Source organism: Thermoanaerobacter sp. CM-CNRG TB177, assembly GCF_018588165.1.
Classification (GTDB): Bacteria; Bacillota; Thermoanaerobacteria; order Thermoanaerobacterales; family Thermoanaerobacteraceae; genus Thermoanaerobacter; species Thermoanaerobacter thermocopriae.
Window position 1 is genome coordinate 54,684 of record NZ_JAFCAC010000060.1, and the last position, 57,671, is coordinate 112,354.

Here is a 57,671-nt window from a genome sequence, read left to right on the forward strand (position 1 = left end):
AAGGAATTGAAACTGTTAAAATATAGTGTACTTCCCAAGGACTTAAAAGAGGACCAATAAAATTTTTGTAGGAAATTGTCAGCACAAAAAATAAAAGGCCCCGGTGAACCTCTCTTAACTGGCAGGACTTCTTCACATGAAAAGGTTTGCTGGCTTAGTCAGCGATACCCGTACTTACTCGTTCCAACGCAGCGTTGACGATGGTTCTCCATAAACGAAGTCGACCAGCTACATGTGCCTATGCCGAGATTCAAGTTCTTCGGGTCGGTAAGGATAATGCGGGAAACGCCCTCATTGTAGAATGATACGACTGAATCAATTGTGTCGATTTCGTGCTGGAAGGTTGCTGCTACCTGTCCTTGTAAGTCCAGTCTTCGGGAGGGATAGGGTTTTCTAGCTCTCTGTTCACTATGTTGCGTTTTCTTTCCACAGAGGTTTCTGCAATCTCAGTGGCCATCTGGCATTGTCTCCTTTCCAATTCCAATGGTACCAGCCGAGCGGGGAAAAGTAAGATAACAAGTAGGCCCATCGGTTTGGGCAGGTGAGGGTCTAGTTTTGGGGGATTTTCGCGGTTGGTGGTAGAAAAAAGCAAATTACAAGTAGGCCCCAGGATAGTTACTAAGATTTATCCTCCAAAAGGTATTGACTTGGAGTTAACTCCAGCAAGTATACTTTAAATTGTAGATAAAAACATAGGGGGGTTATCTATGGTAAAGCGAAAACTGGGAAAATCTGGTCTTGAGGTTTCCGGAATTGGACTGGGATGTATGCGGATGAGTTTTGGTCAGAATCCTCTTCCCGATAGGGAAGAGATGATTGCGCTCATTCGCAAGGCAGTAGAACTGGGTGTTACCTTTTTTGATACCGCTGAGGTTTATGGACCGTACACTAATGAGGAACTTGTGGGAGAGGCTTTGGAGCCGTTCAAGGGCGAGGTGGTGATTGCCACCAAGTTTGGATTTGATTTATATCCTGACGGAAGACCTGGTTGGAGGGGACTTAACAGCCGACCAGAGCACATCAAAAAAGCTGTAGAAGGTTCTCTCAGGCGACTCAAGGTAGACGCGATTGATCTTTACTACCAGCACCGTGTGGATCCAAATGTACCCATTGAAGACGTGGCTGGAGCGGTAAAGGACCTCATCCAGGAAGGGAAAGTAAGATACTTTGGATTGTCGGAGGCAAGTGCAGAAACTATTCGCCGAGCTCATGCAGTTTGTCCAGTTGCCGCTGTTCAAAGTGAGTATTCTCTATGGTGGAGGAAGCCTGAGGAAGAGGTACTACCAACGTGTGAGGAATTAGGTATTGGTTTTGTTCCTTACAGTCCGCTTGGGAAGGGATTTCTTACAGGAACTATAGATGAGAAAACTCAATTTGATTCAACAGATATACGTAGCAGTATTCCTCGTTTTCAACCTGAAGCAATACGGGCAAATCTTGCACTTGTTGATTTTATAAAGGAAGTTGCCCGCAGAAAGCAAGCAACTCCTGCACAAATAGCTTTAGCTTGGCTTTTAGCTCAAAAACCTTGGATTGTTCCAATTCCTGGTACAACAAAACTTGAACGACTCAAAGAAAATATAGGTGCTGTATCTATAACATTTACTGAAGAAGAATTAAGAGAGATAAATGAAGCACTTTCAAAAATTCCTATCCATGGTGGGCGATATCCGGAAGAGGTAGAAAAAATGACGTATCGATAAATCCTTTAAATGAAATTGAAGAGCAGTAGTTATTTTAATGCTAAGATTGATAATAGAAGGTAGGATGATGCATTACAGAGATTTTGGAAAAACGGGTATGAAAACTGGTGTTGAACCAAACCCACGGCTGTCAACTGTAGTGCGTGCTGCAGAACTGGCAAAAAAAGAGGCATGTGATGTGGTCATAGGTATGGGTGGCGGCAGCGTCATGGATGCCTCAAAAGTAATTGCAGCCTCAGTCCTTTATGAAGGTGATCCTAAGGATATGCTTGTACGGGCAGGAAAAGCGCCCAGACTTCCGAATTGGAAAAGTCACTGATGAGATGCTTTCCTATTGGGCTGATAAGACTTTGGAAGTTCTTTGTGACGAAGAAGGAAAGCTTCCAGGTCGTCCACCTTTGAGGAAGGAAGATATTGTAGAGATACTGCGTATGGCAATGTAATTAGTTCAGTAGGAGGGATTAACATGCAAAAAGTAGTTTTGAATAACGGCGTTGAGATGCCCATTTTGGGTTACGGTGTTTATCAGATCACTGATCTTGAACAGTGCGAACAGTGTGTTTACGAAGCTATCAAAGCGGGTTACCGGTTGATCGATACAGCAGCCGCTTACATGAATGAAAAAGCGGTTGGGAAGGCTATTAAGAGAGCAATTGAGGAAAGTATAGTAAAAAGAGAAGATCTATTTATCACCACAAAACTCTGGATACAGGATGCGGGCTACGAATCAGCGAAAAAAGCATTTGAAAAATCGCTTAAAAAGCTTCAGCTTGACTATATCGACCTTTATTTGATTCATCAACCTTTTGGTGATGTGCATTGTGCTTGGCGGGCTATGGAGGAACTCTATAAAGAGGGGCTTGTGAGGGCAATAGGTGTGAGCAATTTCTATCCGGACCGTCTCATGGATTTGATAGTTCACCACGAAGTAGTTCCTGCTGTGAATCAGATTGAAATCCATCCCTTCTGCCAGCAAACAGAAAGCATCGAGTTCATGAAGAAATATAATGTACAGCCAGAAGCCTGGGGTCCTTTTGCAGAAGGTAGGAACAACATCTTTCAGAATGAAGTTTTAGCATCTATAGCCAAAAAGTACAATAAAACAGTTGCGCAGGTGATTTTGCGCTGGCTGGTTCAAAGAGGGATAGTCACAATCCCTAAAACTGTGCACAGAGAAAGGATGATTGAAAACATTAGCATTTTCGATTTTGAATTGAGTCAAGAGGATGTGGAAAAGATTGCAACATTAGACACAAAAAAGAGCTTGTTCTTATCGCATAATGATCCGGAAACCGTGAAATGGCTTGGCACACTTAAATTTGATATATAGGGGGTAAATGAAAAACAGTGATTTTGAAAGGAGTGTAGGAATTGCCGTATTCAAAGATTCTTATCGCTTATTTTTCTCGCAGAGGAAATAACTATGTAGGTGGCAGTATTTTAAACCTGCCGATTGGAAATACAGAGGTAATAGCGAAGAAGATACACGAACTTACTGGTGGTGATATGTTCGAAATTAAAACGGTAAAGCCATATCCGGAAGATTATACAGAAACAACAGAAGTAGCAAAGGAAGAAAAAAGGCAAAATGCCAGACCAGAACTTGTAAATAAGCTAGACGGCATAAATTCTTACGATGTGATTTTCATCGGCTACCCCAATTGGTGGGGAACGATGCCGATGGCTGTGTTTACATTTTTAGAGTCTTATGATTTCGCGGGAAAGACCATTGTTCCATTTTGCACACATGAAGGTAGCGGAATGGGAAGCAGTGAGCGCGATATCAAGAGACTTTGCCCGAATGCCAAGGTACTGCCTGGTTTAGCCATTCGCGGAAGTAATGTTAACAGAGCAGACAAAGATATTGCAGACTGGCTTAAGAGACTTGGTTTGATATCATAGTATACCGTAAATGAAAGGGAGGAAAGAGAATGGATAAAACCGAACCAAGAAACTTAAGCGGCAGGACAATTTTCCCACTTGGGCAAAAAGTTGAAAGTGAACATTTTACAGGAACAGTCTGGGTTGAAACGCTGGCTTCTAACGACGGCATTTTTAATTGCCCAATCTATAATGTTACTTTTGAGCCGGGTGCAAGGAATAACTGGCATAAACATCCCGGCGGACAAATTTTGCTTGTTACCGGAGGAAGAGGCTATTATCAGGAAGAAGGTCGGCCTGTACAGATAATCAAAGAAGGCGATGTTGTAAAAATCCAACCGGGTGTTAAACATTGGCATGGAGCGGCTCAGGATAGTTGGCTTTCTCATATCGCGATTACAGCTAATCCTAAAAAGGGTGAAGTTGAATGGATGGAACCTGTTTCTAATGAATATTATTTGCAGCTTAAAATAGAGGGAAAAGATGCATAGCCAAAGCACGTGTATAAAACAAACTTGGGTTAGAAACTTCTATCTAATATAGTAGCACGGATAGTGCTACTATATTAAAACCCTTGACTTGGAGTTAACTCTGAATATTAAATAATATTGAACATTGGAGGTGAAGCCACATGACGATTGCAGAAGTAAGCAAAAAATTTGGCCTTTCACCGGATACACTCCGCTACTATGAGCGTATTGGCCTGATTCCCAGGGTAAATCGCAACGAAAGCGGTATCCGGGATTATACGGAGGAAGACTGTAAGTGGATTGAATTCATTAAATGTATGCGCAGCGCAGGTGTTCAAGTTGAGACGCTGGTGGAGTATGTTACGCTGCTCCAGCAGGGCGACAAAACTATAGAGGCCAGAAAACAAATCCTTATCGAGCAACGGGAGAAACTTCTTTCCCGCATTGAAGAAATGAAGAGAGCGCTGGAAAGGTTAAATTTTAAAATTGAAGAATATGAGACTAAGCTTATTCCGGCAGAAAACAACTTAAAAAGATTGACACACAACAGCTAATCTATGAAAAGACGGGCTAAATTTTTCTTCAAAAATATAGACGCACAAATAGGCTATTTTGTTCCGTTTTTTCACACGATGGTTACGTGGAACTTTTGTGGTGAATATATAAATAAGACTTTTGCAATGTTTGGGGGCTTCCTAATTAATTGTGGTTTAAAGTTGCTAAGAGATAGTATAGAGAATTTAAATTATTATTGTTCAAAATTTATCATTTATGAGATATAATAATATTAAAAAAGACTAGATAAAGATAATGATAAAAATGCAGAGCAAGCTATTTAGTAAACAATATAATATAAATATTAGTGAGTAATGTAAATTACAAAGAAATTCTAAGTAGGATGTAAAGGGGTATAATAATGGAATCATTTGTAAAAGAAATACTCAACTTTCTACCTAGAGAATTAGCAGTTCTATTTATAGCAGCATTGCCAGTAATAGAGCTTAGAGGAGCAATTCCAATAGGCATATCTTTAGGGTTATCTCCTTTTTATACTACGATTATAAGCTTGATAGGTAGTATGATACCAGCACCCTTTATATTATTTACCATTAAACCTATATTTGTTCGTCTTAAAAAAACGAGATTATTTAAAAAGTTAGTAGATAAGCTTACAGATAGATCTTTAAAGTATAATGGGGAAAAAATACAGAAATATGGCGTATGGGGGCTTGTACTGGTAGTAGCTATTCCTTTGCCTGGAACGGGAGTATGGAGTGGAAGTTTAGCTGCAGCTCTTTTAAACATGCAATTCAAGCAGGCGCTTTCAGCCATATTTATAGGAAATATTATAGCAGCTATTTTAGTTATGATATTAAGTTATGGTGTAGGAAGTTTGTTTTTCTAAGCATTAAGTAAAAGAATAACTTATAATATTCGAAGGTTTGGCTCTTAAATACCTTGTCTTATATTGTAAAATGTGTTATAACAATTATGAAAATAGATGGCTAGTATTTATCATAGAAAAATGGCAAGGGAGATATCTTTGGAACTATACTTAATTTACAACAACAATAAGCGAAATATAAAACATAAATAATAAAGTTATTACAATAAAATAGTAATTAGAACAACCCAAAAATCGAAAAAAACATTACGCTTATGCTCTTCGTTTAACTTTGTTTTTTAGAGGAATTCTCTCATTTTTGCCGAATAAACAAAAGTGAGGAATTCCTTGGAAATATATAGCAGAACCCTTTAGTTTATGAGGTTTTTGGGTACTGCGGTAATCTAAAATAATTTGTGTATTGGAGGGAAGTTTATAATGGAAAAATTAATATGGCTAGCACCTATCTCAGGCGTGGTTGCACTTTTGTTCGCTTTCATGCGCACCATGATGATTATCAAGAGTCCTGTAGGGAACGAGAAAATGCGCGAAATATCCGATGCCATACACGAAGGTGCCATGGCTTTCCTGTTGAGGGAATATAAAACTCTGGCGATATTCGTTGCCGTAATGTTCTTCGTTATAGGTACGTTCATAAATTGGCAAACGGCTGTAAGTTACATAACAGGGTCTATAGCTTCGGTTCTAGCGGGATTTATTGGGATGAGCGTTGCTACCAGAGCCAATGTAAGAACCGCTAATGCGGCACGGGAAGGAATGAATAAGGCCCTTTCCATAGCATTTTCTGGCGGTACTGTGATGGGAATGTCAGTGGTTGGCCTGGGCCTTTTAGGCCTCGGGATACTATATTTCTTGTTCGGGGACCCTGCGGATGTAAAAAGTTTTGACGTCATCAATGGTTTTGCCCTTGGAGCCAGTTCAATAGCCTTATTTGCTAGAGCTGGCGGAGGAATATATACTAAAGCAGCCGATGTTGGAGCTGACCTTGTCGGCAAGGTGGAAGCGGGTATACCTGAGGATGATCCCAGGAATCCGGCGGTAATAGCTGATAATGTAGGGGATAACGTAGGTGATGTGGCCGGTATGGGGGCTGACCTTTTTGAATCTTTCGTGGGTTCAATAATATCCGGTATAGCCATTGGTGCTGTTGCTATCAGTCCTGCAACAAGTCAACCATATGGTATCAAGGGTGTCATCTTTCCAATGCTTGTGGCAGCGGCAGGAATTATCAGTTCCATAGTTGGGACTTTGTTTGTAAGGACAGGAGAGGGAGCCAATCCACAAAAAGCTCTCAGCAAGGGGAGCTTTGCCAGTGCTATTTTTGTAATATTGATTACTTTCTTTTTCAGCAGGTATTTTTTGCAAGAAATTAACGCTTTTTATGCGGCTGTTTCTGGTATCGTAGTGGGGGTTTTGATAGGAATACTTACCGAATATTATACTTCTTCTAACTACAATCCTGTAAGAGAAATTGCAAAAGCGTCTCAGACTGGACCAGCTACAAACATTATAACAGGCCTGGCTGTTGGAATGAAAAGTACAGCTTTGCCGGTGTTGTTTATAGCGTTAGCAATAATTATATCCTATAAATTCGCTGGCCTCTACGGTATAGCTCTCGCGGCAATCGGTATGTTGTCAACTACGGGCATGACTGTTGCAGTAGATGCCTATGGGCCTATAGCCGACAATGCTGGTGGTATTGCGGAAATGGCCGAACTTGACCCATCTGTCAGAAAAATCACCGACAAGCTGGATGCGGTCGGAAATACCACGGCAGCCATGGGCAAAGGATTTGCCATTGGTTCTGCAGCACTGACGGCTCTAGCACTGTTTTCAGCGTATACTACCGCTGCAGGTTTAAAAGAGGGTATCGACCTACTGCGGGCTGATGTTATAGTTGGTCTTTTAATAGGAGCAATGCTGCCTTTCTTGTTTTCTGCGATGACTATGGAAGCAGTGGGGAAAGCGGCATCCCAGATGATCGAAGAGGTTCGCAGGCAGTTCAGGGAAATTCCGGGCATAATGGAAGGAAAGGCCAAGCCTGATTATGCAAGGTGCGTTGATATAAGCACTAGAGCGGCTCTTAGGGAAATGATAATTCCGGGCCTTATTGCTGTTATTGCACCACTAGCCATTGGGTTTATATTTGGCAGAGAAGCTCTGGGAGGGCTTTTAGCTGGTGCGTTGGTGACTGGCGTCATGTTAGCAATTCAGATGGCTAACTCAGGCGGAGCTTGGGATAATGCCAAAAAGTATATTGAGGAAGGAAATTATGGAGGCAAGGGTACACCCACCCATGCAGCGGCTGTTGTAGGAGATACTGTGGGGGACCCCTTCAAAGACACTTCTGGCCCGTCCCTGAACATCCTGATAAAACTCATGACTATCGTGGCCCTGGTTTTTGCACCTCTGTTTATGAAGTAATTTTGAAAAAGACTCCTGTGGGGATTTTCCTCACATGAGTCTTTTTTATTTTAGTGCTTCTTAATAACGACGGTTTTATTTTAAACATAACATTGATTTAAAAGTATTTGTGTGATATCATAAAAACTATCGGAGGGATTTTTGTGAAAGAGAAGGCTATTGTTGTTTCAAAAAAGGGTAACAAGGCCGAAGTTGCAGTGATACGGACATCTGCGTGTGATAAATGTAGGGCATGCAGCGGTGGCGTTAAAGGACAACCTTTGAAAGTTTGGGCTGAAAATGAAACGAAGGCGGAAGTAGGTCAAATAGTGGAAATTGAGATGGAGTCTAAGGCGCTTCTTTCTGCTACTTTTATACTATACGTAATTCCACTGGCAGGTTTTATTTTGGGAGTGATCTTAGGGCTGAAACTTGCAGATATTTTAAATATCATGTGGAAAGAACTTTTTTCATTCCTAATAGGGCTTCTTTTTATCATACTTGTTTTCGCTGGTATATACGTAAATAACAGATTTTTTGAAAAGAGTCGCATGTTTACTGCAAGAATAGTAAATGTTTTGGACGACCAGTATCAAAAACGTTGACAAAAACCCCACTTTTTACATGTATAAAAAGTGGGGTTTTTATATTACTTACTGTATTGGCTTTTATTAGAATACTTAAACGTAAAGTATGATATAATGAAATTAAAAAAGAATTACAAGATAAGGAACAATCAACAGAAATTTAATGTTAGATGATATGTTTTTATTCGTGAATTTTAGGAAAATAAGAGATAGGAAGGGGGTAAACTTCCATGGGGTAGAGGTTATACAGGGTTATACGGTAGTAAAAGACGGGATTAATAAATGGTGCATTCCCAAGTTTGGCAAAATGCGTGTTGATGCAGTAATTTATGTGAATGATACCTTAAAAGAGCTTTTGCATGAAGACCAGTCTTTACGACAGATTACCAACGCTGCCACCCTTCCTGGAGTGGTGAAACCAGTTATAGGGATGCCGGATATTCACGAAGGGTTTGGTCTTCCTATAGGAGGAGTTATGGCGATAGAGGAGAAAGGGGTTATTTCAGCGGGAGCCGTAGGATATGATATTAATTGTGGTGTAAGGCTTTTGAGAACTAATCTTGAAGCAGAGTATTTTAATAAAGAGCTTTTGTATAAGCTTATAGAACGGATTGAGTATTATGTTCCTACAGGCATAGGGAAAAAGGGACGGCATAAAGGTATTACGAGGTTAATTTTTGATGATGTAGTTCATAATGGGGTAGAGGCTGTCATTAAGGCAGGTTTTGGAAAAAAATCGGATTTAAACTTTATTGAAGAGGGTGGAAAGCTTTCAGGGGCAGACATTTCTGCTGTGTCAAAAGAAGCGCAAGAAAGAGGAGAAGAGCAGCTTGGCACTTTAGGTGGGGGCAATCATTTTATAGAGATTCAACAGGTTGACTCTATTTTGGATGAGAAATTGGCAGAGCGTTTTGGACTTTTCAAAGGGCAAATTGCTGTAATGATTCACACAGGAAGCCGCGGGTTTGGACATCAGATTGCAACAGATTATACTAAGATTCTATGGGAGGCAGCAAAGAAATACGGTGTTGATGTTCCAGAAAAAGGGCTTGCGGCAGCTCCTATTGATTCAAAGGAGGGTAAGGCGTATTATAAAGCCATGGCAGCAGCAGTGAATTTTGCTTTTTCAAACAGACAAATAATTATGTTTGATGTTATAAAAGCATTTGAAGATGTATTAAAAAAATCTTCAGAATCTATGGGCTTTCAACTGGTATATGATGTTGCTCATAATATTGCTAAATGGGAAGAACATGGAGGGAAAAAGCTTCTTGTTCACAGAAAGGGAGCGACGAGAGCTTTACCAGCGGGGCATCCGCAAAATCCTTCTTTTTACAAAGAATCAGGACATCCTGCTCTTATTCCCGGCAGTATGGGTACAGGTTCTTACGTTGTGGTTGGCACAGAGAAAGCGGCAGAAACTTTTTATTCGGTAAATCACGGGGCAGGACGAAGGCTTTCTCGCAACAAAGCGAAAAAAATCACTAAAGAGGAATTTGAAAAGGCTATGGGAGATGTTATATACAATGTCAGGTCTTTTAAGGATATAGTTGATGAGTCGCCGCTGGCCTATAAAGATGTGGAAGAAGTTATTTCTGTCCTTTCAGAAAGAGGAATTACAACACCTGTTGCACGCCTTATACCTCTTGCGGTTGTAAAAGGTGCAGATTAAAATTTTAAGTGAGGTGAATATATGTTTAAAAGTATGAAAATTTGTTTAAGGAAAAACATTGTCGATTGTGGGATAGTTTATAAGTTTTGTTGAGAAATGTGGTGGCAATGAAAATAAGACAAGATTGAGTGCCAATTTTTTGTTTTCCATTGGGATACTCATTTATGCAAGAATTGGGAAATATTATGTTGAACTTTGTAAGAAGAAGAGATAAAATTATTAATTGGGGTGTAAAAAAATGAAAAAATGGTATGTTATATTTACTCGCGGTGGTTTTGAAAACAAAGTTAAAGATATCATTCAGAATTGCTTTAAAGAGGAAGTGAAATTACTTGTTCCGAAAAGAAAAATTATAGAGAGAGTAAAAGGACAACCGGTAGAAAAAATTAAACTTTTGTTTCCTGGATATGTTTTTGTAAATGCCGAAATGAGTGATGAGTTATATTATAAAATGTCTGAAGTTTTAAAAAGGGGTGTGTTTCTGAAAGAAGGAAAAAGGCCTGCTTTTGTAAGAGAAGAGGAGATGAAAATAATTTTGTCTCTTATTAAAAATTCTGATTTAATAGATGTGTCAAAAGGTATAATGGAAGGAGAAAGAGTAAAGATAATTGAAGGACCATTAAAAGGTTACGAAGGGCTTATTAAGAAAATAGACAAAAGGAAAAAGAGAGCAAAAGTTATGCTTAGTATAGCGGGAGAACTGAAAAGTGTAGATTTAGCTATTGAAGTAATTGAAAATGCATCTGAGCAGCGAAGGAGTCTGGTTTACGCTTGTTAATATATTTGTGGAAAGTTAAGAAACAATTTTGTGAAAATTGTGTATTGAGGATTTTCAGTATTATTTATATAATTAAATTGTATGACATAAAAAGGAGGTTGAGACAAATGAAGTTGAATGAAAATATGTTTAGAATGTATGATATTAGAGGGGTGTGGGGTGAAGATTTAACAGATGAGACAGCAGAAATGATAGGAAAGGCTTTTGGTACATATGTAAGACAAAAGGGAATTAAGGATGTGCTTATAGGCAGGGATAATAGATTATCATCAAGACCTATACGAGATGCTTTGATTAAAGGACTTACTTCTACAGGCTGTGATGTATTAGATGTAGGGGTTTTGACGACTCCAGCTTTTTACTATTCTAATGTCCTGTACAATTATCAAGCAGGGATGATGATTACTGCAAGCCACAATCCGCCACAATTTAATGGTTTCAAAGTTATGGTAGGACCTTCTACAATTTATGGCGATGAACTTAAAAAACTTTACTATATAGCAGAAAAAGGCGAATTTGAAGAAGGTACAGGAAATGTGAAGTATGCTTATCCAATTAATTCGTATATTAATATGATAAAAGAAAAGGTTAAATTAGGCGACAGAAAGCTTAAAGTTGTTGTCGATTGTGGGAATGGCACAGGTTCATATTTTTATCCTGATGTGATATACAATTTAGGTTGTGAAGTATATCCTCTCTATTGTGAATCTGATCCTACATTTCCAAACCATTTTCCAGATCCAGTAAAAGAAGAAAATTTAAAAGATTTAATTGAAGAAGTAAAGAGGGTAAACGCAGATTTGGGTATAGCTTTTGACGGTGACGGTGATAGAATTGGTGTTGTGGATGAAAAAGGGAACATAATTTGGGGAGACATGTTGATGATTCTCTATTGGAGAGAAATAATGAAAAAACATCCTGGTGCTGAAGCAATTGTAGAAGTGAAATGTTCTCAGGCATTAGTAGAAGAAATTGAGAAATTAGGAGGCAAACCTATCTTTTTCAAAACAGGACATTCCCTCATAAAAGCAAAGATGAAAGAATTAGGTGCTGTATTTACGGGAGAGATGTCTGGCCATATGTTTTTTGCAGATGAGTACTATGGTTTTGACGATGCGGCATACGCTGCTGCAAGGCTACTACGAATACTTTCTCATACAGATAAATCTTTGTCTGAGCTTTTAGCTGATGTTCCTAAATATCCTGCAACACCTGAAATAAGATTAGAATGTGAGGATGAGAAAAAATTTGATGTGGTAAATGGTGTGACCGAGTACTTTAAAGAAAAAGGATATGACATTATAGATGTTGATGGTGCAAGAGTGTTGTTTGATGGAGGATGGGGACTGGTTAGAGCTTCTAATACGGGACCAGAGCTTATTGTGAGATGTGAGGCAAAGACAGAAGAAAAGCTTGAAGCTATTAAAAAAGAGCTTTCAGAAGCTTTAGCTAAATTTGGCGTGGAGTTTAAATAAGCCATAAAGCTTATATTGGGAGGAAAAAATAGTGAAAATAAGGAAGGCGATAATTCCGGCTGCAGGCCTTGGTACCAGGTTTTTACCTGCTACCAAAGCCCAGCCTAAAGAAATGCTTCCAATTGTGGACAAACCCACTATTCAGTACATAGTTGAAGAAGCAATACAGTCTGGAATTGAAGATATACTTATAATAACTGGGAGGAATAAAAGAGCGATAGAAGACCATTTTGATAAATCAGTAGAGTTGGAGCTGGAGTTAAAAAAGAAAAAGAAAGAAAACCTTTTGCATCTTGTGGAAGACATTACTAATATGGTAGATATTCATTACATTAGGCAAAAAGAACCAAAAGGTTTAGGTCATGCCATATACTGTGCGAGAGCTTTTGTGGGAAATGAGCCCTTTGCTGTTCTTTTGGGGGATGACATAGTAGATGCTGAAGTTCCTGTTTTGAAGCAGATGATTGAACAATACGAAAGGTACAACTGCACTATTATTGGAGTGCAACAAGTGCCGTATGAGGATGTAGATAAATACGGTATTGTTGATTCTACACCTATTGAGGACAGATTGTACAAAGTGAATAATCTCGTAGAAAAGCCTAAAAAAGAAGAAACACCATCAAATATAGCTATTCTGGGAAGATATATAATAACGCCAAGAATATTTGAAATATTGGAAAACACGCCACCAGGAGCAGGAGGTGAGATACAGCTTACGGATGCTTTAAAAACTCTTTTAAATTATGAAGCAATTTACGCCTATGATTTTATTGGCAAAAGATATGATGTGGGAGATAAATTAGGTTACCTTATGGCAACTGTTGAGTATGCTCTAAAAAGAGAAGACTTAAGAGAACCTTTTAAGAGATATTTATTGGAAGTTGCAAGAAATTTAGATCCGGTGGGAGAAGAAGCTGCACCAACAATTACACAAGAAGTTTAAAGATAAAGGAGGATAAAAATTGGAAGAAGAAATTTCATTGCGGGAACTTATTGAGATAATTTTAAAACATAAAAAGACAATCATTATTGTAACGCTTGCTGCAACTTTAGTAGCAGTAGTGCTTAGTTTTTTTGTAATAAAACCTACCTATGAAGCTACTACCACTTTGTCTGTTACTGATGTAACACCTGAAACAGGTTTTTTTGGTTCAAATACCACGGTTATTCTTCCTGGAAAGGATTCAAATCTGCCGTCTGTACAAAGTGACAGCATAGATAAAGACTTATCTTTGTTGTTGTCTTCACTTTTGAAATATCCTGATATGTCAGTGGAGGCATTTAAAGAAGAGGTTACTAATCCTATTGTCCTTATGAATACTGTAAAACAATTAGGATTAGATCCTCAAGAGTACACGGTAGAAAATTTAAAAAAGCAAATTTCAGTTTCTATCGTTAATAATACAAACCTTATAACGGTTACTGTTAAAGAAGATAATCCAGAGCTTGCGGCAAAAATTGCAGATACGATAGCCGAAAATTTTCGGAGTTATATCATTGAGAGAAATAACAGACAGACAGATAAATTAATCGAAACTTTGAACAAACTTACAAATCTCCAAAATGATAAGATAAGAGAGACGACTACTAAACTTAATGAAATTCAAACAAGTTCACAAGACAAACTTTTAATTGAACAAACACAAAAACAGTTGGAATTACTAAAAAACACAAGAGATATAATGCTGGAAAAATATAATATGCTGGAGTTACTTAAAGAATCAGACCTTGGCAAACAGAGCATTCTTATAACTAGCAAAGCGTTAGTGCCGGATAAACCAATAGCACCTAAAAAGTCATTGAATATAATTATAGCATTTATATTGGGTCTTATGGTCAGTATTTTTATAGTGTTCTTTATGGAATATTGGAAGAATACTGACCCTAAAAAAACTACTGTAAAAGCTTAGGAGAAAAGGGAAAAGGGGGATAAAAAATTAATTATCAACGAAGTACTAAGATATTGAGGTAATAGAACCAATAAAAAACAGACCTTGCTGGTTTTACAGACTGAAAAGACGCCTATAGTGGCGTCTCTTTATTTTGTAAATTCTTGAAGTACTTATATGCAAAAAAAGCTGCTGAAACCAGGACAGCTATTATTAAAAAGAAGATGATCCAATTTTTTCTTTTCATTTTTCTCACCTCGAAACCGGTTTACAACATCTACTATTTTAACTCATTTTATGATAAAAAGTAAATAAATTTTCTAAAAGAATAATATTTTTTATCCCGCCAAAAATATATTTAAAATAGAAAGAAAGGCGGGATTTTTTTGATTAGAAAAGAGATTTCGGTTTTTAAAGTTGCTGCAACTTATATAGGTACAGTAATAGGAGCAGGCTTTGCTTCAGGACAAGAGATATTACAATTTTTTGCATACCATGGGATAAAAGGGACTATAGGGCTTTTAATTGCAGTTTTTATGTTTGTGCTGTATGGGTATGTTATTTTACAATTAGGTAACAGGTTTAAAGCCTCTTCTTATAAAAAAGTCATTATGGAAACTGGTGGACCTTTTTTTGGAAGAGTGATAGATTTAGTAGTTACATTTTTTTTGTTTGGAGCACTATCTGCAATGATAGCAGGTTGTGGTGCAATTTTTGAAGAGCAATTTGGGCTTCCTTCTACTTTTGGGGGTGTAGTAATGGCAGTATTATCGGTTGTAACAGTATTAACAGGAATTGGAGGAGTTATTTCTGCCATTTCTTTTGTAGTGCCTTTGCTCTTGCTTGCCATAATCATTGTGGGTACTTTTTCCCTTTTTTATGGACCAGACATTACGGTTATAACAATTGCTGACTTTCCTTTTAAAGCTGCAGTAAAAAATTTTGCATTGTCGGGAGTACTTTATGCTTCCTATAATCTTTTGATGGCAGTTGCCATTCTTGCTCCTCTTGGACAGAAAACCAACGACAGGTCAAAACTAAGATGGGGAGCTATATTAGGAGGAATGGGATTAGGATTAGGTGCGTTTTTGATATTTTTTACAATTCTTATAAATATGCCTACTGCTTCTTTATATGAGATACCCATGCTTTATGTTGCTGGTAATATTTCACCGGTTTTGAAATTTGTATACAGTTTTATTTTGATTGCAGAAATATATACTACGGCTGTTGGAAATCTATATGGGTTTGCGGCAAGGTTTACAGAAGTTGGGTCAGTGAAATATAAGATTTTTACTGTTGCCTCGGGAGGAATAGCCCTTATAGCTAGTAGGTTTGGTTTTGCAAAACTTGTTCATTATTTATATCCTATTGCTGGTTATGGAGGCATTATTATGCTTATTGGCCTTACATATGGAATAATAAATCACAAATAATTTCAACTTTTGCAGATAGCTAATTTTTTATCTAGAGAATGTCGAAAAATGTTGATGAGTATGTTAAAATATTTAATAGGACTAATGTTGGACGGAGGTGTAATATTGGAGAACAAATATTTGTACGAGAAAAAAGCCGTATGTCCAGTGTGTAAGAGAGAATTTACATATACTAAAGTAAGGACTTCACAATTGAAGGTGGAAGAAAGAGAAAGAGATTTTTATACTAAATATAAAGATGGCATTAATCCTTTCTTTTATGAGGTTATTGTGTGCCCAAATTGTGGATATGCTGCTTTGGAATCTGAATTTGACAGAATAACTAATGACAAAAAGGAAAAAATCCTGTCACTGGTAACGGCTAAGTGGGTTAAAAGAGAATTTTCTGGTGAAAGAACACCTCAAAAAGCGTTAGAAACCTATTTATTGGCTTTATATTGTTCCCAGATAAAAGAAGATAAACCCATAGTTTTTGCGAAGACTTGTCTTAGAATTGCTTGGATATATAGGATTTTAAATGATAAGGTAAATGAAGAAAAATATTTGAAATATGCATTGGATTCTTATATAAAAGCCTATAGTGGTTCGGATATATATGAGGAAGAAATACTTCTTATATACATGATAGCAGAACTTAATAGAATGTTAGGCAATAAAGAAGAGGCATTAAAATGGTATAATAAAGTTATAAATCATCCTGACAAGTCTCGACATAATTTAATAGTCAATCTTGCAAGAGATGGATGGCAAAGTTTAAAAGAATGAGGGCATGTTTTTTAGAATGCCCTCATATTTTATTTAGAGAGCAAAAAGTTTAAGAAAGGGGATTGGGATGTCTTACGGTAAGAAGCAAATGCAACAAACAATTTACTACTTTGATAAAACTGACTTTACCGGCTTAAATAGTCAAGAAGCGCAAAAAAGGTTATTGAAATATGGGCCGAATATATTGGAGGAAGGGCACAAAGTTAGTCCTTTGCAAATATTTTTAAACCAGTTTCAAGATTTTATGGTGATGGTTTTATTGGCAGCAACTTTAATTTCTGCTTTGATGGGAGAATTAGCGGATGCTTTGACAATAACGATAATCGTCATTTTAAATGCTGTATTAGGATTTATCCAAGAATATAGAACAGAGCAGTCTTTGGAAGCTTTAAAAAAACTTGCAGCGCCTATTGCAAAAGTTTTGAGGGATGGAGAACAAAAAGAGATAGAGGCTTCTCAGATTGTAATAGATGATATTATTATATTGGAGGCGGGAGATAAAGTTCCAGCAGATGCTGTTTTGATAGAAAGTCATAATTTAGAAGTGGATGAATCGATTTTGACTGGTGAGTCAGTCCCTGTCCACAAGGAAGCTGTAAACAATGTAAAAAGAGCGGCAGTAACTAATAGTAATGTAGTTTATATGGGTACGATTGTTACGAAAGGAAGAGGGAAAGCTATTGTAACTGCTACAGGTATGCAAACAGAAATGGGGAAAATTGCAGGGATGATTAAAGATATTGAAGGAGATGAAACGCCATTACAAAAAAGACTTAATAAACTTGGAAAAGTGTTAGTAGCTGGAGCTCTTGCTATATGCGGTATTGTAATAGTATTAGGAATAATAAGAGGAGAGTCTTTATATTATATGTTTTTATCAGGTGTAAGTCTTGCAGTTGCTGCTATTCCTGAGGGACTTCCTGCTGTTGTTACAGTTTCTTTGGCTATTGGGGTACAAAGGATGCTTAAAAGAAATGCGTTAATAAGAAAATTACCTGCTGTTGAAACTTTGGGATGCACTAATGTAATATGTACGGATAAGACAGGTACTTTGACAGAGAACAAAATGACTGTGACAAAAGTGTTTTGCGATGAAGAAGTTTTTGAAGTAAAAGGTGATAAAAGTAAAGAATTTACTACAATGAGAAATAAAGAGAGAAGCGCTTTTAGAAAGATGTTGGAGATAGGAGCATTGTGCAATAATGCAAAGATTAAGAGGGAAAAGATAAAAATTGGCAAAGAAACTTTAGAAGAAGAAAAATACTTAGGAGACCCTACCGAAGCTGCTATACTTTCTTTTTCAATGAAATCAGGACTTTCTCTTGAATTGGTAGAAAATATTAAAAGAATGGAGGAAATTCCTTTCGATTCAGATAGAAAAAGGATGTCCGTTATTGTGGAGATAAGCGGTGAAAAATATGTCTATGTAAAAGGTGCACCAGATGTAATGTTGGACCTTTGTACATATAAATATACAGAAGGAAAAGAAGTGCCACTTACTGTTTTTGATAAAAAAAGAATATTAGATATCAATGAAAGTTTTGGCAGGGAAGCTTTAAGAGTATTGGCCTTTGCTTATAAAAAGCTTCCTCCTAAATTTCCAATGGTTGCGGAGTTTATAGAAAAAGATTTGGTTTTTGTAGGATTGGAAGGGATGATAGACCCTCCTCGAAGGGAAGTATATGAGGCGATTTTAAAATGCAAGATGGCAGGAATAAAGCCGGTTATGATAACAGGTGACCACAAGATTACTGCAACTGCTATAGCAAAAGAATTAAAAATATTAGGGGAAAATGATAAAGTAATCACAGGGCAGGATTTAGATAACATGGGCGATAAGGACCTTGAGAAAGCTTGTACAAATATTAGTGTTTATGCAAGAGTAACCCCAAGACATAAGCTCAGAATTGTCAGAGCCCTTAGAAACAAAGGTTTTACAGTAGCTATGACAGGGGATGGTGTAAATGATGCTCCAGCTTTGAAAGAGGCAGATATAGGTATTGCTATGGGAAAAGGAGGAACAGAAGTTGCAAAAGAGGCTTCCTCTATGATTTTATTAGATGATAATTTTGCTACTATTGTGGCAGCTGTTGAAGAGGGAAGAATAATTTATGACAATATACGAAAGTTTATACGATTTTTGCTTTCTTGTAATCTTGGAGAAGTTTTGACTATGTTTTTTGCAGCTTTAATGGCCTTAAAATTGCCTCTTGCTCCAATTCAAATATTAATGGTCAATCTTGTTACTGATGGGTTACCAGCTTTAGCTCTGGGGATGGATCCTCCTGAAAAAGATATAATGATGATGAAACCAAGAAACGCTAAAGAAAGTGTGTTTTCAAGAGGGTTGGGTATAAGAATCATTATAGTGGGATTTTTAATGGCAGTAAGTACTCTTGGAGCATATGTATTTGCATTAAGTTATGGGACATTGGAAAAAGCTAGGACTGTAGCTTTTGCTACATTAGTGATGGTAGAGCTGATACACGCCTTTGAGTGCAGGTCAGAAAGAAATTTAATTTTTGAGATAGGGATTTTTACTAATCCTTACTTGGTGTTAGCAGTTTTAACATCATTTTTGCTTTTCTTAGCTACAATATATGTTCCACCTTTAAGTGTTGTGTTTAGGACAACAGTGCTTACTGGCTATGATTGGCTGGTGGTGGTATTTTTCTCTTCAATAGAATTTGTATTTAACAATCTTTATACTGCTTATATAGTACCATTAACTAAGGCGAAGTGAAGTCACTTCGCCTTAGACTAATCTCTTTTTTTTCATATGGAGGAAATATTTTGCATAGGTGAAGTGACTTGTTACAAAATGGCATCCCAATAAAAATATTCATGCTATTTCAGGAAACCACAGTGCTATTTCTCTTTTTGCAGATTCGATACTATCGGAGCCATGGATAATGTTAAAAGTAGTACTATAAGCAAAATCACCTCTTATCGTTCCAGGAAGTGCTTCTTCTACTTTTGTGGCACCATTTAAAAGTCTTACTATTTTTACGGCGTTTTCTCCCTCCAATATCATTGCAAAGACAGGACCGGAAGACATGTACTGTATTAAAAGCTCATAGTAAGGTTTACCTTTATGCTCTTCGTAGTGTTTTTCTAAAAGGTCAATTGTTGGAGTTATTACTTTTGCCGCTTTAAGCCTTAAACCTTTGTTTTCATATCTTTTCAATATTTCTCCTATAAGTCCTCTCTTGACACCGTCGGGTTTTACTATAGCAAGGGTGGTCTCCATTTAAATCAATCCTTTCCTTTTATTAATTTAACATCATTTCTCACAAGAGAAGTAAAGGCGCATATTAATGAAAAGATTCCGGCGGCTATATAAGCTTCTTTAATAGCCATCATAAAGGTAGTGTTGGAAGAAAATTTTAGAGCTTGATAGACTTTTAACCTGTTTGTAAATATAGCGCTTCCTACTGCAATGCCCATTACCATTCCTACATTTCTCATTGTTGCGAGAAAGGCAGAGGCTACCCCTAATCTGTTTTTTGGCGCACTTCCCATTACTGCACTGTTGTTTGGTGTCTGAAAAATGGCATTTCCTACGCCAAAAAAGGGCAAGATGGGTCATAATGGAAAACATAGTAGATTTTTCTGTTAAAGTTACCATAAGAAAAAGGGCTGTTGCAGAAATGAGTGCACCAATAGTTGAGAGGATTTGGGCTCCGTATCTATCAGCTAAAATACCGCTTAAGGGTGCCACGACGAACATGACGAGAGGGAAAGAAGTCATTACTATACCTGCTTTTTCAGTAGTAAATCCTAGATGCTGAAGGAGGAAAGGAGTTAAAAAAGTCATTGTGTTTTGAGACATAAAGTTTAGCAGGGTGCTTATGTTTCCAAAGGTAAAAGACCTTATTTTTAAAAGAGAGAAGTCAAACATAGGAAAGTCTACTTTATTTTCTATAATTACAAAGATTGTTAAAAATGTTACTGATGTCAATAATGAAATTATACTTGGAAGTGATGTCCAACCCCATGTTCCACCTTCTGATATAAAGAGCAAGAGGCTTGCAAGAAAGCCAAAGAAAGAAATAGATCCGTAAATATCAAATTTTTCAGGAACTCCTTTGTTGTCAGGTACCACGATATGAGCCCATATGTAACCTATTATACCGATAGGAACGTTTATATAAAATATAGACTGCCAACCCAAATTTGATAAAAGAAAACCCCCTAATGTAGGACCTATTGCAAGCCCGATAGATATAGACATAGCGTTAATGCCGAGAGCTTTACCTCTTTCGTTTGGAGGAAACACGGATGTTATAATAGCTGATGTCATTGACATTAGCATGCCAGCTCCTATTGCTTGGAAAGCTCGCATAATTATTAACATATATATATTTACAGAAAGACTCAAGATCGCAGAAGATATTGAAAAAGTCAAAAGGCCGTATTGATACAGTTTTTTATAACCCAACATATCGCCAAGTCTTCCAAAAGTCATCATTAGACTACTTAAAACTAATAAATATGTCATGGAGACCCAGCTTACTGTTGTTATATTTGTGTGGAAAATCTTTGTAAATTCTGGCATTGCTATGTTGACTATACTTCCGTCAATTGGCCCCATTATGCTACCAATGACAACTGCAGAAAGAATTAACCATTTGTTGTACTGTTTTTGTGACATTTATTTTCCCTCCGATACTATAAATTATACCACAATCTTTGGCAAAAGTCTGTGCAAAATGTCAGCTAAATAAGTTATCTACTAATTCTTTACACGCACTTGGCAAAAGATAAATGTTGAAAAAAAAGGCATTGTGCAATATAATTATAGAGGAATTTTAAATAAAGAAAAGAATGGATGGGACAAATGATAGATGCAAAAAGACTGATGATAGTAGCTTTTTTCACAATGGTCATAAATCTGATTGACACACTTTCTTATTCAATAAGACCTTCGGGTGTAAGAACTCGAAAGCTTGCTGTTGCTCTTTCGCTTTTTAATATTATGGCTGTGATATCAAGATTATCAAATATGATTCAAGCACCTTTTCTTGGCAGTATTGTAGATATGGCGATAAAAATGGACAAGGTCTATCTCCTTCAAAATGATATGAGAATTGTACTTTTTTCAGCTACATTAGGGGCATTGATAGGAGCACCCCTGATGCCCACTTTTGTATCGATTTTTACTGTTGCCATAAATGGAATGGAAGGGGCTGGAACAGTCCCTAAGCTTATTCTTAAAGGATTTAGATGGAGTAATTTAAAAAAGATAAAGAAAAAAATTGTTTTGCCAAGGCTGTCTATGCTAAAAGGTGTGTGGAAGGCTAACGTACCAAAAACTTTTTTGATATATAACGTTATTATTACTTCTATTTACACCACAGGTATTATCTCTTCACTTTACGCTGGAGCCATTCTTCCTGAGTATAGAATTACAGCCAGTCAGCTTTCGGGTATTGTAAACGGGTTTGCGACTGTATTGTTTACCGTTGTAGTGGACCCTGTGGCGGCTCTTATAACTGACCAGGCCTTAAGCGGTAAAAGGACCCAACATGATGTGGACAGTATGGTAGTGCTTCTTGTGTTGGGGAAAATTTTGGGTACTTTGCTGGCTCAGCTTATATTTATACCAGCTGCAGAGTTGATACTGTTTGTTACAAAATTGATAGTTTAACAAAAAAATAAAAAAATTTTAATACACTTTTTAAGAAAATGGTGTATAATAAAAATTAAAATAAGATTTAATTGCGCTAAGCAATTTGCAGTTAAAGGAGATGGGGTCATTGTATTTCATTAGCCCAACCAAGGGAAAAATGGATATTGATAAAATGTTCCAAGACATTATGGAATTTGTTGAGGGAGACCGGCAATCTAATTACAAGTTGATGGTGGGTACAGACTCTCAACCAGGTAAATCCGTATGCTTTGTCACTGCTGTAATCATATACCGAGAAGGGAAAGGTGCCAGGTATTATTATAGGAAATTTTGTAATAAAAAGGTGTTGTCTTTAAAACAAAGGATTTTTATGGAGGCTACTTATAGCATTGAAATAGCGAATCAGCTTTTTGAAAAGATCAATCAGACTGATAAAAAGGATATAAATATACAGATTCATTTAGACGTAGGGGAAAATGGTAAAACAAGAGATATTATAAAAGAAGTAGTTAACATGGTGTTAGGATGTGGATTTGAAGCACAAGTTAAGCCTGCATCTTATGGGGCTAGCAAAGTAGCTGATAAGCACACTAAAAGTATGGCTAATATTGGATAAGACCTCCCGAAGGAGGTCTTATTTTTATGTCTTTATTTATTTGTCATTTTTACCTCTTTAACTGAAAAAAATACAATTATGCCAAGTAGTAATTTGGGGATTTGTTTTTGTAAAGGATCGAAAGTTGAAAAAATTTAAGAAAAATTTTAAGAAAAAATAAAAAATGTGGTAAAATTTAAATAAGCAATAATTTTAAATTTGAAAAATTTAGGAGGTCATAGAAGTGAATTTTTTGGAAAGATTGTATGGTATATTTTTTCAACCAGTAGAGACAATTAGAGAAATTGTAAGAAAAAAACCTATTTGGCAGGCTGTTATTATAATTATGGTTACAGGACTGTTGACTGTGACAAGCAATTATAATTTTACAATGGATAGGACAGATTTTTTTTCTTACAATACAGGTATGCCTGATTTTGGGAGGTTACGGTCACTATTAGCTATAATGACTGTATTTGGAAGTATTTTTATAGCTCCTTTGACTAATTTTGCTTATGCAGCAGTGTATCATTTTTTAGCTGAAATTTTAGAGGGCAAAATGTATGCCAAAGTAGAGGATAGTGTACCTTTTAATCAAATTGAAGAGAATAATCTTCAAGTTGAACAAAAAACAGGCGATGAAAAGAAAGAAGTAGTAATAGGCACGGCAAAGGGATTGTATTCTGCAATAGGGTTTGCAAAACTTCCCATGATTTTTATGGTTGTTGTAAACTTATTTGTACGTTTGTTAAATCCCAAAACTGGTTTGATATTTATGTATTTATGTTTAGCGATATTTACAATCTGGGTAATTGTTTTAGAAATTATAGCTATAAGAGAAAATTACAAAATGAATACAGGTAATGCAGTGCTTGTATTTTTTCTTCCTTATATAGTTTTGATTGTTCTATTCATAATAATGATGATTTTTATGGGCGCAACCTTTATAAGCGTATTTTCAGGGATTTTAAAAGATATTCCTATACAATAAATTACAGAAATAAAGATTTACAAAATTTCAATAATTTGAGAGGAGGCTTTTGCTCCTCTTTTTTGTTTATACTGTATTTTTTATTTGTCGAAAATTATTTTCTGTTTTGAAGCAGGATTTTTGAAATTTGTAAAGAATATATATTTATAGATAGGTGGTGTTGGGAATGGTGGAAAGTGGGAAAGTTTTAATTAAAGATTTAGAAAAAAAAGACAAAAAAATATTTTCCTTATGGTTGCAAGACATTAATGTGGTTAAATTTTTAATTGATTTGTTTAAAATATCTCGAAGGAAAGACAATGTTTTAAATATACCTTTTGGGAAAAATCGTAAAATGTTCGTATTAGAAACAAAAGATGGTATAAAATTAGGATTCTGTGTGCTATACGATATTGACTGGCAACAAAAAAAGAGCAGTATGTATATTTATATTGAGAAGAAAGAAAATGTAGGCGTAGAAACTGCACAAGAAATAATTAATTCTTTACTCAGAAGGACGGCTTTGAAGTATAATTTAGAGGATATAGAAGTTCATACAAAAAATGATATTTTTGTCAAATGCCTCACGGATATAGAAGACTTTAAAAAAGATGAAGATGGATATAGTTTCCGTATAGCTTTAAATAAGACAAAAGTTCCTGTAAATATAGCCCGATAAGGGCCTTTTACTTTTAGAGTTTTTGTATTATAATTTTATTAAACTTAACAAGTAGAGGGGTTTAGATGAATATACCGAATTTTCTTACATTTATTAGATTTTTGCTTATACCTCTTTTTGTATATACTTTTTTTTATGTTCCTGAGGGGAATACTTATGCTGCAGCGATTTTTATATTATCAGGAATTACGGATATTTTGGATGGTTATATAGCGAGGCACTATAACCAAGTTACAAAAATAGGTACTTTACTTGATCCTCTTGTGGACAAGTTGATGATACTTACTGTTTTAACTAGTTTATGGATAAGAAGTTTAATTCCTTTTTTTGTTATTGCTATATTAATGGTAAAAGAACTATCAATGATAATAGGTGCCGCGATACTTTATAAAAAGCAGGAAATTGCTATACCTGCTAATAAGTATGGCAAAGCAGCGACACTTTTCTTTTATATTGCGATAATTTTTTCAATTTTTAAGTGGCCTTATAGATTTACTTTGGTGATTATAGCGTTGTTATTGGCTGTTTTAGCCTTTATTGTCTACGCCTTGGAGTTTTATAAAAAGACCATAAAAATTATTAAAGAAGAGTGAATGCTTATACAAAAAACAATTTGCACTATGAGGTTACGAAGATACGATAGAGGGGTGTTAATATAGAAATGAAAGACAATCTGAAAAAACTGCAAGAATATTTGTCAAAATTAGATAATGCATTAATTGCTTTTTCTGGAGGTGTAGATAGCACTTTTTTAGCAAAGGTAAGTTATGATGTTTTAGGGAATAGAGCATTAGCTGTGACTGTCACTTCTCCGATACATGCTAAAAGTGAATTAAAAGAAGCTGTAGAGCTTGCTAAAAAAATAGGAATTCCCCATTTGGTTGTGGAGTTTAATGATATTCTTGAAATAGAAGAATTTAGGAAGAATCCTTTAAATAGATGCTATATATGTAAGTTCAATTTATTTTCAAGGTTTAAAGCTATTACAGAAGAAAAGGGCTTCAAATATATTTTAGAAGGTACAAATGCAGATGACGTGTCTGATTTCAGGCCAGGAAGAAGGGCATTAAAAGAATTAGGAATTTTAAGTCCTTTGTTAGAATGTGGCATAAAAAAAGAAGAGATAAGGATTTTATCCAAAGAAATGGGGCTTCCTACATGGGATAAGCCTTCTTATGCATGTCTTGCTTCAAGGATTCCTTATGGGGAAGAAATAACTTATGATAAACTTTCTATGGTAGAAAAGGCGGAAGAGGATTTAAAAGACTTAGGCTTTTCAGGATTTAGAGTGAGATACCATGGAGATGTTGCAAGGGTTGAGCTTCCAAAGGACCAGATGGAGACAATTTTTAAAGAAGGTATAAGGGAAGAAATTGTAAAAAGAATTAAAAGAGCTGGTTTTAAATATGTAGCACTGGATTTAGAAGGGTACAGAGCTGGTAGCTTAAATGAACCTCACATGAGGGTGGTAAAAAATGTATAATGAAAAAATATTGCAGATTTTAATGGAGTTTAAACAAAACAAGTTGTCAACAGATGAAGCTTTAAATGCTTTAAAAAAACTTCCTTATGAAGATTTGGGATTTGCTAAAATTGATTATCACAGAGAGGTAAGAAAGGGATTTCCTGAAGTAATTTTTTGTCAAGGAAAGACTCCCCAGCAGGTTAGAGAAATTGCTTTTAATATGTTTAAAAATGGAAGTAATGTTTTAGGGACGAGAGCATCTCTAGAACATTTTGAAGCAGTGAAAGAGGTAGTAGAAAAAGCAGTCTATTATGAGAAAGCTCGTATAATTTCTATAAGAAATACGCCAATTGAAAAGACAAAGGGCATAATTGGAGTAGTGGCTGCTGGAACTTCTGATTTGCCTGTTGCTGAAGAAGCGGCTATTACTGCAGAACTTATGGGAAACACTGTAAAAAGATTTTATGATGTTGGAGTTGCAGGATTACATAGGCTTTTAGATAAATTAGACGAAATCAGACAATGCCGTGTATTGATTGCAGTTGCTGGTATGGAAGGAGCACTTCCTACTGTTTTAGGAGGATTAATTAGTTCTCCTATAATTGCTGTACCTACCAGTGTAGGATACGGCGCTAATTTTCACGGATTATCCGCTCTTTTAGCAATGCTTAATTCCTGTGCTAGTGGCGTAAGTGTTGTAAATATTGATAACGGTTTTGGGGCGGCTTATTCTGCCAGCTTAATAAATAAAATAGGGGAGGAAACTAAATGAAAGTTTTGTATTTTGACTGTTTTTCTGGAATTTCTGGAGATATGAGTATTGCTTCATTATTATCTCACGTGGACGTGGAAGAGTTTAAAAAGAAGGTAAAGAAAATAGCTTTAGACAATTTTGATATAGAGATAGGGAAAACGCAAAAGAATAGTATAAGTGCTAAGACTTTTAAAGTATTGTATGAAGGAGAGCATCATCATAGGCATATGAAAGATGTGAGAGAAATCATCGAGAAGAGTGATTTAGAGGAAAAAGTTAAGAAAATGAGTGTTGATATGTTCGAGAAATTAGCAGAAGCAGAGGCAAAAGTGCATGGAAAATCTCCCGAAGAAGTGCATTTTCATGAAGTGGGGGCAGTAGATTCTATAGTAGATATAATAGGTACGGCGATACTTATAGACATGATAAAGCCAGATAAGATTGTTTCTTCTCCATTGCCAGTAAGTTCGGGCTTTGTAGATACTCAACATGGACTTATGCCTGTGCCTGCCCCAGCGACAGCAGAACTTTTAAAAGGAATACCTGTGTACCAAAGCGACGTAAAAGGTGAAATTGTGACACCTACCGGTGCCGCTATTGTAAAAACTTTAGCGAATGAGTTTGGTGGTATACCTGACATGAAGATAAATTCTATCGGATATGGTGCTGGCACTAAGGATTTAGAGATACCGAACGTTTTGAGAACATATGTAGGAGAAGAAGTAAAAAAAAACCTGAAGCATTGATGATTTTAGAGACAAATATAGACGATATGAATCCAGAATTTTATCAATATTTGTTTGAACTGCTCTTTAAAAATGGAGCATTGGATGTGTTTTTAACTCCTATTATAATGAAAAAGCAAAGGCCGGGAACCCTCCTCACTGTAATTTGTGAAAAAGAAAATGCTGATAAATTAAAGGAGATAATATTTAGAGAAACTTCTACTTTTGGCATAAGGTATTATGAAGTTTTAAGGCATAAACTGGATAGGGATTTTTCGATAGTAGAGACTCCTTATGGGAAAGTAAGGGTGAAAAGAGGATATTTAAATGGAAAACTTATAAAAGCCTATCCTGAGTATGAAGATGTTAAAGCAATCGCAATAAATACTGGTATTTCAATTAGTGATATTTACAGGAATATAATGAGATATATTGATTTAACATTTTTCAAACATTAAAAGCGGGGATTTAACCCGCTTCAGACTATAGACAAACTTTCGTAAAGGAGATATTTTGCATAAGGAACGACTTGTGACAAAGCGGCAACAAAACTTAGCGAGACCAAGTGTGGAGGCAGGGCCGTAGCCACGGATGGCGGAGGCGGGCACTAAGACAAGGATGTCGAATGTGCCCGGTACCCTGCCGGAACCCGAAGGTCGAGTTTAGTTTTGTCGCTTTGGAACATCGGAGTGACGATGCAAAATATCTCCTTTGAATATTTTTTAACTTTGTCAACAAACTGAAGCGGGGATTTAACCCGCTTTTAATGTAAAATAAAAAGTGGTTCCTACTCCTTCTTGACTTTCTATACCATATTTACTGCCGTGTAATGTCAATATTTCTTTTACTATTGCAAGTCCAAGGCCTGTGCCTGATTTGTTTCCTTTGTAATATCTGTCAAAGATGTGCTCTAAATCTTTTTGAGGTATGCCGCATCCTGTATCTGATATTTTAAGTAAAACATTTTTATCTTGAGATATTGCCTTTATTGAAAGAGTTCCTTCTTTTGTCATACTTGCTATAGCGTTGCTTATTATATTTATAATGGCTCGCTTTATCATTTCCCTATCTGCTATTACCTTAAGTTTAAGATTATTAAGCTTTACTTCTATATTTTTTTCTAAAATTTGAATTTCAAATATGTCTAAAGTTTCAAATATAAGTTTTTCTAAATCTATAGGTTCCTCTTTTATTTCTACCATTCCTGACTGGAGTTTAGAAAGCTGTAACACGTCGTCTACCAGTTTAGACATTCTTTCTGTTTCTTTAATCACTGTATTCAAGTATTTTTCTCGCTTTTCTTTGTCATTTCCATAGTAGTCCAAAAGCATTTCAGAATATCCTCTTATAAGGCCAAGAGGTGTTTTTAAATCATGGCTTATATTTGCAATCAAATCTTTTCTGAACTTGTCTGTGATAGATAACTGTTTTACCATTGTGTTCATAGATTTTGCAAGGTCTCCTAATTCATCGTCTTCTTTGTAATTTATTTTGACATCTAAATTTCCAGAAGCGATTTGGTGAGCAGCATTTTTCAAAATTTGTATAGGTCGAGTAAACTTTTTTGACATGTAAATTGACACAAATAAAATTGCTGCTATTGTGACGACAAAAATCCGCCAAAAAACTTGTTTAAAAAGATTGACAGAGTCGTTTATAGCGGCGATAGGGATGCTCATTATTAAAGTAGCGGGTTTTCCGTTATATAAAAAAGGCCTTACAATAGAAAGATATTCTATATGCAAAAAAGGATGCTCATATTTTACAACTTTTACAGTGTTTATAGGGTGAAGAAGTACTTCAGGGATTCCCAAACCTCGACCGTATCCTCTGTTATTTCCTGCAATTATTATGTTGTTTTGTGTCATTGCGACGACTTGGGCATTAGATTTGTCAATAAGTTCACTTATAAGCATTTCATCGTTGTTATTTATTGCTTCTACAATTTTTTCACTGTAATTTTTAAGTTGATTTATTTTGTAATAAGAGTATATCTTATTAATAAAAACTACTTGAGTAAGCCAAAACATAGATAAAATTATAAGGCCTATGATAAGGTAAGAGATAAAAAGCTTTTTTCTTATTCCTTTCAAATTTATTCACCATCCAATTTGTAACCTATTCCCCACACTGTTTTTATGAGTTTGCGCTTTTCTCCTAATTTTTCTCTTAACTGTTTTATATGGGTATCAACTGTTCTTAAATCTCCATAAAAATCATATCCCCATACTTCATTAAGGCACTTTTCGCGGGATACAACTTTTCCTTTATTATCTATTAAGAGTTTTAAAAGGTCAAATTCTTTTGGCGTAAGGTCAATTTTTTCTCCATCAACCGTAACTTCCCTAGAACTTACATTTATAGAAATTCCTTCATATTCTGTTTTCCCCTCTTCTTCTGAAGCTCCATAAGTTCTTGACAAAATTGCTTTAACGCGAGCGATTACTTCTTTAGGGCTAAAAGGTTTTACAACGTAATCATCTGCTCCTAATTCAAACCCTAAAAGTTTATCATACTCTTCTCCTCTTGCTGTTATCATCATTACAGGCACTTTTGACTTTTCTCTAATTGTTTTTAAAAGGCTCCAACCACTTATATCTGGAAGCATTATATCTAAAAGGATTATGCTTATATCTTTATTATTATTAAAATATTCAAGCCCTATTTTGCCATTTTCAGCTACCAATACTTCATATCCATTATTTTCTAAATAAGTTTTTAAAATATCTCTCATTCCTTCTTCGTCTTCAATTACTAAAACTTTTTGCATAAAAAACACCTCCCATCTTTAGTTTAATTATTTTTTAATCAGTTTACAATATTTAAAATTAAACTTCACACTTTCCTCACAAATTATATAAAATTACTTCAAACTATTTGGGTATCATAAAGAATGAAAAAGGAAAAATTTAAAAGGAGGTATCCATATATGAAGAGAAACAAATGGTTAATAGTTTTAGCAGTTGTATTGGCTTTAGCAATTCCTTTGACAGTTTTTGCAGCAAATACTGATTCACCACTGACAAACAGCATAAAAGGCTTTTTTGGAATTGACACATCAAAGCTTACACCAGAGCAAGAGCAAATAATTACAGATTACAACAAAAGAATAGCCGACCTTGAAAAAGAGTTTATAAACAAACTCTTATCAGAAGGGCTTATAACTCAACAACAAGCAGATAATATAATTAAAAACATTGATAGCAAAGTTTCTAAAGCAAATCAAGACAATGTTCCCTTCTTCATTGGTGGCGGAAGAGGATTTGACAAAGGATATTTTGGAATAGGCCCAATTGATACTTCAAAGCTTACAGAACAACAAAAAGCAGCCTTGACAGAAATATACAAACAAATGGCGTCACTTCAGAAGGATATAGTAAACAAATTGGTTTCTGAAGGATTATTGACTCAAGACCAAGCAAACAAAATCACAAGTGCGATAGATAACACAATAGCTAATGCTGATAAAAAAGGCTATGCTATGTTCGGTGGCAACGATGGATTGGGGTTTATTTTGAGAGGTGTTGATCCATCTAAATTGACAGACCAGCAAAAGAATGAGTTAATCAATTATTACAAACAAATGGCACAATTGCAAAAACAATTAGTTGATAAATTTGTAAGCTTTGGAGTTATTACTCAGGACCAAGGAAATACGATTAAAAATAGAATTGATACAATGGTAAAAAATATGCAACAAAACGGATTGCCTCAAGGATTTTTCAAACATTTTGAAGGAAAAAGAGGAAATTTTAAAGGTAAATGGCAAAATGGAAATGGACAAACCAATACTGCTCCTCAAGGGTATAGTAACTCTCTCTAATTGAATTTTTTGAATAAAAAGAGATGGTTAAAAAAGGCAAGGAATCAACCTTGCCTTTTTTCATAGGACTCTACAATAGGCTTTAACTTTAAAGTGAGATACGAAGCGATAAATGCCTTGATTAAGTCGCCAGGTATAAAAGGAAGTGCCCCGACTAAAATGGCTTTTTTAAATGGTATTCCGGTAACAAAAGAGAGCTGAGTTACTCCTAAAATATAAACAAAAATTATTGCAAATAAGAGGTAACTTAGAAAAATATTAATAAAATTTGCTTTTTTATTTTTTAGAGTCAAAGAAATTAAAAAAGCTGCAAAGGGCCAACTTAAAATATATCCTCCTGTAGGGCCTACTAAAACATTTAAGCCTCCTGTAAGTCCAGCAAACACAGGTATTCCAATTGCACCTAAAAGGTCAAAAATAAAAAGGCTTAAAAATGCTGATGTAGGATTTAAAAGTCCTCCGGCTAACATTACTGCAAAAGTCTGTCCTGTGATAGGTACTGGAGAAAAAGGTAAGGGGATTTTTACAAAACCCATTATAAAAGTAATAGCAGCAAAAAGAGAAGCTAAAATCATGTCTTTAGTTTTTATCATATTTTTCCTCCTCATTGTATTATTACAACAATTATTATATTTTTTTTTAAAAGAATTGTCAACTATTTTTACATAATGGTTAACAATTTTTTAAAAAAGTAGCCCTCTTAAATTTTTAAGAGGGCCAGTAGAATTTTAACTATCTCCATCATCAAATTTTAAATCTGCCATATCATAAGTGAATTCCGCTAAACGAATATTTATGAAAATTGGTATATCGGTTCGCATTGCCAAAGCTATCGCATCACTGGGTCTTGAGTCTATTTTTATAACTCTATCCCCTTGTTTTATATAAAGCTCCGCATAATAAGTGTCATCTTTTAAATCAGTAATTACAACTTTTTCAGGTTTTCCTCCAAGTTCTTCAATAACAGATTTTAAAAGGTCGGGGGTTAAAGGGCGAGGGGGTGTAATTCCTTGAAGAGGGATAGCTATGTTTTGAGCTTCCAGTGGACCTATAACTATAGGCAAAACTTTCTTTTCCTCTTCATCTGTCAATAGGACGGAGAAATTTCCTTCTACGTCCATCGTAATTGCCTTAACATGAAATTTTAACATTTTTTACACCTCGATTTAAAACATCTTCTTATTATCATTATATCATACTTATGCAAATTTAATCTGATTGTTTGCTTTAAAACAACTTAACTGTTGACAATTGGTGAGATTTTATATATATTATATATCAAACAGAATATGGGGCTATGAAAGAGAGGAGTAAGTGTATACTGGCTAAAGAGAGGGAAATCCCATGGGCTGAAAGGATTCCTGCCAAAGGTACACTGAAGGTAGCTCTGGAGCCTGTAAACCGAAGTTTAGTAGGTTTAAACGGGTCTGCCCGTTATAGCTTGAGTGATAAATGAAGGTGGTACCGCGAAATGCCCTTTCGCCCTTTGTGGGTGAAAGGGTTTTAAAATTTTACGGAGGGAGTGTGAGGCATGAAAGAGATAGCTAAAACGTACAATCCAAAGGAATTTGAAGATAGAATTTATGCTTTTTGGATGGAAAAAGGATATTTTACTCCTAAAATAGACTCTGAAAAACAGCCATTTACCATTGTTATACCACCTCCAAACATAACAGGGCAATTGCATATGGGACATGCACTTGATAATACTTTGCAGGACATATTGATAAGATGGAAAAGAATGCAGGGTTATTCAGCTTTGTGGATACCTGGCTCAGACCACGCCAGCATTGCGACGGAGGTAAAAGTTTTAGACACAATAAGAGAAGAAACGGGGCTCACAAAGAAAGAAATAGGAAGAGAAGAGTTTTTGAAAAGGGCATGGGCCTGGAAGGATAAATACGAAAACCGTATTTTAAGCCAATTAAAAAAGTTGGGTTCTTCTTGTGATTGGACAAGGACGCGCTTTACTATGGATGAGGTGTGTTCGAGGGCGGTAAGAGAAGTTTTTGTTTCTCTCTATGAAAAAGGGCTTATATATAGAGGAGACAGGATAATAAATTGGTGTCCTGATTGTAACACTGCTTTATCTGATGCGGAAGTTGAACATAAAGAACATAAAGGACATTTATGGTACATCAAATATCCCATAAAAGGTGAAGATGGATATGTAGTTATAGCTACTACAAGGCCTGAGACGATGCTGGGGGATGTAGCAGTTGCTGTAAATCCTGATGATGAAAGATATAAGGATGTGGTAGGTAAAACTTTGATACTGCCACTTGTAGGAAGGGAGATACCTGTAATTGCTGACAGCTACGTTGACCCTTCATTTGGAACAGGTGCTGTTAAAGTTACACCTGCTCACGATCCAAATGACTTTGAGATGGGGATAAGACACAATCTTGAATTTATCAATATAATGAATGAGAATGCGACGATTAATGAAAACGGGGGAAAATATAAAGGGCTTGATAGGTATGAGGCGCGAGAAAGAATAGTTGAAGACCTCAAAAATCTTGGACTACTTCTAAAAGTTGAAGACCACGTTCACAATGTGGGACATTGTTACAGATGCGATACGGTAGTTGAACCTCTACTTTCCAAGCAGTGGTTTGTAAAGATGGAGCCTTTGGCTAAACCTGCTTTAGAAGTTGTAAAAGAAGGAAAAATTAAGTTTGTCCCTGAAAGATTCGAAAAAATATACACTAATTGGTTAGAAAACATAAAGGATTGGTGTATTTCCAGGCAATTATGGTGGGGACACAGAATTCCTGCCTGGTACTGCGATGACTGTGGCCATATAACTGTATCGCGTAAAGACCCGCAAAAATGTGAAGCTTGTGGAAGTACCAACATACATCAAGACGAAGATGTATTAGATACTTGGTTTAGTTCTGCACTTTGGCCTTTCTCTACTATGGGTTGGCCGGAGGAAACCCAAGACCTCAAATACTTCTATCCTACTGATGTGCTTGTTACGGGATATGACATAATTTTCTTCTGGGTTGCAAGAATGATTTTTATGAGTTTGGAATTTATGAAAGAAGTACCGTTTAAGCATGTTTTGATACATGGTTTAGTCAGGGATGCTCAAGGTAGAAAAATGAGCAAATCTCTTGGCAATGGGATAGACCCATTAGAGGTTATTGAAGAGTATGGAGCAGATACTTTAAGGTTTACATTAGTTATAGGAAATGCTCCAGGAAACGATATGAGGTTTAGTCAGGACAAAGTTGAACTCAGCAGAAACTTTGCAAATAAATTGTGGAACGCTTCAAGATATGTGCTACTTAATTTAACTGATAATGATACTAACCTTTATACGGATGGGTTAACTATTGCTGATAAGTGGATTTTGACAAGGTATAACAATATAGTAAAAGAAGTGACAGAGAATTTAGAAAAATTTGAGTTAGGAATAGCTGCGACAAAACTTTATGACTTTGTGTGGAGCGAATTTTGCGATTGGTATATAGAACTAAGTAAACCTGTGTTATACAGTGATAACCTTGAAGCTAAAAAGGTTACAAAGTCTGTTTTAAGATATGTACTTGATAATACTTTGAGGCTTTTGCACCCCTTTATGCCTTTTATAACCGAAGAAATATGGCAGAATTTACCTCATGAGGGCGAGAGCATAATGGTTGCTGAATGGCCGAAATACAAAGAAGAACTGGATTTCACTGAAGAAGCAAAAAATGCTGAGATTATAATGGAAGCTATTAGGACCATTAGAAATTTAAGAGCAGAAGCAAATGTTTCTCCTTCTAAAAAAGCAAAAGTTATTGTGGCTGTTGAAAATGAAAATTATGTAAAGGTGTTTGAAGTAGGTACAAATTATATAATGAAACTTGCAGGTGCTAGCGAAGTTGTAATTGAAACAGATAAAAGTAAAATTCCTCATAAAGCTTTAAGCGGAGCAATAGAAGGAGGATTGGTGGTACTTCCACTTGAAGATTTAATAGATTTAGAAGAAGAGATAAAGAGGCTTAATGAAGAAAGACAAAAGGTGATAAGCGAAATAGAAAGGGCACAAGGGCTTTTAAACAATGAAAATTTCGTCAAAAAAGCGCCAGAAAAAGTAGTTAATGCAGAAAGAGAAAAATTGGAAAAATATACTACAATGCTTAAAAACATAGAGGAAAGACTTAAGTTATTAAAGAGTTAGCCTCTATTAGGAGGATTTGTATGTTATCTTTGTTTAAAAGGCCACAAAAAGAGCCTCAACTGGTTATAAGAGAGGCTAAGATAAAAGATGCGAGGGGGATAATAAAGCTTTTAAACAGTGTTGGAAGAGAAAAATTGTATATGGTGTCAGAGACATTTAATTGGTCTGAGGAGGAAGAAAAACAGCTTATTAAAAATTTAGACCGCAACAAAGATTTGATCCTAGTGGCAGACTACGGTGGAGAAATCGTAGGCTGCCTTACTCTCTTTCGTTATTATGGAGGAAGGTCTCCTAAAGTACAACATGTAGGAGAAATAGGTATAAGTATAGACGCTCGATTTAGGAATATAGGAATCGGAACAAAATTGTTTACAGAAGCTATTAATTGGGCAAAAAGCAAAGGTTATGAAAAACTTTGCCTTAGTGTTTTTAGTACCAATGAAGTAGCAATACATCTTTACAAAAAATTTGGCTTTGAAGAAGAGGGAAGAAGAAGACGACAGTTTAAAATTGGAGATGAGTATGTAGACGAAGTTTTGATGGGGTTGTTTTTGTAAAATCCGTTTATATGGGAGATGGGCTTAAATGAACTATGAAGAAGCGATTAGCTACATACATGGTACATACAAATTTGGCATAAAGTTGGGATTAGAAAATATAAGAAGATTATTAAGTTATATGGGGAATCCTCAAAAAAGTCTTAAAATTATTCATGTTGCTGGTACAAATGGAAAAGGCTCTACATCAGCTTTTATAAGCAACATTTTGCAGCAGGGTGGATACAAAGTAGCTTTATATACTTCCCCCTATCTCGAAGAATTTGAAGAAAGAATGAGAATAAACGGAGAAAATATTTCCAAGGAAAAGTTGATTTACTATGTTGAGTATATAAAACCTATAATATCTAAAATGGTAGAAGAAGGATACAATCATCCGACGGAATTTGAAGTGGTAACTGCAATTGCTTTTAAATATTTTTACGATGAAAAGGTGGATTTTGTAGTATTAGAAGTAGGACTTGGAGGCAGATTTGACGCGACAAATGCCATAGATTCTTCTTTGGTTTCTGTTATAACGACAATTGATTATGACCATACAGACAGATTAGGGCATACTTTAGGAGAAATTGCTTATGAAAAGGCTGGAATCATCAAGCAAAAGGGAGTTGTGGTGAGTTTTTATCAACAACCAGAAGCGATGAAGGTCATCATAGAAGCCTGTGAAGTAAGAAATGCTTATTTGACTGTACTTGAAAAAAGTAACGTAATTATAAAAGAACAAAACCCTGATTTTCAGATTTTTGACTACAAAAAATACAAGGACTTAAAAATTACTTTATTGGGGGAACATCAGATTTACAATGCTGCTTTAGCGATTGAGAGCGTAGAAAAATTAAGAATGTATGGATACGAAATCACAGAAAAAGATATAAAGGAAGGGCTTTATAGGGCAAAATGGCCTGGAAGATTGGAAGTAATGAGAAAAAAACCCTACGTAGTGATAGACGGTGCTCACAATCCTCAAGGAATGACTGTTTTGAAAGAGTCTCTAAAATTATTTAAATATGATAAATTGATTTTAGTAATTGGAATGCTTAAAGACAAAGATACACAGAAAATGCTGAATATCATTGTGCCAGAGGCAGATATTATAATAACAACTACCCCAATAAGTGAAAGAGCTTATAAAGCAAGTGAACTTGCACAAAAGATAGATAAAGAAAACGTAATTTCAATTGAAAATATTGAAAACGCGGTAAAATATGCCTTGGATATAGCTAAGGAAGAGGATATGGTACTTTTTTGTGGTTCATTGTACATGATTGGTTATGTGAGGTCTATGCTTAAAAAGGTAATAATTAAGATATAGTTTTAATATAATGTAAGGTGTAAAGGCCGTAATGAGAAGGTGGTTGTTATGGAAATAACGGGGACTGCATTGTTACAGGAGATAGATAAGGCACTAAAGGCGATGAAAGAAGCAGAAAGAAATTTAGAAATGCTGGAAAATGACAACTACCTCAAGATAAAGTTAGCAAGGCTAAAGTACGATTTTGCAAGACAAGAATATTTGAGACTCTTAAGGATTGCTAAAGAACAAAAAATCAAATATAACATGAATGAATTGATGGAAAAAATAATAGACGTATGATAAAGCGGTCTTTCGACCGCCTGATTTATTGTTCAGGTAAGTTTGCTACTAATAATGGTTTTTGAAAAAATAATTAAATAGTTTTGAGTTTGGGTAGGGCTATAACTTTATTCATAGTGTAAAATTATCGTAGGATTTTTTTTTGAGTGAAAAAAACAAGAGACAACCCCCGTGATAAAATAGAACTTGGAAACGAAACATTACAGAAAGGGGTGTCTCTTATGAAAAAACATATCTTTGAGGATATTATACTACAAAATGCTCTAAATTTCACTAAGGAAGTAGTAGAAAGTCCGTGTAAAGATTTGGTAGGTAAAAATTTTTATAACTGACCTCACCGTTAAAAATCTAGGAGCTTAAATCGATAGTTTATACATAATGTTGCCTCCTCATTCCTAGCCCTTCCTTGATGAGGCGCTTCCCCTTTCTTTTTATAAGGACTGTGTATAACACCTATAGGTAATAGTTCCACAGCAATTCTCCCTTCCTTTCCGTTAAAGTAGAATAAAAACTCAGACGGAAGGAACCGTCCCCTTTGTCTCTTATATTGATATAGATATATATGAAGATGACTTTTCTTATAACTGTAGTAATCCATTTTCTTTTTTTGTTGTTTGTACTGTCCTAAATACCTTTTTTGCTCATTTTCTCTAAGATAAAATTTTATGCGATTTATCACTTCATCAGTTAACTTTATCTTATGCCTATTTTTAACATTGTATTTAGGTTTCTCAATTATGTCATCAATGATCTCTTAAATATTTGTATTTCCATCTATTTTCCCTTCATTTATCAAGTCCATTCTCTTTTCTTCATATTTTTTTATATATTTTCTGATAACTTTTCTATCGATATCAGTTTCTCTAGATATCTGTCTTTGAGATTTACTATCTCTAATATGTGATAATATTATTTCTTTTTTGTCTTTCAATGAAATCAACTCTACCGCTCCCTCATGATCTTATTTCATGAGAGAAATTTTATCTTAAAGGGGGGATTTTTCAGTTGAAATACTGGGATACTTTTAGTGTAACATAAACATCTGAGCTACTGGAAGAACATGAAAATATTAATGTGAGTTATTCTACAATATATAGGATCTTGACTAATGAGGGTATTAAAAGCCCTAAAAAACATCGTAAGCGTAAATTTCATCATCGAAGAAAGAGAAAACCTCAAAAGGGAATGCTGGTTCAGATTGATGCTTCTCCACATGAATGGCTCATAGGTAATAAAGCATTTACTCTACATGGAGCTATAGATGACGCTACCGGTGAAATTCTTGTACTTTTTTGCTCCAAACGAATGTATGGAGGGATATTTGAGGTCATAAGACGAATCGTTAACAACCATGGTATCCCTATCAGTATATACTCTGACCGTCCCACTATCTTTGTCTTTCCTAATAGCGGTAAATTATCTATAGAAGAGCAATTAGAGGGAAAGACAGTTAATCTTACGCAGTTTGAAAGAGCTATGGGAGAGCTTGGAATCAACGTTATTAAGGCTAATTCTCCACAAGCTAAAGGCCGCATTGAAAAGCTATGGGATACGCTTCAAAGCAGGCTTCCTATTGAGTTTAAGATTCATGAGATTGATACTATGGAAGCTGCTAGTGCATTTTTATCGCAATTTATTGTTGCTTACAATGAAAAGTTTGGTGTCGAACCTGAAAATCCTGAACCTGATTTTAGGCCACTTGATTCTAATATTAACCTTGATTATATCTTATGTGCAAAGGAGGAACGTACTATCATTGAAGGGTCTGTTTTTTCTTACAAGGGTAAGTATTATCAACTTATCAAGAATGGTAAAAAGGCTCCAGCTATGCCCAAAGCTAAGCTTACTGTCTTAAGTAGTTCTAAAATAAATGATGGAAGTAAACTACTTAAATCAAAGGAAAAATCCTGAAATATTGGTTCCTGATGGTATACTGACATCAATGGGCATCATTTTTTTACTTTGACATCTTTACAAACTGGGTTTACTCTGAATACACATGGTCTTTATACATTCTATCTATTGCAATAGGTCTTTTTCAGCTTTACATCGTAAGCAGAGATTTTGTACTGATGGGCTTGGTGTGGTTATAACCACCGCTGTAATATTAAGCTATGTATCCATCTTATACAACCAATTCTCCATCGCATGGCTTAATCCAAACACGATAATCTCAATAATGATAATCTTATTAGGCCTTGCTTTAGTCATAAGAAGTCGGAGAAATAACAGTAAAAAAGACTGAAATAGATTCAGCCTTCTTCATCCAGATCAAGATAATACTACTTTGTATATATTTTTATAGCTGTAAAAGTATATAACATTCTGGTTTGTAGCGTCAAAAATCAAATTTGGAAGAATACTATATTTACTCTTAATATTAGTTACTTTGATAAAAGAATCATTTTCAATGTAATATAAAGTAGTATCATACAGAGAATTGCTTTCATTTTGCCGTATTACTATAACATATACTTTTCCTGTACTGTTTTGATAAGCAATTCCAACGTTGTAAATTAACTCCCCCATGTTTGGAATGCTAATTTTTTTTATTTTCCCATTATTTAATTCATATATACATCCTTCATTAATGGATTCTCTAGTTGTGAAGTACACATTATCATTTTTAGAAGGAGCAAAAATAGCTGTCAAAGACTCTGAGGTAGTTATTTGTTTCCACGAAACACCTCCATCAATGCTCTCCCAAAGACCATTTGAAGCAGAAACTAAAAAATGCTTAGAATTATTAGGATCAATCACAAGATGAGTAGACATAATAATCTCTTTTGTAGAATTTGCCTTGCTCCAATGAATCCCCGAATCATGGCTTTCTATTATTTCAATGCCATGTTCTTTATCATTTTTAACTAAAAATATTTCGTTTCTATTGGAAGGACTAAATGTCATATCAGCTAGCATCATACTATCATCTGAATTATAATAAACTTGCCCCCAACTTTTTCCGCCATCGTTGCTTTTGAAAACAATTTGCTCTGTTCCTTCTTTCCCTTCAGTAGACATAAAAAATATTTCTTTTGAATTATACGGTGAAACATAAAATTGTCCAAAATGACCTTCAAATAAAGCTATTTTATTGTATTTCTTAAAATCTTTACTAGAATACAAAGTCATATTTGTTAAATCCCTTGGTGTATCTTGCCCCTGCTGTGCTAAAACCTCTTTCCCTTGAAAAAAAATCGGACAGAAATATCCTAAATTCGGAACGGAATATTTGATTACTTTGACTTGATTTTTATCAAAAATATGATACTGACATCCATATAAAAAAAATAAAAATAAAACCAATATCGTTAATTTTTTTATTCGCATTTACAATACCTCCTAAACTTTAAAATTGAGTAGGAAAACATTAATTATTCCTACTCAATTAAATAATTTCTAATAGTAAAAGAAATGTATTGGCTGAGTTGACGATCTGTCCCAATAATAATGACACATGTAAGTATAGCCTTTACCTTGTTTTGCCCAATATAACGTTCCATATTGCCACATCGTACCACTATATTGCCCGCCTGGTCCTTCATATCCTGCTACGTGATGCACTTCAAATAGAACATAAGACGATCCACTGAGTATATCGACACCAATCCCTCCAACATCATTAACTGCTTTATTAAAATTAGTTGTCGCTGAATTGTATTTATATACTTGGTCATTTGTATTATCTTGTACGTCAGCATAGTAAGGGCTAAAATTCCATTTTGGATGATACACATGGTACCAACCATACATTTTTACAGCTATAGCTCCAGCTTGAACTGCTGTTTTCGCCGTATTGTACCAGTCGCCCCATTCATTTGGCAGTACATTATATACATACTCTCCAAAATCAACAGGGTAAGTTCCGGAACCATAATGATTTATATTTACTGAGTTTGTCATGTAAACCCTGATCTTGGAAGGCCTCGTATGTTCATCAGCTGCTGTACTATCTATACTTATTTCAGGTTCAATAGCTCTAGCATTTAATTTCTCATCTTTTAGCTGTTTTTCACTTGCAGCAATATTATCAATAACCGCACCTTTCATATTCATTATTTGTCCTTTTTTATCAAGAGTACTTTCGATTTTAACAGCAATATTTTCAGCATCTGAATTAAATCCATTGCCGGTATCTTTTAAGTATTCTATGGATGGGACTGATAGCCTTACTATTTTCCAGCTTCCATCTTCTTTTGTAACAACAATAACACGATGGTTTGTACCATTATATAGCCATTTATCTTCTTTATCCACTTTAAAGTTAATTTCGGCATAAAAGATACGTGTATCATCTAAATTTAAGTTTTCTCCAGGTGATATGCCTGCAGCTACTACACCTACTTCTTTTGGAAGCTCTTTAATTTGAATCAACTTAGCTTCCTTCTCTTTAAAGAATGATTCTGATTTATTATTTGAAAGAAATTGTGTCATGGCTGTGCGATTAGAATTGGTAAAATAGTTCATATACTCATAAGGATCCTGATCATTAATTGCTTGAATCATCCCTTTAATTACTGCAATGGGGTCATCAAAATTTGTTGTATTACTCAAACTAACCGATTCTTTTGTGCTTGCTTTCGCTATTGAAGTAAATCCTGTAATCACTATTCCTATTAAAAACGTTGTTATAAGCAGTACTGCTGTTAATCTTATTTGATGTTTCATAAAAGATCTCCCTCCCTAATATTTTTGGGGGATATTACATAATCTTTTTCCTTACCTCCATTTTCTGTTTTTCCCTTCTACTTAATTTTATGTCAAATTTTTTACCATGTCAAGATTAGGTAGGTAAAAATTTTTATAACTGACCTCACCGTTAAAAATCTAGGAGCTTAATTTACTGTAGAAATGTCAATGATATTAGGAGCTAAAGAAAGTCAAAAAACTATAAGTGGTGAGCTAGTATTTAGAGCTCAAAGCGATATAAATATTACAGAATAATTGGATATATAAGTGTATCTTTTTCTCCGGAGGGGATAGGGAAATGCAGGGGTGTAACCTGAGCACTTCGGAGATGGTTGGTGCCATAAAACAACTTTCTCCTAGTTCAATCCGGGGGAGAAGGTATATTCAAAATGGCATTTACCCAAAAGCGTAAAACCCAAAAATGAATATGCTTAAAACTATATGACTATGATTTTAGAATAATATGTTCTTATGATTACAGGGGTTGTCTTAAAAAATCCTACAGTATCTTGACACTATCATCAACATTTTGTTTATTGAAAAAAGGAAAGGAGTATGATAAAATGAATAATGTGTCGGGGCATGGCGCAGCGGTAGCGCGCGCGGTTCGGGACCGTGAGGTCGCAGGTTCAAATCCTGTTGCCCCGACCATTTTTATTTATGCAGGTTTTAAACTTTACCCAAAAGCTAAAAACGTGTGGTCCTGTTTAAGTCCTCCTGCATATTATGGAATTATGCTAATATGTGGGGGGATGCGTTTTGCACATTTACATCGCCGATATGGGGGAAGATATTATTGAGCGAGTTAATTTGGAGACAAATCACAGAGATTTTGCAAAAATCAACTCATATAACAATAAACATCTACCATTAAATATCTATTCTAAGTATTTGTGTGGTCCGCATCGATTGATTTTAGATAAACACAGGCAAAAACTATATTCTTTAAATGCTTATGATAATTCAATTAGCATAATAAACTTAGAAAATTTTACTCTAGAAATTTCCTTGTATGTAGGGAATTATCCTAATAATGGTGTTATATATAAAGATTGTATATTAGTGGTTAATGGAGATTCAGATGCGATAAGTATTTTTGATATTGAAGAGAAAAAAGTAATAGGGCAAGTTAAAGTAGGGAGCTTTCCACAAGACATAGTTTATAATGAAAAGTATAATTTGATTTTTGTTAGCAATATGAACTCGGATGAAATTTTATTAATTGACCCTTATAGTTATAAAATTGTAGAGTTTATTGGAGCAGGAGCAAGACCTATAGGAATGACTTTTTCTGAGGATTGGGACTATTTATATGTGGTAGAAAGTTATTTTGAAACAGGAATAAATGGGAAAATTTCTATTATAGACTTGCAAAATTTTAAAGTAATTGATGAAATAGGAGTAGGAAAGGTTCCTACTATGGTGCGGAAAAAGGAAAACTTTTTATATGTACTTAATTCTTATTCTAATACCCTGTGCAAAATAGATTTATTTACAAAACACAAAAAAGAAGTTGTTTGTGGAAATGCACCTGCTTATTTGACTGTTTTAGATAAGTTCGCGTATGTTTCTTCTGTGGAAGAAAACAAGGTGAATATAATTGACATTGAGGAAATGAGAATAGTAAATTTTATTAAAACGAGAAAAGAGCCCCAAGGGCTTGTTATTGACCCGTGAGGGCTTTGATTATATAGGCGTACACTTCTTGAGATTTTTGCTTCCAATTATCGCAAATGAGTTTTGCTTGTTCGCTGTTTACTACGTTTATGTTCAGTTCAATCAAAACTATATCATTTTCTACTACTTTGCAATTGGCTATATATTGATTTTCGTCTTTTTTATAATAAGTAGCTATATATTGGGATTCTTGTTTTATTCTTTCTTTGTTTAAAAGGATGTACTCATCTATTTTTTGACGTGTTTCAAAGGGAATTCTTGTGAAAAATAGTTTTAAAATGTTTATACCTTCTTCTGTGATAAAATATTTTTCTTCTTCTAACTTTATAAAGCCAGTTTCTATTAATTCGTCAAGGTACTGTCTTAAATAGAAATAGTTCATAAGTTTGTTATCTAAAATAATTTTGCTTATTTGCTCGTCTGTAATAGGCATATTTATTCTGTTTAAGATGTATAATATAATTAATTTATTTTCAGCTAATTCTTGTATTTCGTAAGCCAAGTTACCACCTCGCAATAATACTATATGTGGTATGTTTAAATTAATTCTATCACAAAATATGTAATAAAAAAAGAGAGTATGGGAAAATACTCTCTTTTTTATCACTATTTTTGCATGTATTCTGATTCACTTCCTGCAGCACCTTGAGGGCCGCCTTGTGCAGGAGTAGAACCATATATACTGATGCCTCTTGACAGGGCAGATTCAGCAAAATGAACCATTCGCCTTAACATTTGTCCTCCTACTTTACCGCAATCTCGGCTAGATATATATCCCCAATAATCTTCAGAACCTTGCTTAACTGGAAGACCAAGTTCTGATGCGATTTCGTATTTCATATTATCAAGGGCTTTGTGAGCTTCTGGTACCATTTTTGGCCGATCATTCCAACTACCTCTTGCCATTTAAATCCCTCCTTACTCTTTCTCATACTTAATTTGTGTAGGTGGATAAAAAATATACTTTGAAAAATTTTAAAAAATATAATTTTGTTGTGCTAAAATATTTATGTGTATAAATTTTACTAAAAGGGTTGATATAGATGGAGAAACAAAAAATTTTAGAGCAAAAAATAAAGGAATGGGGAGCCTCTTTAGTAGGTTTTTCAAATCTTACAGGTATCCTTCCCGATAATCTTTCAGATATTCCTTATGGCATTACAGTTGTAATAAAATTAGCGGATAGAATAGTGGATGAAATTGAGAATAAGCCTACTCACACTTATTATCACCATTACCGTTCTGTAAATACCCTAATTGACCAGATAACCTTAAGAACAGTTCTTATTCTTGAAGAATGGGGCTATAAAGCATTAGCTGTTCCTGCTTCTCAATCGATTGCTGATTTGGGGGAATACAGGGGACTTTTTCCACATAAAACTGCCGCTACAAGAGCAGGGCTTGGTTGGATAGGAAAAAATGGCCTTCTTGTGACCGAAAAGTATGGACCAAGAGTGAGATTAGGAACAGTTCTAACAAATATGCTTTTTGAAACAGGAACCCCCATTGCTGAAAGTAAATGTGGCAGCTGCAAATTATGTGTAGAAGCTTGTCCTGCTATAGCACTTTATGGTACTCTATGGAAAGAGGGAATGCCGAGAGAAGAAATAGTTGATGCAAGAGCTTGCAGTGAATATATGAATAAAAATTTTAAACACATTGGAAGAGGATATGTATGCGGTATTTGTATGGAAGTGTGTCCTTATGGAAAGAAAAAATCTGTTGACAGGTGAAAAGGTTTTTGATAAAATGAAACTGAACAACCAAAACGTTTTGGAAAAGGTGGATATTAAATGGCAGTTACAATAAGAGATATAGCAAAATATGCGGGTGTATCTGTTACGACGGTTTCAAGAGCTTTAAACGGATATCCGGATGTAAGTGAGGAAACCCGCGAAAGAATTAAAAAAATAGCGGAAAAAGTTAATTATACTCCAAACTCTATTGCAAGAGGACTTGTTACGAATAAGACTCATACGGTTGGATTGGTTGTTTCTGAGTTAATAAAGCCGGGGGCGTATCATCCTTTCTTTCTCGAAGTGCTTGCAGGAATAAAAGCAGGATTAAGAAAAGATAAATATGACCTTATACTTTTTACTGTAGACCCAGAAAGCCAAGACATAACTTCCTATGAGAAGCTTTGCAATGACAGAAAAGTGGAAGGTGCTATTGTAGAAGGCTTAAAATTAAGCGATCCTTACATTGAAGAGATAAAGAAAACACAAATTCCCACTGTTCTGATTGATATACCGATACTTACTGATAAAGTGGGATATGTAAGTTCGGATAACGTTCAGGCAGCTTTTGAGGCTACAAGTTATCTTATAAAGTTGGGACATAGAAATATTGGATTTATAAATGGGCATAATGATGCGGCTGTAAGTTTTGAAAGGTTAGAAGGTTATAAAAAAGCTCTTGAAAAAAATAATATACCTTATAAAGAGGAATATGTAGTTTTTGATGATTTTACTCAAGAAGGTGGATATAACTCTTTTAAAACGCTTATATTTGAAAATCCAGAAATAACCGCTATCTTCCATGCTTCTGATTTGATGGCAATAGGTTCTTTCAAGGCAGCAAAAGACTTAGGCATGAAAGTTCCTGATGACATCTCTATTGTAGGTTTTGATGATATTGAACTTGCATCCCTTATCACTCCAGGGCTCACTACTATACGACAGGATACTTTTAAGATGGGTTATACAGCGGCAAAACATCTTTTGTCTATTATAAAAGGTGAAAAACCTCAACATATATTAATTCCTCATAAACTTGTAATCAGAGATTCGGCTAGAAAAATATAATTTTTTTAAAAGTTATCCAAAACGTTTCGGATAAAATTTTTAGTAAGGATGGAGGTCTATAAGTGGTAAAGCATATGTTTTTAAAAGATGTAAACAATTTAATAAGTGAAGACAGATGGCTTATTTTTCAAGATGAGTACAGTTCAAATGTAAATCCCAAATATGAAACTATTTTTACACTTACGAATGGCTACATGGGCGTAAGAGGTACTTTTGAAGAGGGAAGTGAAGGAGAAAAGCCTGGGAATTTTATAGCAGGGATTTTTGATAAGGCTGATGCACAAGTGAGAGAAATAGTAAACGCTCAAAACTGGCTGGGAATCAAGTTGTATATTGAAGGTGAAGAATTAAGTTTGGATAAATGCCAGTTGCTGGAATTCAAAAGAATTCTTGATATGAAAAAAAGTATTCTATTTAGGAACGCGTTGATAAAAGACAGCAAAGATAGAATTACTCGAATTGAGGGATACAGATTTTTAAGCCGCAGTGACCGTCATCGTTCTGCAATTAAGCTATTTGTGACACCTGTAAATTACAGTGGGCTGATAGGGGTAGAGAGTCTCATTGATGGAACTGTTTTAAATTCAGCAGATAATCCAAAGTATAGAGTAAAACATTTGAAGGTAGTTGACAACAGCAGTTTCAATAAAAGTGGGTGTTATCTTGAAACAGCAACTATTGACAATGATATTCGCATTGCCACAGGCAGTACTATAAGGGTATATCATTATGAAGATGGAGAGAAAAATAATGTAGCCAAATTTAGAAGATTTTTGCCTTTGGGTGAAACCAGTGTTGAATACTTTGAGTTTGAGGGTAGAAAAAACAATACAGTGGTGATTGACAAATTTGTTATAACCTATACTTCAAGAGACGTAAAAAAAGGCTTATTAAAGAGTACGGTGGAAAAAGAACTTTTTGCTTTTGCTCAAGAAGGTATTGACAAAGAGCTGCATAGACATATTGAGGTATATGGGAAACTTTGGTCTGTTGCAGATATAAATATTGAAGGGGATGAGGAAGCAGATAAAGCTTTGCGGTTTAATATTTTTCATCTCATGAGTTCTGTCAATGAAAATGACCCCCTGGTAAGTATTGCTGCAAAGGCTTTACACGGTGAGGGGTACAAAGGCCATATCTTTTGGGATACAGAAATATTTATGCTTCCGTTTTTCATATATGTGTATCCAAAAGCAGCGAAAACACTTCTAATGTACAGGTACAATATGCTTAATGCGGCGAGAAAAAATGCAGCTTTAAACGGGTATAAGGGAGCACAATATCCTTGGGAATCTGCAGATACAGGAGAGGAAGAGACACCTAAATGGGGATTTGATTACATGGGAAACCCTGTAAGAATATGGACGGGTGATTTAGAGCATCATATAACTGCTGATATAGCTTTTGCAGTGTGGGAGTATTTTAGAGCGACAGAAGATATTGAGTTTTTGTTGAATTACGGTGCAGAAATCATTTTTGAGACTGCAAGGTTTTGGGTATCTAGATGTGAATATGTAAAAGAATTAGATAGGTATGAAATAAACAATGTCATAGGTCCTGATGAGTTTCATGAACATGTTGATAATAATGCTTATACTAATTACCTTGCAAAATGGAATATTAAAAAGGGACTTGAACTAATCAATATGTTAAAAGAAAAATACCCAGAGCATTATCACACACTATCAAACAAGATATGTTTGACAAATGAGGAAATGGAAAAGTGGAAAGAAGTTGAAGAAAAAATATATATACCTTATGACGAAAACAAAAAACTGATAGAACAATTTGAAGGCTATTTTGATAAAAAAGATTATGTTATTGATAAATTTGATGAAAACAATATGCCTATATGGCCTGAAGGTGTTGATATAACGAGATTGGGTGATACACAGCTTATTAAACAGGCTGACGTTGTTATGTTGATGCTTTTGTTAGGTGAGGAATTTGACGAAGAGACCAAAAGAATCAATTACGAATATTATGAAAAGCGAACTATGCACAAATCTTCTTTAGGTCCAAGTATGTATGCCATTATGGGGTTAAAAGTAGGGGACCACAAAAACGCATACCAGTCTTTTATGAGAAGTGCCAACGTGGACCTTGTGGACAATCAGGGGAACACTAAAGAAGGTTTGCATGCTGCATCAGCTGGTGGTACATGGCAAGTAGCTGTTTTTGGATTTGGCGGAATGGAAATTGACAAAGAAGGGATATTAAATATAAATCCGTGGCTGCCAGAAAAATGGGACAAACTTTCCTATAAAGTATTCTGGAAAGGTAATTTAATTGAGGTAATTGTTACAAAAGAGGATGTGTCAGTAAAAAAATTAGAAGGAAAAGGAAATATAAAAGTAAAGGTAAAAGGGAAAGAGATTACGTTACAATAGTCAAAAAGGTACAGGCAGGTGGTAACCTGCTATACCTTAAAATAAATTGATTAAGTTTTAAGGGGGGATAAGTGAATTTAGAGTTAAGTTTAATGTCCTCAGCAAAATATTTTAATATAAAATTGTGAAAGGGGAAAGTGGTAATGAGTAAAAAATTTTTAAGTATCTTTGTTTTGACGATTTTCTTGTTGTCAACTGTTTTGGCTGGCTGTTCCTCTAGTAAAAATAATACTTCCAGTGCCAATGAGACAAATACGCAAAAACAAGAGACAGCAAAACCAGTTACTATAAAATTAGGCATGTGGTCATCATCTCCAGCAGAAAAGAAAATAGTGGATGACCAAATAGCTAAGTTTAAAGAAAAATATCCGAATATAGATGTGCAAATTGAGACAATTGTGGGAGATTACATGCAAAAATTACAAACAGAACTGGCGTCAAATACAGCACCAGATATATTCTATCTTGACAGCATGCCGGCACCACAGCTTATGTCATCCGGGGTTTTAGAGCCATTAGATGATTATATTAAGAAATACAATGTGGATGTAAATGATTTCGAACCTGCTTTGCTTTCCGCTTTTCAGTGGGAAGGAAAGACTTATGGTTTGCCAAAGGATTTCAATACTCTAGCCTTGTTTTATAACAAAGACATGTTTAAAGCGGCTGGAATAAATGAGCCTCCAAAAACATGGGAGGAATTAAGAAATGTAGCTAAAAAGTTGACAAAAGACGGTGTCAAAGGTTTGGTTTTATCAGCAGACCTTGCAAGATTTGATGCTTTTATCAATCAAAATGGCGGTTCAGTGTATAAAGATGGAAAAGTTACTTTAAATCTGCCAGAGAATACACAGGCACTTGATTTTTATGTGAGTCTCATCACAAAAGACAAAGTTGCTGACACGCCACAAAACATGGGAGAAGGCTGGAATGGAGATGCTTTTGCTGCTAAAAAAGCTGCAATGGCAATAGAAGGTGGCTGGATGATACCATTCATCAAAGAAAAAGCTCCTGATTTAAACTATGGTATAGCAGAGCTCCCAGCAGGAAAGCAAAAATCTACAATGGCTTTTACTGTTGCATATGTGATGAATAAAAACAGCAAACATAAAGATGAAGCCTTTAAACTTATTGAGTTTTTAACCGGTAAAGAAGGACAGCAATTTGTAGTAGATTCAGGCCTTGCACTTCCATCGAGAAAGTCTATGCAAGAAGGATTTAAGGAGAAATATCCTGAAAGAGCTGCCTTTGTAGATGGTGCTTCTTATGCGGTACCATGGCAATTCGGTTTGTATGGCACAAAGGTGGTAGATGCGGCTAATAAAGCTTGTGAAGCATTAATAATGAAGCAAATTAGTAGTGCTCAACAAGCTCTTGACAATGCACAAAAGGAAGTTGGACAATAATTTAAACAAGCAGCACCTTACTAAAATAAGGTGCTGCAATTATGATTTTTTAAGGTTGAAGGGAAGGATGTACTTATGGAAGCTAAAATGACTATGAAAAAGAGGTATTTATACGAAGCTTTGTCAGGGTATGCTTTTGTGTTACCTTTTATTGCTTCAATATCTATTTTTTTGATAGGACCATTAATTTATGCTTTTATTATAAGTTTTAAAGAATTTTCTTTTTTAAATCCTGAAGCAAGCCGATGGATTGGATTTGCAAATTATATAAAATTATTCAGTGACCCAACGTTTAAAAGAGCTCTTTTAAATACAACACTTTACTCTTTAGGAGTAGTACCAACACAGCTTGTTATTGCTTTAATACTGGCATTAATTGTAAATTCGGATATTAAAGGTAAAACATTTTTTAGAGTAGCCTATTATATACCAACTGTTACCTCCACAGTTGCAGTTTCTGTAATATTTTTGTATCTATTTAAAGCAGATGGTTTAGTTAATGCTTTGTTGGCTAAATTTGGCATACAAGGTCCTACTTGGTTTAATGATGTAAGGTTTGCACTTCCTTCTATTATGATGATGGCGATATGGTCTTCTGTAGGTAATTACATGGTAATTTTTCTTGCCGGGCTACAGGATATACCATCAGAATTGTACGAAGCTGCGGAAGTAGATGGAGCTAATAAATTTCAAAGATTTTTCAAAATTACCCTTCCAATGTTGAGGCCAATAGTGTTTTTTAATCTAGTAATGTCATTAATTGGTACTTTTCAGGTTTTTGACCAAGCCTATGTAGTATCCCAAGGGACTGGTGGGCCTCTTGATGCTACAATGACAGTCGTGCTGGATATATATAGGACAGGATTTAGAGATTTTAACATGGGTTACGCTTCAGCTATGGCTTTTGTATTATTTGTAATAATCTTGATATTGACTCTTATACAGCGAAAGCTTTTCAAAGAAGAAACCTATTAGGAGGTGGCAATAGATGAAAAAGGTGTTGCGGTTTTTATTTTATACCGTTGTAGTAGGATATGCAGTAATTACACTTGGCCCTTTTATATGGTCTATAATAACATCTCTAAAACCCACAAGTGAATTAAATACTTTTGCTGTAAATATAAAACATTTGACTTTAGATAACTATAAAATGATAATCACAAAATTTCCCTTTTTGAGATGGTTTATAAATAGTGCTATAGTTGCAGTTATAGTAACGCTTGGCAATATACTGTTTAATTCTATGGCAGGGTATGCACTTGCAAGAATAAATTTTCCTGGAAGAAATTTATTGTTTATGGTTGTGCTTGCTCTCATGATGGTACCAGGACAGGTAGTGATGGTACCAACTTATATCCTCCTCAGCAAATTGGGCTGGGTAAACACTTACATGGGTCTTACAATTCCATTTTTGACCAGCAATTTTGGAATATTTTTAATGAGGCAATTTTTCTTATCTCTTCCCAAAGAGTTAGAAGAAGCAGCTACAATTGACGGCTTGTCACGATTTGGGATTTTCTTTAAAATAGTTTTGCCTTTGTCTAAACCTGCTCTTGCAACTCAATTCATTTTTATGTTTACTGGCAATTGGAATAGTTTCTTGTGGCCTAGTCTCTTGACGTCTAGTGATGATATGTATACACTGCCGGTAGGACTTAATTCCTTTTACGGCCAATACTATCAATTTTGGAACCAGGTAATGGCAGGAGCTATACTTTTGACGTTACCTACTATATTGATATTCTTAATATTCCAGAGATATTTTGTAAAAGGAATATCTACAACGGGATTAAAATAAGCGTAACGGAGGAGGAATAAAATGGCAAGATATCGTGGAGTAATTTTTGATTTGGATGGTGTTATTACAGATACTGCAAGATACCACTATTTAGCATGGAAAAAGCTTGCTGATGAGTTGGGAATATATTTTGATGAAGTTATCAATGAGAGGCTAAAAGGTGTAAGTCGTTTAGAATCTTTAGAAATAATTTTAGAGAAAAGCGATAAAAAATATTCTCAAGAAGAAAAAGAATATTATGCAAATAAGAAGAATGAGTATTATAAAGAGATGATAAAGAGAATTACGCCTCAAGATTTATTGCCTGGAGTGGAAAGATTCATTGAAGAGCTTAAAAAAAGAGGCATTAAAGCAGCAATTGCTTCTGTTAGCAAAAATGCTTTTACTGTTTTAGAAAATTTAAAAATAAAAGATAAATTTGACTATATAGTAGATGCAAACGAAATAAAGCATGGAAAGCCTGATCCGGAAATATTTTTAAATGCAGCAAAGCATTTAGGAATTCCTCCGGAGAGGTGTATTGGAATAGAAGATTCTGCTGCGGGCATCACTGCAATAAAAAGAGCAGGGATGTATGCAGTAGGAGTAGGCAATCCTGAAACGGTGAAAGAAGCCGACTTAATTTTAAAGGATTTAAGTGAAGCGTATAAAATATTAGAATTGTTAGGGTAAAAAATTCCCCCATTTTGGGGAATAATTTTTTTGTTTTTTTTATATAGTGTATGTATAAAATTTCGGAGGTGCAATATAATAAGCTGACGTTTTGCACAGCTTGCTCCAGTGACATCACAGATTCTTTAGATATTTATTTCATTCTCATTTGAGATTTCGATTAGGGCCACAATTGCAAATAAAAAATATTTTTTGATTACCTAAGGCGTATACGTCACTTGGCTTGCCTTCTATTTCTCTGCGATTTCGTCATAAAAAAGTTATTGCATATTTTTATATTAAAGCATATAATATACTATAATTGCTTTATTCTCAATTGAAATAAAAAAGTTTAAAATTATCCTTTTTTGTTTCACTGGAGATAGTAAATACTACTTAAACATTTTTAGGAGGGAAAATAATGGCAAAAATAAATGGTTTTAAAGGTGATTATACTGGTCTTTCTGATGAAGAAGTAGCAAAATTACAATTAAAATATGGCAAAAACGACCTTGTACCACAAAAGAGAAATACATTACTCAGCAGAATTTTAACTATATTTAAAGAACCAATGATTCTACTACTCTTTGGTACAGCACTCATTTATTTTCTATTAGGTGAATATAGAGATGGCATTATAATGTTGATTTTTGTAATGTTTGTTACGGGCATAAGTTTCTTTCAGGAATGGAAAACAGATAGAACATTAAATCTACTAAAAGATCTAACTTCTCCCAAGGTAAAAGTTATTAGAAATGGCCATTTAACAACTATAGACAGCCGTGAATTAACTGTCGGCGATCTTATGCTTCTTGAGGAAGGCGATAAAGTACCTGCCGATGGGCAAATTATTGAAATGCATGACCTTGGCATGGATGAATCTGCACTTACTGGTGAATCAGAAATATGTTGGAAAAAAGTCGAGATTACACCAGAGGAAAATAACGAATATTGGAAGAAAAATTATTGTTATGCTGGGACAACGGTTATAAGTGGAACAGCTATTGTTAAAGTTACAGCTATAGGGCTTAATACAGAATATGGTAAAATAGGTGTGGATGTTAATTCTGCTCCAGAGTACCCTACGCCTTTAGAAAAGCAAACCAGAAAATTAATTATAATAAGCTTGTATATAAGCATTTGTTTATTTGTAGTAGTATTTTTAGTAACATTTATTCATCAAAAAAATCTCATAGATGGAATACTTTCTGGTATTACTATTACTATGGCTATGATACCTGAAGAATTTCCTGTTGTTTTAACTGTTTTTCTTGCTATGGGGGCGTGGCGCCTTGCAAAAAGGAATTCATTAATAAGAAGAATTCCAGCGATAGAAACCCTTGGAGCTATATCTGTTTTATGCGTGGACAAGACTGGAACCTTGACGAAAAATCAGATGGAAGTCCGTGACACTTACGTTTTTAACGATCATGATGAGAGGGAACTAATAAATTATGCGGTTTTAGCCTGTGAAGAGGAATCATATGATCCCATGGAAAAAGCTATTAAAGAATATGGAGAAAAAAATGGATTGGATGTTAAAAGTATTTATTCAAAAAAACTAATACATGAATATCCTTTTAGTTCAGACTTAAAGATGATGGGACACGTGTGGGAAATTGACGGTAAACTTGTACTTACTGCTAAAGGTTCGCCAGAGTCTATACTTCCGTTATGTCATTTAGATGATAAAGAACTAATTGACATTAAGGACCGCCAATTTAAAATGGCATCAAATGGTTATAGAGTTATAGCTGTGGCAAAAAACGATAATATGAGCATCATACCCACGAACATTACTGAAACTAAGATGGATCTGATTGGATTAATAGGTTTAGCTGATCCTCCAAAGGAAGCTGTCCCTGATGCGATTGACATTTGTAATGAAGCCGGTATAAGGATTGTATTAATTACCGGAGATAATGGCGTTACTGCTCAAGCAATAGCAAAAGAAATTGGTATAAAAAACTATAATAATGTAATTACAGGACAAGAATTGGATAAAATATCGGAGGAAGATCTCAGGAATAGAGTTAAAAAAACCAATATTTTTGCTCGTGTAACTCCAAGGCATAAAATGCGTATAGTTAAAGCACTCAAGGAAAATGGCGAAGTAGTTGCGATGACAGGCGACGGCGTCAACGATGCCCCGGCGTTAAAATATGCCGATATTGGCATTGCTATGGGCAAGAGAGGAACAGGCGTTGCAAAAGATGCTGCGGACATGGTTTTACTTGACGATAATTTCACTACCATTGTTGACACTATAAGAGACGGCCGTAGGATTTATGATAACATAAAAAAAGCATTTGGGTATATAATAGCTATCCATATACCTATAGCATTGACAGCAGTATTAACCCCGCTTTTGCACTTGCCGCTACTTTTGCTTCCAGTACATGTGGTGTTGTTAGAGTTAATTATCGATCCGACTTGTTCAATAGTGTTTGAGCGTCAACCAGCAGAAGATAAAATAATGAAAAGAAGTCCAAGACACCAAAATGAGCCATTAATTTCAGTGAATTTAGGAGTTAAATCTATATTGCAAGGTGTTGCAATTTTTACTGCTACATTTATATCATATTTGTATATGAATAATAATGGCTTTTCCCAAAATATGGGACGTAGTTTTTCCTTGACGGTAATAGTATTGGCAAATCTACTTTTGGTATATATAAACGGGTCGGAGACGGACAATATGTTTAAAGTAATGTTTAAGCAGAAAGACAAGGCAGTTTGGTATGTCAACATAGGGGTATTTTTAGGTTTGCTGGCAATTTTATATATACCTTCTTTGAATGATATTGTAAAGACCACTCCTTTAAATCTATTTAACTTTTTGAAGGCAGCTATTATTGCCTTTTTGTCAACGGCATGGTGGGAATTCGTTAAACTTTATAATAAGAATAAGCTTAGTTTAAAACAGATATAAAACAAACAGACTTTGCCTTTAGTTACATAATGGCAAAGTTTGTTTTTATAAAAACTCTTGCATTTTTAAAAGAATCGTAATATAATATAACTGTAAGCGGTTACAGTAAATTAAGAAAAGGGTGTCAAAATGGCAACAATAGACGATGTAGCAAAATTAGCAGGGGTTTCCATTGCAACTGTTTCGAGAGTTTTTAATAATAGTCCTTTAGTAAGTGAAAAAGCTAGGCAAAAAGTTTTAAAAGCGGCAGAAGAGCTAGGGTACAAACCTAGTATGCCAGCCAGAAGTCTAGCGATGAAGAAGACAAATACTATAGGGCTAATTGTGCCTGATATATCAAACCCTTACTATGCAGAAGTAGTAAGAGGTATTGAAGATGTCTGCAATATTTATAAATACAATATTACTTTGTGCAATGCAGACAATAAAAGAGAAAAAGAATTTCGATAGTGTCAAGATACTGTAGGATATTTTTATAAAGACAACCCCTGAAATTGCTTAAATCAAGGTTTCCATTATTATGTGTTTTTTATATCACTCTTTCATATTTTATTGCTTTTAAAATTCTATATATTGGTGTTACTTTGCCCATGTTTAATACTGTAATATTGTTTATTTGTTCTTTTGTATACGTTTTAGCTCTCTTTACTGCCTCTTTTATTTGCTTCTTTGTTAATTTATAACCTTCATTGTTGTTTTTGCGCTTTTTACGCCATTCTACTTCTCTTAAATTGCCTCCATTTTTCTTAAATACTCTTAATTTCGCCATTAGCTTTAATCCTTCTCTACTCCATCCTAATGGGTTCCTGCTTAACCTGTCTGAAAATACATGGCTTATATGCCCTTCTGCACTGCACCCTATTGCATCCTCATCTTCTTTGTATATTTTTATCCCTTCCCAGTTGTTTAATATGTATTTCTTTACTTCCCTTATTTTCTTCTTCTCTTGCTCTGTTTGTGCTATTTTTGATAGTTCATTAAATGCTTCTTTTAATTCTTTTTCATTCCCTTCATTTATTGCTCTCCATATCCTATCTCTATATCTTGGCTCTTTCGATGTTGCCATGAGTATGTATTTGTTTAAATGATACCTGTCTAATACAAATCTTGATTGTGGTATCCACTCTATCCCTTCTTTTATCCATCTTGCTCCATCACCTGCTATGTATATCTTCTCTATTTTTTCTTCTTTGTAATTGTCATTTATGTAATTTGCTACGTCTATCCATATGTCTTCTGGCTTTTGTCCTACATATGCTTTGTAATGGACATTCTTTAGCTCAGACCTACCGTTCTTTGTCTCTTTGCCTTCATGTATGTATACAAGTCGTGGCATTTCTTTTCCCCCGTCTTGTAAGGATACGTGGTCTTCATCTGCTTCTATGTATAATACTTTTATTTCTTTCTTTTCTTCTACTTCTTTTTTTATTTCTACTTCTCCTATCTCTCTTATTGCATTTAATACTGTCTGTCTACTTAATTCTACTGGGCTTGCTTCTTTACTGCTTTTTTCATAGGATTCTTCTGTCGCTTTTTCTACTATCTTTACTTTTACTCCTTCTTCTATCCTCTCATGCCTACCTATCCCTAATGCGTCATCTGTTAAGTAGGTGTATCTCCCATCTTCTTTTGATTTGTAATATGTCCTTTTATATTTTATTTCTCCTACTGTCGTTATTAAAGTCTTTTCATCTTCCCTTTCTACTACCCATTTCTCTTTCCTTCTCTTGTCTTCTTTTATTATCTTATCTAATTCTTCTATAATTGCTACCATTGTTTCTATACCTAATTTGTCTACCATTTCTCTAACTTTTAATGAAAGTTCTCTTATATCCATCCCTTCTTCTAATAACTTTTTAAAAATTTCTATCACATTATTGATGTAATTACAT

Annotated in this window: 51 protein-coding genes, 1 tRNA gene, 3 pseudogenes and 1 other annotated feature (1 of these 56 only partly in view); of the genes and pseudogenes, 43 read left to right on the plus strand and 12 right to left on the minus strand. The window is 35.0% G+C overall.

The features are described 5' to 3' along the window. Nucleotides 1–707: 707 nt before the first annotated feature. The 17 genes and pseudogenes from I4N53_RS06755 to I4N53_RS06835 all read left to right on the plus strand — a co-directional run bounded on the left by I4N53_RS06755 (nucleotide 708) and on the right by I4N53_RS06835 (nucleotide 19,210). Entirely contained in the window at nucleotides 708–1,703 is a 996-nt protein-coding gene (locus tag I4N53_RS06755; protein ID WP_013150032.1) for an aldo/keto reductase, read from the plus strand. A 67-nt stretch (nucleotides 1,704–1,770) separates the two neighbouring features. Further along, a pseudogene (locus I4N53_RS06760) lies at nucleotides 1,771–2,004 on the plus strand (iron-containing alcohol dehydrogenase); the annotation flags it as partial. 165 nt (nucleotides 2,005–2,169) lie between these two features. Further along, nucleotides 2,170–3,033 carry an aldo/keto reductase gene (locus I4N53_RS06765; RefSeq protein WP_013150033.1) on the plus strand — a complete coding sequence of 288 codons (864 nt, stop codon included), beginning with the start codon at nucleotides 2,170–2,172 and terminating at the stop codon, nucleotides 3,031–3,033. Nucleotides 3,034–3,074: 41 nt separating this feature from the next. Beyond that, nucleotides 3,075–3,605, plus strand: coding sequence for a flavodoxin (locus I4N53_RS06770; protein ID WP_013150034.1), 531 nt, complete (start codon nucleotides 3,075–3,077; stop codon nucleotides 3,603–3,605). Nucleotides 3,606–3,634: 29 nt separating this feature from the next. Next, entirely contained in the window at nucleotides 3,635–4,075 is a 441-nt protein-coding gene (locus tag I4N53_RS06775; protein ID WP_214495906.1) for a cupin domain-containing protein, read from the plus strand. Between the two features lie 140 nt (nucleotides 4,076–4,215). Then, nucleotides 4,216–4,608 (plus strand): MerR family transcriptional regulator, encoded by a 393-nt coding sequence (locus I4N53_RS06780; RefSeq protein ID WP_012994806.1) that lies wholly within the window; start codon nucleotides 4,216–4,218, stop codon nucleotides 4,606–4,608. Nucleotides 4,609–4,970: 362 nt separating this feature from the next. Next, nucleotides 4,971–5,459, plus strand: coding sequence for a small multi-drug export protein (locus I4N53_RS06785; RefSeq protein ID WP_012269498.1), 489 nt, complete (start codon nucleotides 4,971–4,973; stop codon nucleotides 5,457–5,459). 417 nt (nucleotides 5,460–5,876) lie between these two features. Further along, complete coding sequence (locus I4N53_RS06790; RefSeq protein ID WP_214495907.1) at nucleotides 5,877–7,883, plus strand: sodium-translocating pyrophosphatase; 2,007 nt, start codon at nucleotides 5,877–5,879, stop codon at nucleotides 7,881–7,883. Nucleotides 7,884–8,026: 143 nt separating this feature from the next. Beyond that, nucleotides 8,027–8,467, plus strand: a complete 441-nt coding sequence (locus I4N53_RS06795; RefSeq protein WP_012994808.1) for a SoxR reducing system RseC family protein — start codon at nucleotides 8,027–8,029, stop codon at nucleotides 8,465–8,467. A gap of 145 nt (nucleotides 8,468–8,612) precedes the next feature. Further along, complete coding sequence (locus tag I4N53_RS06800) at nucleotides 8,613–10,121, plus strand: RtcB family protein (protein WP_012994809.1); 1,509 nt, start codon at nucleotides 8,613–8,615, stop codon at nucleotides 10,119–10,121. A gap of 238 nt (nucleotides 10,122–10,359) precedes the next feature. Further along, on the plus strand, nucleotides 10,360–10,899 hold the full coding sequence (gene loaP / locus I4N53_RS06805; protein ID WP_012994810.1) for an antiterminator LoaP: 540 nt from the start codon (nucleotides 10,360–10,362) through the stop codon (nucleotides 10,897–10,899). 107 nt (nucleotides 10,900–11,006) lie between these two features. Further along, nucleotides 11,007–12,374 (plus strand): phosphoglucosamine mutase, encoded by a 1,368-nt coding sequence (gene glmM / locus I4N53_RS06810; protein ID WP_214495908.1) that lies wholly within the window; start codon nucleotides 11,007–11,009, stop codon nucleotides 12,372–12,374. Nucleotides 12,375–12,405: 31 nt separating this feature from the next. After that, nucleotides 12,406–13,320, plus strand: a complete 915-nt coding sequence (galU, locus tag I4N53_RS06815; RefSeq protein WP_012994812.1) for a UTP--glucose-1-phosphate uridylyltransferase GalU — start codon at nucleotides 12,406–12,408, stop codon at nucleotides 13,318–13,320. Nucleotides 13,321–13,339: 19 nt separating this feature from the next. Further along, entirely contained in the window at nucleotides 13,340–14,287 is a 948-nt protein-coding gene (locus I4N53_RS06820) for a YveK family protein (protein WP_214495909.1), read from the plus strand. A gap of 365 nt (nucleotides 14,288–14,652) precedes the next feature. Continuing rightward, the gene (locus tag I4N53_RS06825; RefSeq protein WP_214495910.1) at nucleotides 14,653–15,702 is read left to right on the plus strand and encodes a hypothetical protein; all 1,050 of its coding nucleotides are present in this window, start codon (nucleotides 14,653–14,655) and stop codon (nucleotides 15,700–15,702) included. A 48-nt stretch (nucleotides 15,703–15,750) separates the two neighbouring features. Further along, nucleotides 15,751–16,467 (plus strand): DUF2225 domain-containing protein, encoded by a 717-nt coding sequence (locus I4N53_RS06830; RefSeq protein ID WP_003867739.1) that lies wholly within the window; start codon nucleotides 15,751–15,753, stop codon nucleotides 16,465–16,467. 67 nt (nucleotides 16,468–16,534) lie between these two features. Then, nucleotides 16,535–19,210, plus strand: coding sequence for a calcium-translocating P-type ATPase, SERCA-type (locus tag I4N53_RS06835; RefSeq protein ID WP_009052670.1), 2,676 nt, complete (start codon nucleotides 16,535–16,537; stop codon nucleotides 19,208–19,210). A 99-nt stretch (nucleotides 19,211–19,309) separates the two neighbouring features. Here the strand turns inward: I4N53_RS06835 and ndk are convergent, their stop codons facing one another. Both ndk and I4N53_RS06845 read right to left on the minus strand, forming a co-directional pair. Continuing rightward, the gene (ndk, locus tag I4N53_RS06840; RefSeq protein WP_214495911.1) at nucleotides 19,310–19,717 is read right to left on the minus strand and encodes a nucleoside-diphosphate kinase; all 408 of its coding nucleotides are present in this window, start codon (nucleotides 19,715–19,717) and stop codon (nucleotides 19,310–19,312) included. Between the two features lie 5 nt (nucleotides 19,718–19,722). Then, nucleotides 19,723–21,121 (minus strand): annotated as a pseudogene (locus I4N53_RS06845) (MFS transporter). A gap of 186 nt (nucleotides 21,122–21,307) precedes the next feature. Between I4N53_RS06845 and I4N53_RS06850 the strand changes: the two are divergent. The 9 genes from I4N53_RS06850 (at nucleotide 21,308) to larC (I4N53_RS12550) (ending at nucleotide 27,745) form a co-directional block, all read left to right on the plus strand. Beyond that, the gene (locus I4N53_RS06850) at nucleotides 21,308–22,117 is read left to right on the plus strand and encodes a lipid II flippase Amj family protein (RefSeq protein WP_003867733.1); all 810 of its coding nucleotides are present in this window, start codon (nucleotides 21,308–21,310) and stop codon (nucleotides 22,115–22,117) included. A gap of 109 nt (nucleotides 22,118–22,226) precedes the next feature. After that, entirely contained in the window at nucleotides 22,227–22,715 is a 489-nt protein-coding gene (locus tag I4N53_RS06855) for a ribonuclease H-like YkuK family protein (protein ID WP_009052668.1), read from the plus strand. A 223-nt stretch (nucleotides 22,716–22,938) separates the two neighbouring features. After that, the gene (locus I4N53_RS06860) at nucleotides 22,939–23,685 is read left to right on the plus strand and encodes a YIP1 family protein (RefSeq protein ID WP_214495912.1); all 747 of its coding nucleotides are present in this window, start codon (nucleotides 22,939–22,941) and stop codon (nucleotides 23,683–23,685) included. Nucleotides 23,686–23,851: 166 nt separating this feature from the next. Further along, the gene (locus tag I4N53_RS06865) at nucleotides 23,852–24,343 is read left to right on the plus strand and encodes a hypothetical protein (RefSeq protein ID WP_013150047.1); all 492 of its coding nucleotides are present in this window, start codon (nucleotides 23,852–23,854) and stop codon (nucleotides 24,341–24,343) included. Nucleotides 24,344–24,408: 65 nt separating this feature from the next. Then, nucleotides 24,409–24,936, plus strand: a complete 528-nt coding sequence (locus I4N53_RS06870) for a CDP-alcohol phosphatidyltransferase family protein (protein WP_012994823.1) — start codon at nucleotides 24,409–24,411, stop codon at nucleotides 24,934–24,936. Nucleotides 24,937–25,004: 68 nt separating this feature from the next. After that, complete coding sequence (gene larE / locus I4N53_RS06875; RefSeq protein ID WP_214495913.1) at nucleotides 25,005–25,826, plus strand: ATP-dependent sacrificial sulfur transferase LarE; 822 nt, start codon at nucleotides 25,005–25,007, stop codon at nucleotides 25,824–25,826. Next, the gene (gene larB, locus I4N53_RS06880; protein ID WP_012994825.1) at nucleotides 25,819–26,580 is read left to right on the plus strand and encodes a nickel pincer cofactor biosynthesis protein LarB; all 762 of its coding nucleotides are present in this window, start codon (nucleotides 25,819–25,821) and stop codon (nucleotides 26,578–26,580) included. The genes larE and larB overlap by 8 nt, the downstream gene beginning before the upstream one ends. Next, a complete protein-coding gene (gene larC, locus I4N53_RS12545) occupies nucleotides 26,577–27,308 on the plus strand; it encodes a nickel pincer cofactor biosynthesis protein LarC (protein WP_214495914.1) in 732 nt (243 codons plus the stop codon). Before larB ends, larC (I4N53_RS12545) begins: the two co-directional genes overlap by 4 nt. Further along, nucleotides 27,308–27,745 (plus strand): LarC family nickel insertion protein, encoded by a 438-nt coding sequence (gene larC / locus I4N53_RS12550; protein WP_214495915.1) that lies wholly within the window; start codon nucleotides 27,308–27,310, stop codon nucleotides 27,743–27,745. Before larC (I4N53_RS12545) ends, larC (I4N53_RS12550) begins: the two co-directional genes overlap by 1 nt. Nucleotides 27,746–28,039: 294 nt before the next feature. On the opposite strand, the gene I4N53_RS06895 is transcribed toward larC (I4N53_RS12550), so the two are convergent. Continuing rightward, nucleotides 28,040–29,380 carry a cell wall metabolism sensor histidine kinase WalK gene (locus I4N53_RS06895; protein ID WP_214495916.1) on the minus strand — a complete coding sequence of 447 codons (1,341 nt, stop codon included), beginning with the start codon at nucleotides 29,378–29,380 and terminating at the stop codon, nucleotides 28,040–28,042. A gap of 2 nt (nucleotides 29,381–29,382) precedes the next feature. Next, on the minus strand, nucleotides 29,383–30,057 hold the full coding sequence (locus I4N53_RS06900; RefSeq protein ID WP_009052658.1) for a response regulator transcription factor: 675 nt from the start codon (nucleotides 30,055–30,057) through the stop codon (nucleotides 29,383–29,385). A 159-nt stretch (nucleotides 30,058–30,216) separates the two neighbouring features. On the opposite strand from I4N53_RS06900, the gene I4N53_RS06905 reads away from it, so the two are divergent. Next, complete coding sequence (locus I4N53_RS06905; protein ID WP_013570825.1) at nucleotides 30,217–31,110, plus strand: YckD family protein; 894 nt, start codon at nucleotides 30,217–30,219, stop codon at nucleotides 31,108–31,110. A gap of 44 nt (nucleotides 31,111–31,154) precedes the next feature. Here I4N53_RS06905 and I4N53_RS06910 read toward each other — a convergent pair whose 3' ends face one another. Beyond that, on the minus strand, nucleotides 31,155–31,703 hold the full coding sequence (locus I4N53_RS06910; protein ID WP_012994829.1) for a biotin transporter BioY: 549 nt from the start codon (nucleotides 31,701–31,703) through the stop codon (nucleotides 31,155–31,157). 135 nt (nucleotides 31,704–31,838) lie between these two features. Further along, nucleotides 31,839–32,261, minus strand: coding sequence for a bifunctional nuclease family protein (locus I4N53_RS06915; RefSeq protein WP_012994830.1), 423 nt, complete (start codon nucleotides 32,259–32,261; stop codon nucleotides 31,839–31,841). Between the two features lie 137 nt (nucleotides 32,262–32,398). Further along, nucleotides 32,399–32,600 (plus strand) — a binding site (T-box leader). A 41-nt stretch (nucleotides 32,601–32,641) separates the two neighbouring features. On the opposite strand from I4N53_RS06915, the gene I4N53_RS06920 reads away from it, so the two are divergent. The 4 genes from I4N53_RS06920 to I4N53_RS06935 are packed head-to-tail and all read left to right on the plus strand — an operon-like array spanning nucleotide 32,642 to nucleotide 37,432. Continuing rightward, nucleotides 32,642–35,281, plus strand: a complete 2,640-nt coding sequence (locus I4N53_RS06920) for a valine--tRNA ligase (RefSeq protein ID WP_028991542.1) — start codon at nucleotides 32,642–32,644, stop codon at nucleotides 35,279–35,281. A gap of 20 nt (nucleotides 35,282–35,301) precedes the next feature. Further along, on the plus strand, nucleotides 35,302–35,838 hold the full coding sequence (locus tag I4N53_RS06925; RefSeq protein ID WP_214495917.1) for a GNAT family N-acetyltransferase: 537 nt from the start codon (nucleotides 35,302–35,304) through the stop codon (nucleotides 35,836–35,838). Between the two features lie 28 nt (nucleotides 35,839–35,866). Further along, a complete protein-coding gene (locus I4N53_RS06930; RefSeq protein WP_214495918.1) occupies nucleotides 35,867–37,150 on the plus strand; it encodes a folylpolyglutamate synthase/dihydrofolate synthase family protein in 1,284 nt (427 codons plus the stop codon). A gap of 48 nt (nucleotides 37,151–37,198) precedes the next feature. Continuing rightward, nucleotides 37,199–37,432, plus strand: a complete 234-nt coding sequence (locus I4N53_RS06935) for a hypothetical protein (protein WP_012994834.1) — start codon at nucleotides 37,199–37,201, stop codon at nucleotides 37,430–37,432. A 754-nt stretch (nucleotides 37,433–38,186) separates the two neighbouring features. Here the strand turns inward: I4N53_RS06935 and I4N53_RS06940 are convergent. Next, nucleotides 38,187–38,372, minus strand: coding sequence for a helix-turn-helix domain-containing protein (locus tag I4N53_RS06940; RefSeq protein WP_012994835.1), 186 nt, complete (start codon nucleotides 38,370–38,372; stop codon nucleotides 38,187–38,189). A gap of 110 nt (nucleotides 38,373–38,482) precedes the next feature. On the opposite strand from I4N53_RS06940, the gene I4N53_RS06945 reads away from it, so the two are divergent. Then, nucleotides 38,483–39,343, plus strand: a complete 861-nt coding sequence (locus I4N53_RS06945) for an ISNCY family transposase (protein ID WP_154653775.1) — start codon at nucleotides 38,483–38,485, stop codon at nucleotides 39,341–39,343. Between the two features lie 360 nt (nucleotides 39,344–39,703). Here I4N53_RS06945 and I4N53_RS06950 read toward each other — a convergent pair whose 3' ends face one another. Beyond that, on the minus strand, nucleotides 39,704–40,762 hold the full coding sequence (locus tag I4N53_RS06950) for a lipoprotein (RefSeq protein ID WP_012994836.1): 1,059 nt from the start codon (nucleotides 40,760–40,762) through the stop codon (nucleotides 39,704–39,706). A 69-nt stretch (nucleotides 40,763–40,831) separates the two neighbouring features. After that, nucleotides 40,832–42,100 (minus strand): SpoIID/LytB domain-containing protein, encoded by a 1,269-nt coding sequence (locus I4N53_RS06955; protein WP_161629562.1) that lies wholly within the window; start codon nucleotides 42,098–42,100, stop codon nucleotides 40,832–40,834. A 597-nt stretch (nucleotides 42,101–42,697) separates the two neighbouring features. On the opposite strand from I4N53_RS06955, the gene I4N53_RS06960 reads away from it, so the two are divergent. Together I4N53_RS06960 and I4N53_RS06965 are read left to right on the plus strand one after the other, a co-directional pair. Then, nucleotides 42,698–42,772, plus strand: a tRNA-Pro gene (locus I4N53_RS06960). A 108-nt stretch (nucleotides 42,773–42,880) separates the two neighbouring features. After that, on the plus strand, nucleotides 42,881–43,798 hold the full coding sequence (locus I4N53_RS06965) for a YncE family protein (protein WP_214495919.1): 918 nt from the start codon (nucleotides 42,881–42,883) through the stop codon (nucleotides 43,796–43,798). On the opposite strand, the gene I4N53_RS06970 is transcribed toward I4N53_RS06965, so the two are convergent. After that, nucleotides 43,785–44,300: a DUF4364 family protein gene (locus I4N53_RS06970; protein WP_013150060.1), complete on the minus strand. Its 516-nt coding sequence runs from the start codon at nucleotides 44,298–44,300 to the stop codon at nucleotides 43,785–43,787. The two genes, I4N53_RS06965 and I4N53_RS06970, sit on opposite strands and share 14 nt — an antisense overlap. A gap of 104 nt (nucleotides 44,301–44,404) precedes the next feature. After that, entirely contained in the window at nucleotides 44,405–44,704 is a 300-nt protein-coding gene (locus I4N53_RS06975) for an alpha/beta-type small acid-soluble spore protein (protein WP_012994839.1), read from the minus strand. 137 nt (nucleotides 44,705–44,841) lie between these two features. On the opposite strand from I4N53_RS06975, the gene I4N53_RS06980 reads away from it, so the two are divergent. The 9 genes and pseudogenes from I4N53_RS06980 to I4N53_RS07020 form a co-directional block, all read left to right on the plus strand. Continuing rightward, nucleotides 44,842–45,531 carry a 4Fe-4S double cluster binding domain-containing protein gene (locus tag I4N53_RS06980; protein ID WP_214495920.1) on the plus strand — a complete coding sequence of 230 codons (690 nt, stop codon included), beginning with the start codon at nucleotides 44,842–44,844 and terminating at the stop codon, nucleotides 45,529–45,531. A 60-nt stretch (nucleotides 45,532–45,591) separates the two neighbouring features. After that, a complete protein-coding gene (locus I4N53_RS06985) occupies nucleotides 45,592–46,602 on the plus strand; it encodes a LacI family DNA-binding transcriptional regulator (protein ID WP_214495921.1) in 1,011 nt (336 codons plus the stop codon). A gap of 62 nt (nucleotides 46,603–46,664) precedes the next feature. Then, complete coding sequence (locus I4N53_RS06990; RefSeq protein WP_214495922.1) at nucleotides 46,665–48,992, plus strand: glycosyl hydrolase family 65 protein; 2,328 nt, start codon at nucleotides 46,665–46,667, stop codon at nucleotides 48,990–48,992. Between the two features lie 143 nt (nucleotides 48,993–49,135). After that, nucleotides 49,136–50,398, plus strand: a complete 1,263-nt coding sequence (locus tag I4N53_RS06995) for an ABC transporter substrate-binding protein (RefSeq protein ID WP_214495923.1) — start codon at nucleotides 49,136–49,138, stop codon at nucleotides 50,396–50,398. Nucleotides 50,399–50,473: 75 nt separating this feature from the next. Beyond that, on the plus strand, nucleotides 50,474–51,373 hold the full coding sequence (locus I4N53_RS07000) for a carbohydrate ABC transporter permease (RefSeq protein WP_012269470.1): 900 nt from the start codon (nucleotides 50,474–50,476) through the stop codon (nucleotides 51,371–51,373). A 13-nt stretch (nucleotides 51,374–51,386) separates the two neighbouring features. Continuing rightward, nucleotides 51,387–52,196: a carbohydrate ABC transporter permease gene (locus I4N53_RS07005; RefSeq protein ID WP_012269469.1), complete on the plus strand. Its 810-nt coding sequence runs from the start codon at nucleotides 51,387–51,389 to the stop codon at nucleotides 52,194–52,196. A 21-nt stretch (nucleotides 52,197–52,217) separates the two neighbouring features. Beyond that, nucleotides 52,218–52,868, plus strand: coding sequence for a beta-phosphoglucomutase (gene pgmB / locus I4N53_RS07010; RefSeq protein ID WP_214495924.1), 651 nt, complete (start codon nucleotides 52,218–52,220; stop codon nucleotides 52,866–52,868). A gap of 400 nt (nucleotides 52,869–53,268) precedes the next feature. Next, nucleotides 53,269–55,779 (plus strand): cation-translocating P-type ATPase, encoded by a 2,511-nt coding sequence (locus I4N53_RS07015; protein WP_028991532.1) that lies wholly within the window; start codon nucleotides 53,269–53,271, stop codon nucleotides 55,777–55,779. 129 nt (nucleotides 55,780–55,908) lie between these two features. Beyond that, nucleotides 55,909–56,226: pseudogene (locus I4N53_RS07020) on the plus strand (LacI family DNA-binding transcriptional regulator); the annotation flags it as partial. 82 nt (nucleotides 56,227–56,308) lie between these two features. On the opposite strand, the gene I4N53_RS07025 reads toward I4N53_RS07020, so the two are convergent. Beyond that, nucleotides 56,309–57,671, minus strand: the 3' portion of a protein-coding gene (locus I4N53_RS07025; RefSeq protein ID WP_003868886.1) for an ISLre2-like element ISTet1 family transposase. It continues 59 nt past the right edge of the window; 1,363 of the gene's 1,422 nt are visible here — the last part of the coding sequence; its start codon lies beyond the right edge, outside the window; it ends in the stop codon at nucleotides 56,309–56,311.

Excerpts from the sequence above, each read along its gene's own strand:
- I4N53_RS06800 (WP_012994809.1), top strand. The coding sequence starts at position 8,613 with ATGTTAGATGATATGTTTTTATTCGTGAATTTTAGGAAAATAAGAGAT.
- I4N53_RS06925 (WP_214495917.1), top strand. The coding sequence starts at position 35,302 with ATGTTATCTTTGTTTAAAAGGCCACAAAAAGAGCCTCAACTGGTTATA.
- I4N53_RS06785 (WP_012269498.1), top strand. The coding sequence starts at position 4,971 with ATGGAATCATTTGTAAAAGAAATACTCAACTTTCTACCTAGAGAATTA.
- I4N53_RS06910 (WP_012994829.1), bottom strand. The coding sequence starts at position 31,703 with ATGATAAAAACTAAAGACATGATTTTAGCTTCTCTTTTTGCTGCTATT.
- pgmB (WP_214495924.1), top strand. The coding sequence starts at position 52,218 with ATGGCAAGATATCGTGGAGTAATTTTTGATTTGGATGGTGTTATTACA.
- larB (WP_012994825.1), top strand. The coding sequence starts at position 25,819 with ATGTATAATGAAAAAATATTGCAGATTTTAATGGAGTTTAAACAAAAC.
- I4N53_RS06850 (WP_003867733.1), top strand. The coding sequence starts at position 21,308 with ATGATAGATGCAAAAAGACTGATGATAGTAGCTTTTTTCACAATGGTC.
- larC (WP_214495915.1), top strand. The coding sequence starts at position 27,308 with ATGATTTTAGAGACAAATATAGACGATATGAATCCAGAATTTTATCAA.
- I4N53_RS06775 (WP_214495906.1), top strand. The coding sequence starts at position 3,635 with ATGGATAAAACCGAACCAAGAAACTTAAGCGGCAGGACAATTTTCCCA.
- I4N53_RS06915 (WP_012994830.1), bottom strand. The coding sequence starts at position 32,261 with ATGTTAAAATTTCATGTTAAGGCAATTACGATGGACGTAGAAGGAAAT.
- I4N53_RS06980 (WP_214495920.1), top strand. The coding sequence starts at position 44,842 with ATGGAGAAACAAAAAATTTTAGAGCAAAAAATAAAGGAATGGGGAGCC.
- larC (WP_214495914.1), top strand. The coding sequence starts at position 26,577 with ATGAAAGTTTTGTATTTTGACTGTTTTTCTGGAATTTCTGGAGATATG.
- I4N53_RS06975 (WP_012994839.1), bottom strand. The coding sequence starts at position 44,704 with ATGGCAAGAGGTAGTTGGAATGATCGGCCAAAAATGGTACCAGAAGCT.
- I4N53_RS06830 (WP_003867739.1), top strand. The coding sequence starts at position 15,751 with ATGTTGATGAGTATGTTAAAATATTTAATAGGACTAATGTTGGACGGA.
- I4N53_RS06765 (WP_013150033.1), top strand. The coding sequence starts at position 2,170 with ATGCAAAAAGTAGTTTTGAATAACGGCGTTGAGATGCCCATTTTGGGT.
- I4N53_RS06905 (WP_013570825.1), top strand. The coding sequence starts at position 30,217 with ATGAAGAGAAACAAATGGTTAATAGTTTTAGCAGTTGTATTGGCTTTA.
- I4N53_RS07000 (WP_012269470.1), top strand. The coding sequence starts at position 50,474 with ATGGAAGCTAAAATGACTATGAAAAAGAGGTATTTATACGAAGCTTTG.
- I4N53_RS06935 (WP_012994834.1), top strand. The coding sequence starts at position 37,199 with ATGGAAATAACGGGGACTGCATTGTTACAGGAGATAGATAAGGCACTA.
- I4N53_RS07005 (WP_012269469.1), top strand. The coding sequence starts at position 51,387 with ATGAAAAAGGTGTTGCGGTTTTTATTTTATACCGTTGTAGTAGGATAT.
- I4N53_RS06870 (WP_012994823.1), top strand. The coding sequence starts at position 24,409 with ATGAATATACCGAATTTTCTTACATTTATTAGATTTTTGCTTATACCT.
- I4N53_RS06955 (WP_161629562.1), bottom strand. The coding sequence starts at position 42,100 with ATGAAACATCAAATAAGATTAACAGCAGTACTGCTTATAACAACGTTT.
- loaP (WP_012994810.1), top strand. The coding sequence starts at position 10,360 with ATGAAAAAATGGTATGTTATATTTACTCGCGGTGGTTTTGAAAACAAA.
- I4N53_RS06755 (WP_013150032.1), top strand. The coding sequence starts at position 708 with ATGGTAAAGCGAAAACTGGGAAAATCTGGTCTTGAGGTTTCCGGAATT.
- larE (WP_214495913.1), top strand. The coding sequence starts at position 25,005 with ATGAAAGACAATCTGAAAAAACTGCAAGAATATTTGTCAAAATTAGAT.
- I4N53_RS06950 (WP_012994836.1), bottom strand. The coding sequence starts at position 40,762 with ATGCGAATAAAAAAATTAACGATATTGGTTTTATTTTTATTTTTTTTA.
- glmM (WP_214495908.1), top strand. The coding sequence starts at position 11,007 with ATGAAGTTGAATGAAAATATGTTTAGAATGTATGATATTAGAGGGGTG.
- I4N53_RS06790 (WP_214495907.1), top strand. The coding sequence starts at position 5,877 with ATGGAAAAATTAATATGGCTAGCACCTATCTCAGGCGTGGTTGCACTT.
- ndk (WP_214495911.1), bottom strand. The coding sequence starts at position 19,717 with ATGGAGACCACCCTTGCTATAGTAAAACCCGACGGTGTCAAGAGAGGA.
- I4N53_RS06930 (WP_214495918.1), top strand. The coding sequence starts at position 35,867 with ATGAACTATGAAGAAGCGATTAGCTACATACATGGTACATACAAATTT.
- I4N53_RS06865 (WP_013150047.1), top strand. The coding sequence starts at position 23,852 with ATGGTGGAAAGTGGGAAAGTTTTAATTAAAGATTTAGAAAAAAAAGAC.
- I4N53_RS07015 (WP_028991532.1), top strand. The coding sequence starts at position 53,269 with ATGGCAAAAATAAATGGTTTTAAAGGTGATTATACTGGTCTTTCTGAT.
- I4N53_RS06985 (WP_214495921.1), top strand. The coding sequence starts at position 45,592 with ATGGCAGTTACAATAAGAGATATAGCAAAATATGCGGGTGTATCTGTT.
- I4N53_RS06835 (WP_009052670.1), top strand. The coding sequence starts at position 16,535 with ATGTCTTACGGTAAGAAGCAAATGCAACAAACAATTTACTACTTTGAT.
- I4N53_RS06900 (WP_009052658.1), bottom strand. The coding sequence starts at position 30,057 with ATGCAAAAAGTTTTAGTAATTGAAGACGAAGAAGGAATGAGAGATATT.
- I4N53_RS06920 (WP_028991542.1), top strand. The coding sequence starts at position 32,642 with ATGAAAGAGATAGCTAAAACGTACAATCCAAAGGAATTTGAAGATAGA.
- I4N53_RS06780 (WP_012994806.1), top strand. The coding sequence starts at position 4,216 with ATGACGATTGCAGAAGTAAGCAAAAAATTTGGCCTTTCACCGGATACA.
- I4N53_RS06995 (WP_214495923.1), top strand. The coding sequence starts at position 49,136 with ATGAGTAAAAAATTTTTAAGTATCTTTGTTTTGACGATTTTCTTGTTG.